Consider the following 42,727-nt stretch of genomic DNA (forward strand, 5'->3'; position numbering starts at 1 on the left):
AAAGTATTTTGAAACTGCAGAAAAACAACCTTGGTTTCACAATACAATCTTCGTATTTACGGGAGATCATACCAATCAGACAGCTTATCCTGAATATGAAAAATTAATGAACCGTTTTGCTGTTCCCCTGATTTTCTACTCGCCAAATCCTGCTTATCAGTTGAAAGGCGTTAATACTGAATTGGCGCAGCAGATTGATATTTATCCAACGCTGGCAGATTTGATTGGTTACAACAGAAAAATCAGAAGCTGGGGGAGGAGTCTGCTAAGTGAAAAGCAATATCAGCCTCTAATTGTGAATTCAGACGGAAGTTCGGAGCAGTTTATTTACGGAAACTTTATGTACAGATTTGACGGTAAAGATATTACAGGCATTTATTTTAAAGAAGATTTAGGCTTTGAAAATAATCAAATCGATAAACTGAAAACTCCTGAGACTGAAAAAGGAAAGCTCGTCGCAGAAGCCTGGTATCAGGATTATATGACCAGAGTGATTAACCGCAAACTCAATTGATTTCAGGAGCTGTTTAAAAATGAAAATTCTGTAAAGTATTACTATTTATGCTTTGGATAACAAAAAAGTTGGTGTGTTTAAAATTAATTTATACTTTTAACTAATTAACAATTTTGAAATCTTATCAAATAGAATTAAACTTTATAATATGAAAAAATTATTTTTAACGCTGGCGTTTTCTCTTATCGGAGTAATGTCTTTTGCACAGATCGAAGGAAAGTGGAAAACCATCGACGATGAAACCGGAAAGCCAAAATCTATCGTAGAAATTTTTAAGAAAAACGATGGCAAATATTACGGAAAAATCGTTCAGCTTTTGATCAAGCCTGAAAACAACAACTGCGTAAAATGCAAAGATGACCGTAAAAACAAACCGTTACTTGGTTTAGAAATTATCAGAGGTCTTTCTAAAGACGGTGACGAGTTCAGTGGCGGAACTATTACCAACCCTAAAGATGGTAAAAGTTACAAAACAGAAATAGAGAAGGATGGTAATACATTAAAAGTTAAAGCTATCATTATGGGAATTGCGGTAAAAACGCAGACGTGGCATAAAGTATAAATCAGTTTCAATATAACAAAAAGGAGGTCATTTTTTGACCTCCTTTTTTATGCTGAAAAATAGTTTTAAGCTAAAATTTTCTTCACTGCCTCTTTCACGGCTGCAGAATCGATTTTATATTTTTTCATTAATTCAGCAGGAGTTGCAGATTCTCCGAAAGTATCGTTAACGGCTACAAATTCCTGTCTTGTTGGTCTTTTTCTTGCCAACATTCCGGCTACAGATTCACCTAAACCACCAAGGTAGTTGTGCTCTTCCGCAGTTACAATTTTACCTGTTTTCTCAACAGATTTTAAGATAATCTCCTCATCTAACGGTTTAATTGTGTGGATATTGATTACTTCACAAGAGATTCCTTCTTTTTCAAGCTCTTCTGCGGCAACCAAAGATTCCCAAACCAGGTGACCCGTTGCAACAATCGTTACGTCGGTTCCTTCCTGTAAAAGAATACCTTTTCCAATCTCGAAAGGCATGTCTTCAGGAATAAATACAGGAACTACCGGTCTTCCAAATCTTAAATAAACCGGACCTTCAAAATCAGCAATCGCTAAAGTTGCCGCCTTAGTCTGATTGTAGTCGCAAGTGTTGATTACGGTCATTCCCGGAAGCATTTTCATCATTCCGATATCTTCCAAAACCTGGTGTGTTGCACCATCTTCTCCCAAAGTAAGACCTGCGTGAGAAGCACATATTTTTACGTTTTTGTTAGAGTAAGCAATCGACTGACGGATCTGGTCATACACTCTTGAAGTTGAGAAGTTGGCAAAAGTTCCTGTAAAAGGAATTTTTCCAGTGATGCTCAAACCTGCAGCAAGACCCATCATGTTTGCTTCAGCGATACCTACCTGGTAAAATCTTTCAGGAGCTTTTTCGATGAATTTTTCCATTTTCAACGAACCGATGAGGTCTGCACAAAGCGCAACAACATTGGGGTTTTTGTCAGCCAATTCTGCCAATCCGGCTCCGAATCCTGAACGTGTATCTTTTTTTTCTGTATATGTATATTTCATGTGAAGTTTAAATTTATGATTGATAAATGATGTTTGATAATTGATACAAGTGAGAAATTATTTATCAATTATCACTGATCATTCATGTTAGTAATCTGCCGGAGCTTCTAAGTACAACTGTTTGAAAGCGGTATCCAACTGCTCATCACTTGGAGCTTTACCATGCCATGCATGAGTTCCCATCATATAATCTACTCCGTTACCCATAATGGTGTGAAGGATGATTACCACTGGTTTTCCTTTTCCGGTTTCTGTTTTTGCTCTTTCAAGAATAGCGATTACGGCTTCAAGATCGTTACCGTTTTTTTCTTCCAGAACAGTCCATCCGAAAGCTTCCAGTTTTGCATGAAGATTTCCCAGTGAAAGTACGTTGTCTGTACTGCCGTCAATCTGCTGACCATTGTAATCGATCGTTGAAATAATATTATCTACCTTGTTTCCGGCTGCATACATAAAAGCTTCCCAAACCTGACCTTCCTGCAGTTCGCCGTCTCCGTGAAGTGAGTAAACCAAAGAAGTATCGCCATCTAATTTTTTTCCCTGTGCAACACCAAGAGCGACAGAAAGTCCCTGTCCGAGAGATCCCGAGGCAACTCTGATTCCTTCCAGGCCTTCGTGAGTTGTTGGGTGACCCTGTAATCTTGAATCCAGTTTTCTGAAAGTTTTCAGTTCATCTACCGGAAAGAAACCAAATCTTGCCAAAGTAGAATAAAAAACAGGCGAAATATGTCCGTTTGACAGATAGAAATGGTCTTCATTTTTACCTTCCATGGTGAATGGTAATTTATAGTTCAGAATTTTACCGTAAAGTGCAGTAAAATATTCTGTACAGCCTAAACTTCCGCCGGGATGTCCTGAATTTACAGCATGAACCATTCTCAAAATGTCTCTTCTGATCTGTGTTGTAAGAGATTTCAGCTCTTCAATACTTTTACTCATATATTAGGATTTATTATTAGAATTGATTGTATGCGAATTTACAATTTTTTGCCGGCTTACGGAAATTGAAAAATCCGGCGTTGGAGTTCCGGATTTCTGTGGGTTTGGAAAAGATTTTTTATTTTTACTAAACCTTCAAGGTTTCAAAAACCTTGAAGGTTTGAAAATTTATATTGTTATTTTACTACCGCAGCCCGACTTGAGTGGAGCTCTTTTTGTAAGCGAGGGAAAAGCTCAGGCACAAAAAAGCGGGAACGGAAGGCGGATTAAGCTGCCCAAATAAAGAAATTAAACCAACTTCAGATAATTTTTATTTTTCACCATCCACAACCCAACAAACGTCAGCAAACCATTCAGAATAATCAGTTCCACACCAATTCTGTAATCGGTGTAAGCTGTCACCAAATAATTAATAATATACGTAAGTACCGGAGCTAAAAGCGTTACGGCAAGAATAGAATATTTTGTTGAGATTTTAAATTTGGTAAAGATTCCGAAAGCAAATAAGCCTAAAAGTGGTCCGTAGGTGTAACCTGCAATTTCCATGATGAGATAAACAATGGATTTGTCATTCATCGCTTTGAAAACCATGATCAGGATGAAAAACACCACCGTAAATGTCAGATGAATTTTCATACGGAGATGTTTTTTCTGCTTTTCTGTTCGCGTTTTGTCTTCATTTAAATTTAAAAGATCAACACAGTACGAACTTGTAACTGCCGTCAAAGCACCATCCGCAGATGGGAAGAGTGCGGAAATCAATCCGATAATGAAAATTACAGCAATCGTCATCGGGAAATAACCGTTAAGTGACAACGCCGGGAACAGGTCATCGCCCATAATATTTTTCACGTTTCCTGCAGCATCTTTGAATCCGAAAACATTGGAGACCACTTCTTTTCCATCCACAGTACTTGTAACTTCCGAGTATCCCGCACCGTTTTGCAAAGCAAAAAGATAAAGCAATCCGCCTAAAAACAGGAATGCCAGATTTACAAATAGCAGCGTTCCTGCGAAAGTCAGCATATTTTTCTTGGAGTTTTTCAGATTGTCTACAGAGATGTTTTTCTGCATCATTTCCTGGTCAAGACCTGTCATAGCGATGGTAATAAAGATTCCGCCGAGAATGGTTTTGAGGAAGAAAGTTTTGGAATTGGGATCAAGATTGATAAAATGCGTATAATTTTTCTGTTCTAAAACCGTGTAGGCTTCACCAAAAGAAAGATTTAGATTTGATAAAATATAGACGATACACGCAATTAAACTGATGATCATAAACGAAGTCTGCAGAGTATCGGTAATTACAATCGTTTTTACCCCACCTTCAAATGTGTATAGAAGAACCATTAATAAAAGCACTGCAGCAGTCACCCAAAACGGTACGCCGAGACCTTCAAGTAAAAATATCTGTAAAACATTTACCACAAGATACAATCTCGCCGTAGCACCAATCGCTCTTGAAACAATGAAAAATACCGACCCGATTTTATGCGCTTCTACATTAAATCTTCTGCCTAAATATGTATAGATGGAAGTCAGATTCATTTTATAATAGAGTGGGAGAAGCACTGCCGCGACAATGAAATATCCGATGAAAAAGCCGATCACCATCATGTAATATTCAAAACCGCCGAAAATATATTCGCTACCGGTCATTTTCCCAACCGTTCCTGGTACGGAAATGAATGTCACACCGCTTAAGCTGGTTCCGATCATCCCAAAGGCAACGAGCCACCACTTGCTTTTTTTGTTACCGATGAAAAACGATTGATTATCAGAGTTACGGCTGGTAAAATAGGAAATCACCAAAAGCCCTACAAAATAGACAAATACAAACAGTAAAAGTACAGTTCCCGGATTCATGCTTTAAATTAAATTTCAGCAAATATAGTTTTTTTTGGGATGTTGCGGGATGTGGGATGATGGATGCGGGATGTTGTTTATTATTACTTACAGATTTAATAAATTTACAGATGTTTTAAATGTCGCAGGATGCTGAATATCATGTGTAGTTTCGCACAGATTTCACGGATTTACACAGATTTTTTTGAGCATTTGACAAAGCCACGAATACACGAATTTTTACTCAAAATTTGGAAGTAAATTCGTGCATTCGTGGCCTTAAGTTTATTTTTTGCAGTTTTTTTATTCTCGGATAATTATAAAAATCTGTGTGATAATCATCCATCACCCAACATCCATCACCCCGCTTTACAAGACATCCTGCAAATCCTCGTTCTTTTGGAAAGTTGCTTTCGCAAACGGGCACAGAGGAATGATTTTTTTGCTGTTTTCTCTGGCAAATTCTACAGCTTTGATCAGCATTTCTTTTCCTACGCCTTTTCCGTTGTAGGCTTCTTCCACTTCGGTGTGATCGATGATAAAGCGGTCTTCTCCTGCCCATGTGTAGGTCATTAATCCTGCTTTTTGTCCGTCAATTGAAGCTTCGAAGCTTCCGTGTTTTTTGTCGTCGTTTTGTTTTACTTCTATCATATTATGAAAATTTGGTTTGAATTTCTATTTCGTTAAGTAATATTTTGTGTACCGGACATGCATCCGCAATGGCGTGAAGTCTTTTCAGCTGTTCTTCACTCAGTTCACTTCCTTCAAAATTAATGTTTCTTTTAAAAATTGCCAATTTTGTAAGCGGAAAATTTTCCAGTTCTACTTCTACATCTATGTTTTCTACGTCCCATTCTTTTCGGTCAATGTACATTCTTAAAGTTGCGGCAGTGCAACTTGCCAGGGATGTGGCGAGAATTTCAAAGGGATTGAAACCCTTGTTTTTTCCGCCTTTTTCGATGGGCTCGTCGGTGATTAAATGGTTTTCACCTGCGATCACTTCCGTGTAATATTTTGTTTTGCCTAAGCTTGCTTTTACGGTTACAGCCATGGGTTTTTATAAGTATTGAGTTATGGGTAATGAGTAATTTTATGATTGATAATTGATGAAAGTCTTCCGCAGATTTCAGAGATTTTTGTTCTAATATTACTGATGTTTTCAAACAGCTCTTGTAACTTTTGACTTCGTCGATATAACATTCATCGACTGTAAGGAGATAATCTTCGATTTGTAGTTTAAATTTTAAACAATTTGATTTTTGAAACTTTCAATTTTTTCGGTTAAATCTTTCAGTATCTCTGGGTTGATGACTCCTGTTTGCAAATCAAAATTTTCATAAAATTTGGGCAGTGAAAAAGTTTCTTTTACATCTGCTGCAAACTGTGGGAAGAATGTTTTTGCGGTATTCATTACGTTTCCGCCACCGTATCCTCCAGGTGAAGTCGACATCAAAAGCATCGGTTTGTTTTGAAAGACTTTTACATTGATTCTCGAAGCCCAGTCGAAAATGTTTTTAAAAGCTGCGGAATATGAGCGGTTGTGTTCTGCCAGAGAACAGATAATTACATCACAATCTTCAATTTGTTTTAAAAAACTGTGTGCTTCATCCGGAAAACCATTTTTCTCACGATCGACTGAAAAAACGGGCATATCGAAATCATTCAGGTCAATCAGATTAATTTCATCATCAGGAAAACTTTTGAGAACAAATTTTACAAGTTCCCTGTTGATGGATGTGGAAGAGGTGCTTCCGGCAAATGCGAGTATTTTCATAGATTATTTTTAATTTATTTGACTTAGATACAGAAAGAGACAGCTCCTCTATATTAAATGTTTTTGTTATAATTCATTATTTTTTTATTTAAAATATTCATAATTGAATTATGCTGAAATTATTTCAAAAATATTAAAATATGACTTAATTTAAAATTGTGAAATTTATTTAAAATGATTATAAATATTGATAATTTTACTGTTAAATTGCTTTATTCATTAGATTATTTACAAATAATTTTATATTTGTAATGATTTAAAACATTTTAATACTATGAAAAAAATTATTTTAACATTAAGTGCCGTTGCACTTCTTGCAGTAACTTCCTGTGATAAAAAGGAAGCAACAAAAACTGATGCCGGTACAGAAAATACTGCTGCTACAGATGCAAATTCTGCTGAAGCAAACATGACGCCTGAAGCACCGAAAACAGTTAACGGAGTAGAGGTTCCGAAATTCAGCAATCCGGAGGCTCAGAAATTTGCCAATGAGTATGCTGATTATATGTCTGAAATGATGGCAGCCTCAAAGTCTGGTGATACTGCAAAAATTCAGGAGCTCAGTGCTAAATCTCAGGAGTGGGCTAAAAAACAAAGTGAATACGCAGCGAAAATGACTCCGGAAGATGCTAAGCTCTGGACTGATTTTGCGATGAAAGTTTCACAGGCTCAGATGCCAAAATAGTCTTGATTCAATTTTAAAAGTGAGCCACTTTGAGAAAAGTGGCTTTACTTTTACCATTTACTTTCTGTTTAAAACTGCTTTCGGCAAAGGAACATATTCTTTGTCATCTCCCGGAACCAAAGGAAAAGCTTCATAATTCTGATCGTTCCAGTCTACTTTTGCTTTGTCGATTAATTCTTTATCTGAATTCACGAAATTCCAGAAGATAAATCGTTCTTCATCAAACGGCTCACCGCCAAATAGGTAGACAGTCGCATTTTCGCTCATTTCAAACTCACAAAGTTTGGTGTTTTTGGCAATCAGCAATTGTTTCGAACCATACGTATTGCCGTCAGCATTCACGGTTCCGTCCAAAACATACATTGCTGCTTCACCGTAAAGATCCTGTCCGATGCTTATTTTCTGAGCGGTTTTGGTTTTAATTTCAATAAAAAACAATTTGCTGTGAACCGGAACCGGAGATTTTTTTCCAAATGCTTCGCCTGCAATCAATTTAAACTGAACTTCACCTTCTTCCCACACCGGAAGCTGGCTGGCTTCAATGTGATGAAAAGTCGGTTCGGTCTGCTCCAGATGTTTTGGAAGTCCGACCCAGATTTGAAAGCCGTGAAGTTTTTTGTCGGTTGTTCTTAAATATTCAGGTGTTCTTTCTGAATGTACAACGCCTTTTCCGGCGGTCATCCAGTTGACGGCGCCAGGTTTTATTTCTAAAGCACTTCCGATGCTGTCTCTGTGAAAAATTGATCCTTCTAAAAGGTAGGTTAAAGTTGAAAGTCCGATATGAGGATGAGCAGGAACGTCAAGATTCTGGTAGTCTTTTAATTCAGCTGGTCCCATGTGATCAATGAATACGAAGGGTCCAACTGCTCTTTTTTCACGGAACGGCAATAATCTTCCGACTAAAAAATTTCCGATGTCTGCTGATTTTTCTTCTATGATAAGTCCGATGTTTGACATGATGGATTTGGTTTTTTTGTTTTTGAATGAAGCTAATTTAATCAAATATTTCTTTTGCTGATTGCTGTTTACGTAAATTTAAATTTTATCGTAACCCTCAAATCTCTCGTCAACAATGCGTTTCCAGTCCGGATGTTTTCGGATAAATGCAAAAACGTAAGGGCAGAATGGAAGCAGTTTTTTACCGCTTTCTTCGATATACATTAATGTTTTTTCAACAACTGCTGCAGCAGCTCCGGTTCCCGCCAGTTCAGGTTCGGCTTCCGTATGAATGAGAGCAATCTGCTGACTCGTTTCTTTGCAGTCAATAAACGCAAAATGACCGTTGTATTCTATTTCAAATCTCTTTTTTTCTTCGTTTTTTACTAATGGGATGTTTTCAAATTCCGGTTTCATGATTTTATATATTTTAAAGGTATTTAAATGTGATTCTTATTTTTACAAATCGTTTCGGATATTATGCTTGGATTCTAACCAGACAACAACCGTTAGAACTTAAAATTAATAATTTAATAGTGATTAATCTTCCAGATACCCGAATTTTCCGGTATTGAAATCTTCAAAAGCCTGCATAATCTCTTCTCTTGAGTTCATCACAAACGGTCCGTGAGGGAAAATCGGTTCATTAATCGGTTCACCGCTGATTATGAGTACAATTGAATCTTCGGTAGCTTCTACGGTAAAGCTTTCGCCGTCATTTTTGAATAAAACAAAATTATTAACCGGCGCTTTTTCTTCTTCATTGACAATGATATTTCCTTCGATAACCAAAGCTGCAGTATTGAAGTTGGCGGGGAAATTAAATTCTGCCTTTCCACCTGATTTCAATTTGGCATTCATCAGATTAATTGGAGTAAAAGTAGATGCCGGACCTCGGTTTTCCTGGAATGATCCGGCGATAACTTCAATGAAACCATTTTCACCTAAATCTACTTTTTTCATTTCTGAATTGGAGATAGCCTGATATTTTGGTTTGCTCATCTTATCTTTTGCCGGAAGATTTACCCAAAGCTGAACCATCTGAAAGATTCCGCCCTGCTTAGACCATTCTTTTTCGTGATATTCTTTATGAAGAATGCCGCTCGCAGCCGTCATCCACTGTACGTCGCCTTCACCAATGATTCCGCCGCCTCCTGCGCTGTCATGATGTTCAACTTTTCCCTGGTAAGCAATCGTTACCGTTTCAAAACCTCTGTGCGGATGTACGCCAACACCTTTTGGTGTTTCGGATGGATTAAAATGGAATTTTGAATTATAATCCAACATAATGAACGGATCCATTCTTTTCATATCGGGCTTTTGTGCGCTTGGTATAAAATTATGCACCCTAAAACCATCACCTACGAAATGAGCAGGCTTCGGTGGAATAACCATTTCTACTTTTTTAGTTGTCATAATATGTCTGTTTTAATTTTAAACAAATTTAGGACAGCAAAAGTGGATTGACGTTGATGTGTGTTAAGTTCGGGTTTTGAGTGGTAGGGAAGGAGAGTGAGAGAGTTTGAGAGTTTGAGAGTCGGAGAGTTTGAGAGTTGTTTGGAGTTTAATGTTTTGTATTCTTGTACTTTAGATGAATACCCTCAAACGCTTAAATGCTCAAAATCAACCTCTCCTACGCTTCGGATTTCATGTTTCTTCCGTCTGAGACGTGGAGTCTGCGGAAAACGAGGCTTGATAAAATGGTTAAAATTCCGACAGTGAGGAATGTGTAGCGGAAAGCGTTGTGTGTTTCATGAAGAATAAGTTCGGGGCTGTTTTCGTAAATTTTTAAAACAATTAAACCAAATGCAATCCCAAAACCTATGGCCAACTGCTGATTCACTGAAATCAGGGAATTCCCGCTGCTGGTCTGGAAATTTCTTAAGTCTGCAATTGAAATCGTGTTCATAGATGTGAACTGAATCGAGTTGAAAAATCCTAAAATAGCGATTACCGGAACGAACCAGAAGATAGAATCGTTAATATTGGGAATTGCTAAACAGCAGATTAAAGTTCCGATCACAAAAGTGTTGACCATCAACGTTTTTTTGTAACCGTATTTATTTAAAATCCGGATCACCGATGATTTGCCAAACATTGCAGTTAGGGCCATCGGTGCAATAATCCAACCTGACATCACAGCTGACTGACCGTAAGCAATCTGAATCATTAAAGGAAGCAGAAGCGGAACGGAACTGATTCCTAATCTTGTTGCAAGATTTCCTACAATTCCAACTCTAAATGTGCGAACCTGAAATAAATTCAGAGGAAAAATCGGATTGTTGCCTCTTTTCGCATGGCGGTAATAATAGTAGAGAAACAGAAATCCCAGGATGAAAACGAGTAAAACGGGTGTAATATTCTGCATATCGCCAAAAAGTTCTAATGAAACTGAAAGCAGCAAAGAGGCTGCCGCAAAGATGATAAAACCTTTCAGATCAAAATCGGTGTCTCGCGAATTATAATTCGGCATATATTTTAAACCCAAAACAATTCCTAAAACTCCAATCGGAATGTTGATGAGGAAAATCCAGTGCCACGAAAGATAATCGACCATATAACCTCCGACCAAAGGACCTAAAACAGGACCAATCAAAGCAGGAACAATGGCGAAATTCATAGCTTTGAGCAATTCGTTTCGGTTAAAAGTTTTAATTAAAGCTAATTTCCCGACAGGAGTCATTAAACTTCCGCCAACTCCCTGAACGACTCTTGAAATCACTAGATGCGTTAGATTTTGAGAAAGGGCACAAAATACAGACCCTAAACTGAAAAGCACGAGAGCAAAAATAAAAACTCTTCTCGTTCCAAAACGGTCTGCCAAAAATCCGCTCGCAGGCATGAAAACTGCCAGCGTCAGAACATAACTGATGATAGCGTTCTGCATGTTCAGCGGAGATTCATTCAGATCTCTTGCAATTGAGGGTAGGGAAGTATTTAAAATTGTAGAATCCAGCATCTGCATAAAAATAGCAGTTGCTAAAATTAAGGGAAGAACTTTTTTTACGGTTTGGCGGGGAGATGTGGTTGTCGGCATGTCACTAAATTGTATCTAAGCCTGATTTTTAGCTTAAACTTTTAATTATTTTAAGTTACAATTATCACACCGATAAATATTTCAGCAAATTCAAAAAATTGATTTTAGGTTATATTTTTTTCTACATTTCTGTCAGTTTTACGTGCTGAGAAAAGGTTATTTAATTTACTTGTAGATAATCTTTCAGTACATAAAATGCAAATTTATTCACAAGCATTTATTAATTCTATCGGGTTTTCGAAATTTTTCAGAAATTCTTTCTGTTTTTTATCGAAATTTTCGGCAAAGCCTTTGTCACCCGGGCTACCACCGATCGTCATACTCGTCATCCATCCATCGTTAGACGTCTCATTCTTCAGTCCGAAAATTGATGAGGGTTGTTTTTTATAATTTTCCCAAACTTTCAGCCATTTCGCAGAAGAGGTATTTATAATGTTGTTTGTACCGAAGTTTCTTTCTGAAATATCATTTGTTTCTTTTGTGATCGATTTCATTTCGTAAATAAATTCGTTTTCGGAGTCATTGAGTTTTAAAATCAATCCTGGTAAACCATGAAATTTGTACGGTCCGTCCTGAACGGGAATTTCTGCCGTAAACCATGCAGTCCATTTCCGGCCGCCAAACTCAGTAATTGCTTTTTGAACGGGGTAGCCTAAATGAATATCCTTTTCAGAATTTATTTTCCAGTCAATTGTACATTGGTTTTTTACGATGAAAAGTTTGTCGTAAAGCTGTTTTTCAAATGAAATCTCCCTGTTAATGTAATTTTTTGAAACAACATCGTTAAATTTTGACTGACCATATTTATAATTAAAGGATAGACTGCCCAAACCTTTTTTCTTAAATTCTTTTAGGGCTGTTGTTTTCGTCGAGTCATTTTTAAATTTTATATAGGAAAGAAACTCGGACGTTTTATTTTCATGAATCAGCAAGGCAAAATCTTCCTGTAAATATTCTGCTGAAGATTTTTGAGGTTTCCATTTAAAATTGTAAACTGTCTTGTAAGATTGAGCTGAAAGATTAATCAGCATAAATAACATGATAAAACTGAATAGAATTTTCATTGATTGGTGATTTTTGTAATGCGAATATAAATAAAAACCCCGAAAAATATTTTTTTTCGGGGTTTTTAATCTTTATAAGATTTTATTTTCTAACTTTTTCAACGCCAATCCAGTCTTCTCCTTCTCTTTTCACCTGGCTCAGTGTGTAGTTTTCGAAGTCGTCGGTTTTGTATTCAATGTTATCTTTGTTTTGCTCAAACGGCATAATGTAATAGAAATCTTTATCTGTTTTATCTGCCTTGCTGCCTTTTTTCATTGTCGGCATATATTTGGTCTCAAATTTATACTTTGGAAGATACTGTTTTACAGAACCGTAAAAAGCTTTGTTACCTTTTTCACTCGGAATAATATCTACAATCTTGAAATCATCTTTCTTCTTGTCGATCCACAGATAGTAGTTTTTTTCTTCTCCAGTCATTCTGTTCATAGATGTAAATCCGAAGAATTCTTTAGGAACAAGTTCCTTGATTTTTTCCGGGTCCACTTTAGTCCAGTATTCTCCTTTTGAAGGGTCTACATAACTTTCTAAGTTGTGAAGCAAAACCTGGTTGTTTGCAAAGTTTTTGTTTTTGAAATACTGATCCAAAGAAAGTTCTGCCTTATCTCTGATCTCTTTACCCTGATCACCAATTTTCTTGGTAGGGTTCTGAGGATTTACCTTTTTTACAAATTCATATAAAACCACTGGTTTTACGTCTTTAAGGTGAGGATAAGTTTTAAGTTGTTCTGCTTTTACCAGCCAGTAATATTGCTGATAATAGTCTTCTTTTTCCTTATCTTTTACGGTTTTATACTGGAGAGCGAGCTTCTTAGAGTTTAGGAATTTTCCAAATTTACCCTGTCCGAAAGCCATGCCCACAGCCAGCAAAGCAAACAAAACACTTACTTTTCTTTTCATTACAAACACAGATTATAGATATAAATATTTTTTAACTTTTCAAATATAATTATTTATTAGATAATAAGTTTAATTATTAGTTAAATTATCAGAATCTTATTCATTTCTTTCAAAAAAAGATTGCTAATAAATGCAAACTGAATATTTTTAAACAAATTATATTTTAAGAAACTGCAGGCTCCTGTTGGCTAAGGCAGTGAAAACTTCCCAGTCCCCAGATAATCTCAGTAGAATCTATTCCCACCACTTTTCGTTCCGGAAAGCACTTCTGAATAATCTCCAAAGCTACAGGATCTTTGTCGCAACGGTAGGTTGGAACAATCACGTGATAATTTGAAATGTAAAAATTCGCATACGATGCAGGCAATCTCTGGTCTTCCCAAATTACAGGATCTGGCATTGGAAGTTCAATAATATTTAATGGAGTTCCATCCAAAAGCTTCATTTCCTTTAACTGACGGAGGTTGGTTTGAAGAATCTCATAATTATCATCTTCAGGACTGTCTTCCACAACGGTGAGTACGGTGTTTTCATTTACGAATCTGATGGTGTCATCAATGTGACCGTCGGTATCGTCTCCTACAATTCCGTCTTCAACCCAGAGAATTTGTTCCTGTCCGTAATAGTTTTTCAGATAATCTTCAATTTCTTCCTGAGAAAGATGTGGGTTTCGGTTTTTATTTAAAAGGCATGATTTCGATGTCAAAATAGTTCCTTTTCCGTTAAATTCCACGCTTCCCCCTTCCATAATAATTCCTGGATGAAAAACAGGAATTTCAAATTCTTCCCCAATTTTTGTTGGAATTACATCGTCGAGATCAAATGGCGGATATTTGTTTCCCCACGCATTATAACCCCAGTCAACGATCACTTTTTGCTCTTCCGCGTTGGGATTCACCAAAAAAGCAGGACCATGATCTCTGCACCATGCGTCATTGGTTTCGTTCTGATAAAATTCGATGTTTTCAATGTTTGCACCGGCCTGCATTACGCAATCCATCGCAAACTTCTGCATTTCATCATCTTTCACGTTGATTCTTACAAACTCGTCCTGAGAAAGTATCTTGATGAATTCAGAATATTTAGGATAGATTTCGTCCAGTTTTCCCGGCCACGATTCTTCTTTGTGAGGCCAGCTCAGCCAGGTTGCTTCATGCGGTTCCCATTCTGCAGGGAATCTGTAGCCGAGTTGCTTCGGGGTATTTGTTTTAAAGTCAGAAGACCGAAGTCCGAAGTCTGAGGATTCAGGACTTTTATTACTATTTTTGTTATTCATTTTCTAATCTTTATTAAGAGCTGAGATCAGGGCTAAAATTTCTTCACTTAATTAAATGCCATTATTCAGTAAATCAAATTAATTTATCAAAATTATCAGGCTTCCGACTTCCGACGTCTGTCATCCGGCTTTAATCTTCGTCAATAAATCTTTTGGTAATCGGCTGATAACTGTCGATTCTTCTGTCTCTCAGGAAAGGCCAGTGTTTGCGGATGTAATCGGTTTGGGAAAGATCAACTTCCGTCACTTCAACCTCTTCTTTATCGTGAGATCCTAAATACAAAAGTTTTCCCTGTGCGTTGGTAACAAAACTTCCGCCCCAGAATTTCATTGCACCATCCTGCTCAAAACCAACTCTGTTTACCGAAACCACCGGAACGCCATTGGCAACTGAATGCGAGCGCTGAATCGTCTGCCATGAATTGTATTGGTCTGCGTTCGTTTCGTCATCCTGGTCTGTTGCCCAACCGATTGCGGTAGGATAAAACATGATCTCAGCTCCCATCAATGCAGTAATTCTTGAAGCTTCCGGGTACCACTGATCCCAGCAAATCAGAATACCGATTTTGGCAAATTTGGTCTGGAAAACTTTGTACCCTAAATCTCCCGGTGTGAAATAAAATTTCTCATAATAAGCCGGATCATCCGGAATATGCATTTTTCGGTATTTACCAAGGTAAGTTCCGTCTGCATCGATTACAGCAGTTGTGTTGTGATACAATCCCTGAGTACGTTTTTCAAAAAGAGAAGCGATAATTACTACGCCCAATTCTTTTGCAACCGGTGAAAGTGCATCAGTAGAAGGTCCAGGAATAGCTTCCGCAAGATCAAAATTATCGTAATCTTCCACGTCGCAGAAGTATAGTGAGGTGAATAATTCCTGAAGGCAAACTATTTGAGCACCTTTGGCAGCAGCTTCCCTTACTTTTTCTATTGCGTTATTCAGATTGGTCTGTTTGTCTGCAACACAAGACATCTGAACTGTTCCTATTTTTACTTTAGACATTGGTATCTTTTTTTTACAAAATTAAGATTTAAAATAGAGAATAAAAAATCCCGCAAATAAAATTAGCGGGATATCAGTCATTTAAAAGTTTTAGATTTAATAGGAATCATCGTGTACTGAGATCACAGCTCTTCCGCTTGGGTCGTTCATTTTCTTGAAAGCCTCGTCCCATTCCAAGGCGATGGGAGTGGAGCAGGCTACGGAAGGAACCGATGGCACCGTTGCAGCAGCCGTTTCACTTGGGAAGTGCTCTTCAAAAATAGTTCTGTAGCGGTATTCTTCCTTGTTTTGCGGAGTGTTCAGAGGAAATCTGAATTTCGCATTGGTCATCATTTCATCCGTTACATATTTCTCAGCGATTTCTTTTAAATTATCAATCCAGGAATAGCCAACGCCATCTGAGAACTGTTCTTTCTGTCTCCAGGCGATAGATTCAGGTAAAAGATCTTCGAAAGCTTTTCTGAGAACCCATTTTTCAATTTTTCCTTCAGATTTTCTGATCATTTTGTCTTCAGGATTTACGTTCATGGCAACATCCATAAATTCTTTATCCAAAAACGGAACTCTACCTTCAATTCCCCAGCTCATCAGCGCTTTATTGGCTCTCAAACAGTCATATAAATGAAGTTTTCCTAATTTCCTCACGGTCTCATCGTGGAATTCTTTTGCGTTTGGTGCTTTGTGGAAATACAAATACCCACCAAAAAGTTCATCTGAACCCTCACCCGATAAAACCATTTTTATTCCCATGGATTTAATTACTCTTGCCAGTAAATACATTGGAGTAGAAGCTCTGATCGTCGTTACATCATACGTTTCCAGATGATAAATAACATCTCTCACTGCATCTATACCTTCCTGAACGGTAAAATGAACTTCGTGATGAACACTTCCAATATGGTCTGCAGCTTTTCTGGCAGCTTCCAAATCAGGTGAGCCAACCAATCCTACTGCGAAACTGTGCAGTCTCGGATACCATGCTTCCTGAGTATCGCCGCTTTCGACTCTCTGTCTTGCATATTTTGCGGTAACTGCAGAAATAATCGATGAATCTAAGCCTCCGGAAAGTAAAACACCATAAGGTACGTCGCTCATCAGCTGTCTGTGAACGGCTTCCTCAAGACTTTTTCTGATTGCTGCAATATCGGTTGTATTATCTTTCACTGCATCAAAATCTACCCAGTCTCTCTGATACCACTGCTGAAGTTCGCTGCCTTCAAGACTGAAAACATAATGACCCGGAAGAAAAGTTTCTATGGTTTTGCAAACACCTTCCAAAGCTTTGAGCTCAGATGCCACATAATAGTTTCCGTTTTTGTCCCAGCCCTGATAGAGCGGGCAAATTCCCATGTGATCTCTAGCAATAAGATAGACGTCGTTTTTAATATCATATAAGGAAAAGGCAAAAATCCCGTTGAGTCTTTCAATAAAATCTTTACCGTATTTTTCATAAAGAGCGATGATGACTTCACAATCTGACTCGGTTTGGAACTCGTAATCAGGGAATTCGGTTTTCAGTTCTCTGTGATTGTAAATTTCTCCGTTTACTGCCAATACTATATTTCCGTCTTTCGAAAACAGGGGTTGTTTTCCTGAAGTAGGATCAACAATTGCCAATCTTTCGTGAGAGAAAACAACTTTTTCACTTTGAAACACTCCGCTCCAGTCCGGACCGCGGTGGCGAATCTTTTTTGACATTTCCAGAACCTGTGGTCTGAGGATTTCCGTGTTTTGTTTAGCATCAAACAGGCATACAATTCCGCACATATTTTATTTATTTAAAACAAAAGTATCATTATAATTAAATTTTATCAAGTTAAATTATGAATTGCTTAATATTTTTAATTAAAAGATTTATTTCAGTTAATTAAATTAATATTATCAATTGTTTTTTAATCATTTGGTTAAAATTTTTCATTAAGAAACATTGAAAGCTTTAAAATGGATAAAAATTTTAATTTTTTTAAAAATAATGGTAATTGGGTATTGGTGGTATGAAAAAAAATCACGTACTTTGAACCGAAATAATTTTTTTTCATCATTTGTGTTTTTACCTTCTTGCAAGTCAATTGCAAGGAGGTTTTGTTTTTTTAGCCCTCACCCAAAAGTACTGCCGAAATATTCCAGGCGCTGAAACTGCTTCCTTCTGAAGCACCTTGAGGAATCTTAACCTGAATGCGGTGTTTACCGGCTTTTAAATTTCCTAGTTCAATGAATTGAGGATTCGTTACAGTGCCGGGACACCAGTTGGATCTGCTGAGATCAGATGACGAAAGTCCGTCTGCAAAATTTCCGGATGCAGGATTGAAAAGTCTGTAAGATCCACATTCTGACCTCCAGGGAATGAATGAAAAAATCTGTTTTCCATCCACCAGAATTGTATTCGTTTTTGGTATAAATTCATCACCGTTTTCCCATCCTCCGTGTCCGGTTGTTATGTACCGCATGGTAATATTTTTAATTTCTCTATCAAGAGTGAATTCCATCTCCAGGCCTTTTTCACTGCTGAACATGGTAGCATAATCCTGACCAGCCATTTCCATAATATTGATGGTGCTGAATACAGGAATCACCATATTGTTTTTGTGAACCTGCTGCGAACTTTTGTGGATCGTAATGTCTAAACTCACTTTATGACCGCCTTTGTCGTAATTCCCTATGAATGTTCCCACCCAGATTTCTTTTTCGGAAAGTGCCGGTTTCAGTTCGGTAATATCCTGACGGAACGGGCTGATGGTCTGCCAGTTTTTATCTTTTAACTGAATGTGATTGAATTTATTAATGCCGAAAGACGTGAAAAACCGCATCATTTCTACAGCCGGAAGATAATTTTCTGTTGCGGTAACTCCATAATATTGTTTGCCGTTGCCGTTTTCGAAAAGTGGAAGTGTTTTTACTCCGTTTTGAAGTCCATCGAAAAAGCTTTGTTTTTTGTCTTCAGGGATATAAAAAACGGTTCCGGTTCTGTCGTAGGCATCGCCGTTGGAGTGCTGTTTTACTTCAACGAAAATGTTTTCGCCTGCGGATATTTTTGGGAATTTTACTTTCTTTAAAATTATCGTTCCGTTTGCAAATCTTTTTATGCTGTCGTTCGATTTCGATTCTTCAGAAAAATTGATGGTTTCGTTCTCAAAAACTTTTATGGTGGTAAATCTGCTTCTCCACAGCAAATCTCTGTAACTTAGAAGGTCTGTTTTTGAAGGTTCTTTACTGATAATTTTTTCGATGCCTGTTTTTTTAATTTTTTTCACGGAAACTGCCGTGGTTGCTGAATTTCCGTTTCTTTCGATTTGAAGAACCAATCCTAAATTCTGTCCGAGACTTGATGGACCTCCTTTAAGTTTTAAATCGTTGGTGTACCAGACTTCAATGGTGTTTGAATTGATTTTTGTTACTGCTTTTTTACAGTTGTAACCAAGAATTTTTTTGGTTTCTGAAGTCATTTCAAATTCCTGTTTAGCGATGGATTCAGAATCTGAAGTGGATACAATTTTATTCTGATTCAAAAATCCGTAGGAAACAATAGTGTTGTCTGGCTTTGCGATTTTACTGATTTCAAAAGGATACTCTGTTTTCTGATTTTTAATATTTGTATTGAGAATATAATTTTCGGTTTCACTTATCCAAGCTACTGTTTTAGGCTGATCGGACTGTACTTTTCCGTTGTAGGAACTTTCATATTCGATCTCATAAATCTGAGCATGATTTAAAAATGATAAGAATAAAAAGCAAACTAAGAAAATTGATTTTTGCATGATGTATTGATGGTTTTTACAAAGATAATTTTTAAGTATAATATTTCAATTCACTTCAGTAGATTTACTTTTTAAAATATAAAATCTAAAGTTTCGTTTTAAAATTAAACTAAAATCTATAAAGCCGTCATATTCTCTTATTCTTCTTTTGATTTTTTCAAATTTATTATTTGCACATAAAAATATTTGGTTATCCGTTATCAATCATCAAGTGCTTTTTATAAGTATGTTTGTCATTCCGCAGGAATCTAAACTGCTAATTTGTAGAGTGTTGGGATTCCTCCGGAATGACAAAGTGACTGCTGGGTTTGTGCCGTTATATGAACGTACATACATACAAAAATAATATCAAAATCAAGGAGCTCGTAAATGTGAAAACACGTACATTTCTCAATTTTGTTATCTACAGTCGGTATAATGTTTTATTTTTATGATATACACAAAATGAAATTTCAGAAAATTGAGTGAAGACTTTAATTTGCTGATGTAATAAAATAGCCAACCGGCTTGTCTTACTTTCAAACTCAAATTTAATGCAAAGATTTTTTGTACTGTTGATGATGCTTTGCGCATCGTTGATGTTTTCACAAACCATTGAAGGAACACTTATTTTCCAAGACAAAAAACCGGTTTCCTACGCCGAAATTATTCTTAAAAAAAATCAGTTAAAATTTTCAGCTATTTCTGATGAAAAGGGTCACTTTCAGGTTCAGCTTAAAGAAAAAGGAGACTATTCATTTGAGGTTTTTAATGATGGCGAACTGATTTTCTCTGATAAAATCAATGTTGATGGCGATGTAATTAAAAATTTAGAAATTGCTAATGCTGATTCACAAAAAACTAAAATTTCTGAGCAGAAAATCGAAGGCGTTGTAGTGACAGCGAAAAAGAAAATCATTGAACGTAAAGTCGATCGATTGGTCTTTAATGTGGAAAATTCTATAGCCTCGCAAGGCCTGGACGCGGTGGAAGCTTTAGCAAAAACTCCAATGCTGCGGACTACCGATAAAAGCATCAGTATCGCAGGAAAAAGTGGAGTAGCCGTGATGATTAATGAAAGATTACTGAATGTTTCGGGTGAAGAACTTGTGAATTATTTAAAAAATTTGCGTTCGGATGATATTCAGAAAATTGAAGTGATTACCACGCCACCCGCAAAATATGAAGCTCAGGGAAAAAGCGGTCTCATCAATATTGTTCTCAAAAAAAATACAAGCCTCGGCTGGAATGTTTCTCTGCAGGCAAGTATGAAAAATGTGTATTGGAATGTTCCTACAGTTTCCCAAAGGTATGGAGCAACCGTAAATTATCAGGGTAAAAAACTTTCTGCGTCTGCAGGTTTTACTGATGGAAATTTCTACTGGCGAATGAAAGGATATGAGTACAGCACAGGAAATAACAGTTACTGGAATACGGACAGCTATTTTTTTAATAATCTCCGCAACAAAAGTGCAAATGTAAAACTCGAATATAAAATAACGGACAAGAGCACGGTAGGAGGGAGTTACAACTACTTTTTTGCCAATCCGGTGGAGACGGTGAAAAACAGATCAGGCATAAAAGATGAAGCGGGCGAAAGAGAATTTACATCTGATGCGTATGCACTAAACCACAGAAACAATCATTATGCGACATTGTTTTATGACGTGAAAATTGACAGTTCGGGAAGTAAACTGAGCCTCTCCGGAAATCTGATTTCGAATAATGCCAATGCCGATGATTACTATAATACACAAGCGGACCAATTGATTTCAACCTATATCAACCCAATTAATCAGTATAGAATTTATTCCGGACAGGCAGATTTGGAAAAGAATTTTAAAAAGCTGAAAACTGAATCCGGTCTGAAGTTCACCAAAATTAAAAATGATTCTTATTTTAATTATTATGATTTGAATAACGGCATTCCAACCATGAACTTTAACCAGAGCAATAATTTTTTTTACGATGAAAATAATTATGCAGCTTATGCTTCCGGAAATTATGAAATATCAGAAAAATGGAGTGCCAAGGCCGGTTTGAGATATGAGTTTACTGAGCTTACGGGAATTTCGCCCAACGAAAATTTAACTACAAAAAGTCACTACGGAAAATTTTTCCCGACGGCTTACATCAGCTATAAGCCAAATGAGAACAATGCTTTTTCGATCAATTATTCAAAGAGAATTAACCGCCCGTCATTCAGAGAATTAAATCCTTTCAGATATATCAGTTCGGCTTTTGAGTATTCAAGTGGAAACCCTCTTTTAAGGCCGTCATTTACAGATAATGTGGAATTCAGTTATGTTTTAAAGAATAATTTTACGCTTACAGCTTTTCATAACTACAGCAAAAACGACTGGGACAGACTGCAGAGAATTGATAATGGAATAAAGTACACCATTATCTTCAATTTTTACAATCAAAACCAAACCGGAGTCAGCCTGAGTTACAATTATACAAAACTCAGCTGGCTGGAGTCAAACGTTTTTCTGAATGCCTATTATGTCACCTCCAAAACATTCGTGGACGATGCTGTTCAGATGCCGGGAAGCTATGGTTCTGATTTTAATTTTGACAATACTTTTTTCCTGAATAAATCAAAAACGGTTTCGTTCATGCTCGGTGCCTGGGGAAATATTCCATACAAAGAGGGGAATACTTCTTTCAAAGGTGTTGCATCGGTCTATTCAGGTTTAAAATTAAATTTAGTTGAGAAAAAATTAACCTTAAACCTTCTGATGAATGACATTCTGAACACCGAAAGAGAAAAAGGAACGGAATTTTATCAGGATTTCAGCACACAGTATTATTTTAAAGGAATCAGCAGGAATTTAAGTTTGTCCGTAAACTACAAGTTTGGAAATAACGATGTGAAAGGAGCGACGAAGCAGCTTCAGTTTGATGAGCAGAACAGGGCTAAATAAAAAATCCGCTTCAATTTTGAAGCGGATTACGTTTTCTATTAAAATGAGATTTAAATTTCCCTGCATTTTTAGTTTAGGAAACTCTCTCAATTAGAGCCATGTAAAAACCATCGTAGCCTTCGCTTGGCATTACTTTTTCGTCTTTTATCAATTTGAAATTTGGATTATTTTTCACAAACTCTTCAACCTGTAAATTGTTTTCAGAAGGTAGGATAGAACAGGTTGCGTAAACCATTTTTCCACCTTTCTTCAGCATTTTAGAGTAATCCTGCATAATCTGCTGTTGCTCTTTCTTGATTCTGTCGATAAAATCCTGATCGATTTTCCATTTGCTGTCCGGGTTTCTCTTTAAAACTCCCAAACCGGAACATGGTGCATCGATCAAAAGTCTGTCTACCTTATCGTGAAGACGTTTGATTACTTTTGTATCGCTAATTACTCTAGTTTCGATGTTGTGGGCTCCGGCTCTTTTTGCACGGCGCTTCAGTTCAGCAAGTTTCCACTCGAAAATATCCAGTGCGATAATCTGTCCTTTATTTGCCATCAGAGCAGCCAGGTGAAGGGTTTTTCCACCAGCTCCGGCGCAGGCATCAACTACTCTCTGACCTTCTTTTACATCAAGAAAATAACCGATTTTTTGTGAAGAAGCATCCTGAACCTCAAATAAACCTTCTTTAAAAGCGGTTGTCAGGAACACATTTTTTTTCTCCTCAAGCTGCACAGCATCAGGATAATTTCTGATTGGGTAAGCAACCACATTTTCATCGGAAAGATCAGAAATAAGTTCTCTCGGTGTTGTTCTTAAAGAATTGGCTCGCAAAACAGTAGGTGCTTTTTCGTTCAGGGCAATCATTTCCTTTTCCCATTTTTCACCTAATTCTCTTTCCAGAGTTTCAACAAGCCATTCAGGAATTGAATGTTCTATCGCTTTGGTAGGAACAGTTCCTTTTTTAAGTTTTGTAGTGATGTCAGCGATTTTGATGCCTTCAAATTCTTCAAATCTCTTGTAATTGGTTTTGCTCCAGAGAAGATATGCGATGATTAATTTGTAGATATTATTAGGTTTTACACCTTCGCCCATGTAATATTCAAGGCGTTTTTTCCAGCGGATGATATTATAGAAAATCTCAGAAACAACGGCTCTATCCTGACTTCCCCATTGTCTGTGGGATTTCAGAAGTCTTTCTATTACTTTATCTGCGTATTTGTTTTTTTCGAAAAAAGTTTCCTGCAAAGCATCGTGAATACCGATCGCCAGGTTTCTGTGAATTAATTCCATAAATTGCTGTAAGCTGTTTGAATCTGCAAAAATACAACTTTTAAATTTGAGATTCTGAATTCAGTTTCTGAATTTGAAATTTGATGTTTGAGATTTGAAATTTTCATTTGCCGAAAAAATATCTTTTTACATCATCCAACATCCATCATCCAACTTTCAGCTTCCGTCATCCAACCCAAAACCTTACCTTTGCAAAAATTAAAAAAAATGAGCGACGCGGTTGTATGCCCGAAATGTCAGTCTGAATTTACTTACGAACAGGACGATTTAATGGTTTGTTCCCAATGTTTTAACGAGTGGAATCCTGCAGAAACTGATGATTCTGATAAAATTCTTGATGCCAACGGAAATGAACTGAAAGATGGCGATTCTGTTGTTGTAGTAAAAGATTTACCTGTAAAAGGCGCTCCGAAACCTGTGAAAGCTGGAACTAAAGTTAAAAATATTCGTTTAAGACCCGACAGCGACCATAATATAGACTGTAAAATTGATGGTTTTGGTTCAATGGCTTTGAAATCTGAATTTGTAAAGAGGGCGTAGTTTTTGAAGTTGCACTCGTAGATATGGAAAAAACAAATACGCTCTCAAATAAAATTTATTTAAATAATATTCTAAGGAATATAATGGCTTCCGGAGCCGGATTTTTATTTTGCTGGATGATGTTCAGTGCATTTAATACTGAAACGAGTGAAGAAATCCTGTTGGCGGGTTTCGGGATCTTTATGATTTTTGCAGGCTTGTTTTTTTACACAGCAGTTTTAGAAAACGTTCTTTTTTTCATCATGAAAAGAAAGGGTTTTTTACCGGTTCTAATTACAAATTCTACATTGATTGTTCTGATGATGCTCGTCTATTCTGTTTTGGATAGGGCATTTTCTTTAGAAATAGTTTGTCTCTTAATTGTGTTTATTTCTGCTCAAATTGTAGGGTTTAGATATCAAAATTTACGACAAATAAAAAAAGGAAAGAATTGGACAGTGTAATCTTTCAAAGACCTGATTGCTGAACGCTAATTTTGGTCTGGAAGGCAGAAAGAGAATTAACCAAGAATTTCCTTAAGTTGTGGACTGCTAAGATAACAGAATTACAATCATGCATCATTTTTATTTATCCACATCTTAACATTAAGTAATTGCTTTGCTGAGGTTTAAATGAAATTGATGTTAACAGATCCCTCGGTTTTTTCTTCCGTGTAAACAATAATTTCCTTGTTTTTTGAAATGACTTTGTTCCAGTAATAGCTTCCTGCAAAACGGCTTTCAAGGACTACCGCTTCAAAGCCTTCCTCGGAAATTTTTATTGCCCGCGGGTCGTAAGAAAATTTTTGAAGTTTAAATTCTTCACGTTCTTTTTCATTAAAAATATTCACCTCTCCGAAAAGTTTTGCAACATATTCATTGTAAGGATTTTTGAAAATTTCCTCCGGACTGTCATTCTGAATCAGCCTTCCTTTCTGCAGAACAACCATCTGGTCCAGCCAGGGCAACACATCCTGAATTTCATGGGTAGAAATAATCAGCGAAATATTATTTTGTTTTACATATTTAAAAAGTCTTTCTCTCAACTCAATTTTCCTCGAAAAATCAAGATTGGAAAAGGGTTCGTCAAGCACCAGAAGTTTAGGTAAAACCGAAAGTGCTCTCGCAATCGCAACTCTTTGCTGTTGTCCGCCACTCAGATATTTAGGTAAAATATTGGCAAATTCTGTCAATCCGACAACTTCCAGAAGTTCGGTGACTGTTTCTTTTTTCTTTGCAAGATTAATATTTGAAAGAAACTTACCTACATTTTCAGCAACCGTTGCATAAGGCATTAAATCGAAATTCTGAGCAACATATTTCATTTCCGGTTCACCGGGAACGAGGTTGGCTTTCGGTCCGTAAGTTTTTTTGCCGTCGAAGATAATTTCGCCGCTTTGCCAGTTATGAAGTCCATAAATCAGGCTTAAAAGCGTAGATTTTCCGCATCCGCTCTCACCTGCAAGAGCAATTATTTTTCCGGCATCGAATTTCAGATTGAGATTCTGAAAAAGCGGCTGGTCTTCAGAATATGAAAAATAGAGATTGTTAATTTCCAAAAGCATAACACAAATGTAAGGTTTTTGCCAAAAAATTGCGTTTTTTTAGTAATTTAGCGTTGCGAAATTTAAAAAGATCAATATCGATTATTCATACCAATCAGAATGTCGTTTTTTAATGTTGGATCTTACTCTATATTAAATATTTAAACAGATGAGAAAAATACTTTTACCTTTAATGATTTCCCTCACCGTCGGCGGATTAGCAGTTTCATGCGGTAAAGAGAAGCCGCTGAACAGCGAATCCAATGAAGTAATCACCACCAAAGACGGTGCAAAATTCGTTTTGGATACGCTAAACAGCCGAGTGGAGTGGAAGGGTTATAAGATTTTCAAATCAGAAAGTACAAGTCATTTCGGGAATATCAAATTTGAAAGCGGAGACGTGACTATAAAAGACGGTAAACTGGAAAGCGGAAAATTCGTTGCAGACATGTCTTCACTGAGTTCTGAAGATTTAAAAGACAAAAAAGAAGATCAGCAGAAACTGAACGGTCATCTTAAAAGTGCAGATTTTTTCGAAGTTGAAAAATTCCCTACTTCTTCTTACGAAATTACAAAAGTAACGCCTACAGCCGAGGGCGATTACAACACTTTATTAGACGGGAATTTGGTGATCAAAGGAATTTCAAAACCAGTGCAGTTTAAAGCAAATGTTTCGGTGAATGGAAATGAAGTCAGCATTGCTACAGAACCTAAAGATATTATGAGAGAAGAATTTGGTGTGAAATTTCAGTCGCCTGCAGCTAATGGCGTGATTAAAAATGAAGTTACGCTGCAGATTCGCGTGAAAGGCATGGAGCAGAAATAAATTTTTAATTATATAAAGTATACTGATCTGTTTCAACCGAAACAGATTTTTTTATGATAAATTGAAAACGTTTTTTAAACTGAAAACCGTATTTTTGCAGAAACATTTTTTGAAAGGGTAATATAATGATAGAAAAGATAGAAGAGCTTTTGGTGGAAGTAAACGGTTTCAGTTCTACTTCGAAGGAGGAGATCGAAAACTTCCGTATCAGATACAGTGGGAAAAAAGGGATTTTAAATGATTTTTTTGAAAAATTCAAAGAAGTTCCCAATGATCAGAAAAAAGAATTCGGACAGAAAATCAATACACTGAAACAGGCTGTAGCTCTAAAGCTGGAAGATCTTAAAAATGCTTCTGCATCTTCACTTATTCTTGAAAAAGATGATTTAACGAAGCCTGCCTTTCCTCTGGATTTGGGTTCAAGACATCCTATTAATTTAGTAAAACACAGAATTATCGAAATCTTTAAATCGATTGGTTTTGCTGTGGCAGACGGACCTGAAATTGAAGACGACTGGCACAATTTTACAGCTTTGAATCTTCCGGAATACCATCCTGCGAGAGACATGCAGGATACTTTTTTCATTGAGCAGAATCCTGATATTTTGTTGAGAACGCACACGTCATCCGTTCAGATCAGATATATGGAAGAAAATCAGCCACCGATCAGAATTCTTTCTCCGGGAAGAGTGTTCAGAAATGAAGCGGTTTCTTCACGTTCGCACTGTATTTTCCATCAGATTGAAGGTTTGTATATCGATGAGAATGTAAGTTTTGCAGATTTAAAACAGACAATTCAATTCTTCACCACTGAACTTTTCGGAAAATCCAAAATCAGATTAAGACCTTCATACTTCCCTTTCACCGAACCGAGTGCGGAAATTGATGTGTATTGGGGTTTAAATTCTGAAACAGATTACCGAATTACAAAAGGTACAGGATGGCTTGAAATCATGGGTTGCGGTATGGTAGATCCTGCTGTTCTTAAAAATGTAAACATCGATTCTGAGAAGTATTCTGGTTATGCTTTCGGGATGGGAATTGAGAGAATTGTGATGCTTCTTTACCAAATGAGTGACATCAGAATGTTCTTCGAAAACGACATCAGAACTTTAGAACAGTTTAAGACTTTGTAATTTTAACATAAATAAATATTGAATCCTGTGATTTTTCACAGGATTTTTTTGTAAATTACTCTTGCAAATGTGATAATTCAGTAAATTCCGTTCTATTTAGATTTAGAATAAACTTCGCCGTTTTACCTAAAACAGAGATGAAGTTTTATAATTAAATGTAAATTTGCGGTCTTTTATTTTTATTTTTCACTAAAAACACATAAACTAAACGCTAACGACTGAGTATGAAAAATGATAAAATTATTTCAGAACCTTATGGTTTCCGATACAGAAAGCTCGTACACTACTCTTTGATTTTTTGCATTCTTTTTATCCAGCTTATTATTGCTGCATTTTTTTACAATGAATTTGTAAAGGACAAAAAACTCACCTTCGTTCAAAAACAACTTGAGGAAATTCATGCGCTTGAAAACCTTACAGACCAGTCCAGAAAGGAGATTCTGAATGCACAGGGTTTTCTTCAGAAATTTATGTCTACCAAAGACGAAAATTTTCTGGAATCTTATTTTGCTTCACTAAAATCTTTGGACAGTAATTTAGCCAATATCAACCGTTACGAAAATAAATTTCCGAAAATAAAAGAGTTGACAGCAGCTCCCAAAGCGAGTGTCACTACAGAAAAGGTTTTAAAAAAAATGATTGATTCCACTCAGAAGTACACTTCTGAAATGGATCGCAGTCAGCTGAATGCGTTACCGGATTTTAAAAAATACAATCTCAACTACGATTTTGAGAAATTCAATGTGGTGTTGGATACTAAGGTTTACAGCGATACAATTAAGAAAAAAGGTCTGTTTGGAAGGCTTGGCGAAGCAATTTCAGGGAAAGGCCAGCGCGAAAAAGACAGTGTGGTCATTACCGTTAAGGAAGGTGTAATGCCAAGTGCGAAAAGCATCAAAGCAGATTTCGACCGAATCATCAAAGAGGTAAACAACCATTATACTGTAGAAAATAACAGAATCAAGATCAGGGTAAAAGACAATCAGGTTGGAAACGACAGTTTTTATAACGTATTCAATGATCTTTTTGTGTACAGCAACGGTCTGATGAATGTGTATGAAACGGCCGTCAAGTCTTCAAAATCTGATTTGGAGAAAGAATATGAAAATCAGAAGGCTAAAAACAATGAGATCAGAAAATATCTCGTGTTCGGATCTATGATTTTAATGTTTATCGTATCTGTTTTGATTATGATACTTACGAGAATTGCCTTTGTGTACGAGAAAAAATTAAATAAAGCCAATCTTCAGATTACAGAAAATCTAAATTTCAGAAACAGAATTTTAGGAATGCTGAGCCACGAATTGCGCTCGCCCCTTAAAATTATGGATATTTTCATCAGAAGAATTAAAAAGAAAACCACTGATGAAAGTATTCAGGAGTATTTGAAGTCGATAAGTTTTACCAATAATACCTTGCTGATTCAGGCCAATCAGATTTTAGATTATACAAAAAATCAGCAGGCGGAAAATAAATTGATTCCTGTGGAGTTTAATTTAAAGAATGAGATTGATGCAATTTTAAATTCCGTTCAGCCTTATATCGAAACCCGCGATAACCGTTTTGTCGTTGAGCAGGATATTGATGCCGGTCTGCAGGTCTATTCAGATAATAATAAAATCAATCAGATTTTCATGAATATTTTGGGGAATGCCAACAAGTTCACAGAAAATGGCGAAATAAAAGTGGTGACAAAAGCTTTCAGAAAAGATGAAAATACGGTCACCTTAAACACCGTAATCACAGACACGGGCGTTGGAATTTCTTCATCTGACCTTGAGAAAATATTTGAGCCGTACTATCAGGGGGTGATTTCAGATAAGGTGGAAAATCTCGGTGCAGGTCTTGGCTTAAGTCTCTGCAGAGAGCTTGCGCAGCTGTATTCCGGCGATATTAAAGTGGAAAGTGAAAAAAATGTGGGAACCAGAGTAGAATTTTCTCTAAATTTAGATTTGAAAAATGACAGAATATAAAAATATAACCTTTCTTTTGGCAGACGATCACAGTCTGATAAGGCAGGGTGTCGAAATTCTTATTGAAGATCTGGGTTTTGAAGGAGATATCTTACACGCTTCTACGCTACAGAAGGTTTTGTCTTGCACAGCAGAAAATAATATCGATGTGCTTGTGATCGATGCTGCATTTCCGGATGGCAACAGTCTGGAAATTATTCCCGAACTGAAAACGAAATATCCTGAACTGAAAATATTGGTTTTTTCCGGTCTTGAAGAGAGTGATTATGCTTTGAGATTTCTCAACGCCGGAGTCAACGGTTTTCTCACCAAGGTAAGCGAGGAGGAGGATATAAAAAATGCCTTGATGAAAGTGATTGTGGAGGGACGCTATATTTCATCGGTTACCCAGGGGTTGCTTCTGAATTCTCTGCAGAATAGCAGTCATCAGAATCCTTTGGAAAAACTTACAAAAAGAGAGTTCGAAGTGGTACAGATGTATGCGGATGGAATGGGCAATCTGGAGATTGCCAATGCACTTGGATTAAAGCAAAACAGCGTAAGCACCATGAAAAAAAGAGTCTTCGAAAAACTGGGTATAGACAGCCTTGTGGAACTCGCTGCTCTTCTGAAAAAATATTGACATTTATTCACTTTGTTTTGATATCGATTTGCCTTTTGATCTGAAAATGTCATTTTCTTATCATTAATTTTTCTTTGATTTCAGAAATGGGTATTTCTCCGTCGGTTCTATTACTGTTGAAGTATTTTAAATTAGATCAGTCTTTTCACGGTTGAATAATATCACGATTTCTTTCTTAAATTAATTCCAAAATTACCTTATCATAAAAATACCGTGAAATCACTGAGCGGTTTGTAGAAAAAAATCTACAAGTGTTGCGATAAATATCTACAAGTTTTTTTTGATTCATACCTTCAATCCGTCCTATCTTTGTCATAAGAAAAGTGCTCATACAAACTAGGTAAACATAAGGTTTCCTGATAAGATTAAGTGATTTGCATGTTTTAAATTACAAAACACATCTTATCGGTGAGTACAGGGCGTAGAGAAAATTATTTCATATATTAATTTTTGATTTGGTGTGAATAGACACAAATGATGAAACACCTAGTATCATACCAGCAGAGCCGCAAGGCTCTGCGTTTTGATACTTAATTTTTTTAGAAAAAAACACAAACTATATAAATAAACACAATTGATTAACCAATCAAAGTAGTCTGTTTGCAGGTTTTATCCTGCAGGCAGGTGCTTTTGAAGGTTAAGAATTTAAAAGTTTTATTAGTAGTTTCAGTTTCTTACCGCGACAGTTTAGTTTAGTTTTTATAAATCAAAAGCCCTCAGAAATTTTCTGAAGGCTTTTGTACTTTATTGACCTGAAGTTTAATTAAACTTTAATGGATATTTTACATTTTTATAATTGTCCAGACTCGCTTTTAAAGATCCTACAGCAAGCTCAGCTTTGAGAAGGACAGGAATGTGATTGGCGTCATTGGTCACCCACATCGTCACACCTTCTTTCTCTTTAAATACCCTGCCGCTTTTCACAGACGGAATAATTTTCAGACAGTTGATTTTACCGAATTTAGTACTTAGAGTTTCCGTCCCCATCACTTTCAGCTGAAAAGCAAACATTTCATCATCAATCCATACGTTCATGTTGATAACTGTACCTGTACGAAGTTCGTTGGGAGTTCTGCTTCTAAGATAATAAAAACACGAAAGCATATCCTGAACCCCTTTTACAGATTTTATTGTTTTCGTTCCGTTGGCCGGAGTTTTCTTATCTGTTAAAAGCAATGTATTGTTCGAATGATTAAAATTGGTTTCAAAATGCTGTCTGTAGCTGCCTTCTTTCACATTTCTGACATAAAAAGTGGGTAATTCAGTTTTCAGATTGATATAACTTTCATATAAATCTTCAACTTTGAAAAACGCTTTTACAGCGCCTGTGGTAGAACCTGTTCCTCTCACATAAAGGTGAGGTTCGCCACGGAAATTGCCTTTTTTTGTCGTAAGATTGGCATTTCCGGCAGTTAAAAATCCGTAATGAATTCTGAGTGTAATAGATTCACCATCAGCGATATTAGAGAGCTGAGCCTGTGTTAAACTCAGTAGAAAAATTGAAATAATGCTTAATAATTTTTTCATAAACTTTAGAGGTTCAAAAATATTGCCAAAGATAAGGTCTTTGTATCTGAGTGTTTGATAAATCTCAGTTTTTTATTTAGACTTAATTAAATATGCTTCGCATTAAAATTTGTATTTTTGCATCTAATTATTTTCTTTAAAATTATTACGTATGATAACTACAGATATATTGATCATAGGAGCAGGTCCAACAGGGCTTTTTGCCGTTTTTGAAGCTGGTTTGCTAAAAATGAAATGTCACATCATCGATGCACTTCCTCAGCCGGGCGGTCAGTTGGCAGAGCTTTATCCTAAAAAACCTATTTTCGATATTCCGGGTTATCCATCTGTAAATGCAGGTGAACTGGTTGATAATTTAATGGAGCAGATCAAGCAGTTTCAGCCGGGTTTTACTTTGGGTGAAACAGCAATTTCATATACGAAAGTTGATGACGAATGGTTTGAAGTAATTACCAACAAAGGAACTGTTCACAGATGTAAAGCAATTGCCATTGCCGGCGGATTGGGAACTTTTGAGCCCAGAAAACCTACGATGGATAATGTTGCAGATTATGAAGAAAAAGGTCTTGAATATTTCGTAAAAGAACCTGAGCATTTCAGAAACAAAAAAGTAGTAATTGCCGGAGGTGGAGATTCTGCACTTGACTGGAGCGTTTTCTTATCAAATGTTGCAAGTGAAGTAACTTTGATTCACAGAAGAAATGAATTCCGCGGTGCTTTGGATTCTGTAGAGAAAGTTCAGGATTTGAAGAATCAGGGTAAAATTAAATTGATTACTCCAGCTGAAGTTACCGCAATTAAAGGTGACGGAAAAGTTGAAGCGATCACAGTTGCTGTTGACGGACAGGAACCTTTTGACATCGAAACAGATTATTTTATTCCATTATTCGGTTTAACGCCGAAACTGGGCGAAATTGCTCAGTGGGGTTTAAATATTGAGAAAAATGCGATTGTCGTAAATAATGCATTAGACTATCAGACCAACATCGAAGGAATTTATGCGATTGGTGATATCAACACATATCCTGGGAAACTGAAATTGATTCTTTGCGGTTTCCACGAAGCAACTTTAATGTGTCAGAGTGTTTACAACAGACTGAATCCTGGTAAGAAATTCGTTTTAAAATATACTACTGTAAGCGGAGTGGACGGTTTCGACGGTTCAAGAAAAGAAGCAGAGAAAGCGGTTGTGAAAAAAATTGACTAATTTTGCGGAATTATGTCAGATATTAATATTAAAATTACCGATAGGGAAGGTGTTACACACGAGATTGTTGCACCCACAGATATGTCGATGAACCTGATGGAAATTATCCGTTCGTATGAATTGGCGGAGGAAGGAACCATAGGTGTTTGCGGAGGAATGGCAATGTGTGCTTCATGTCAGGTTTACGTAATCAACGATCCGGGGCTGGAACCAATGGGTGATGAAGAAGATGCGATGTTGGGTGAAGCTTATCACGTTGAAAGCAACAGCAGATTGGGTTGCCAATTGCACATGTCTATGGAAATGGAAGGTCTTGAAGTGGCAATTGCGCCTTATCCTTAAAATTTTATTTAAATCATATAAAAACTCCCGAAGATTTTTTCTTTGGGAGTTTTGTTTTGTCTTTATTTAATTGAATGCATAGACGCTAAAAAAATGAAAATTTCATTGCTAAATAATAATCCAGTTTCCAAACGAATGACTCCTGATTTGCCATTAACTTAAAACAGGCGCTGAAGTAATTTATTCAAAATCTTCATTCACAATTTTTTCATTCAAAAAATCAATACATTTTTCTGTGACCAGTGAAAGTTCGTACGGCATAAAATCTTCTTTCCACGGTTCTTTTGCGTAAAAAGTATGGTTTGCGTTTTCAACCAGAAAAAGTTCAGAGTTGGGGTTTAAAAGATGCAGATGGTCTGAATTTTTTGAAGATACAGATTCGTCGTCGGTACCATGAACAACCAGGACATGTGCCTTGGCCATTTCCATACATCTCTCAACATCAAAACGGTGAAAATTGTTTTCAAAATCTTCGAAGAACTGGTAATAATGCGGCATTTGCTGTTTGGTTCTGCCGTTTTCTATGAAATATACACCTTCTTTTTTCCAGTTTTCAAATGCGTTATCCTTCGGGAATCTTTCCAGAGAATCTACACTTGCCAGTGTTATTAAACCATGAATTCTGATGTCTTCAGCGGTTTTAATAATTGAAATTCCGCCACCACGGCTGTGACCGATGAGAACAATTTTATTTTTGTCTACCTGAGGTTCGTTTGAAAAATGATTGATTACAACATTAAGATCTGAAAGTTCTTTTGAATAATTATTGTTTCCAAAAGCTTCCAAATCGTCGAAATCATGCGGGTTTTCTACGGTTGTTCCGTTGTGGGAAAAATTGAATTTAACGAAATAAAATCCGGCCTGTGCAAACCTTTCCGCCATCAGATTCCATGCGCCCCAGTCTTTGTAGCCTTTGTAACCGTGTACGAAGATCACAAGAGGAAGTTTGGTTTCTGTTTCCGGATAATAGGCATCGGCAAGGAAATTTCTGGTTTCAGGATTGGAAATGACTGTATTTTTCTGTACTGTAACTTTCATTATTTTTAATTTTAATTTCGTCAGATTCAGCTGATCACACCGTTTTTTAAACTAATTTTAAACTGCCGAATCAATTGATTCTTTGTGAAAAAGATTTTAAATTAAACAAATTTTAAACCTAAAAATAGCACAAATAGAATTAAACACAAAGGAAAACCTTATTTTTGCGTTATGTTGGATTTAAGAACGGTTACCGTGCAGCGTTACATTCTTCCGCTTCGGGAAGGTGGTTCGCTTCCTGCTTTGGCAGAGGCTGATGATGATTTTAAGTATGTTTTGAAATTCCGTGGTGCCGGTCACGGTGTGAAAATGTTGATTTCTGAACTCCTTGGTGGAAAGATTACGGAAGCTCTAGGTTTAAAAATCCCTGAGCTTGTTTTTGCCAACCTTGATGTCGATTTCGGAAGAACAGAAGCTGATGAAGAAATTCAGGATTTACTGAAGAATTCTGAAGGTTTAAATTTAGGCTTACATTATTTATCAGAATCCATTGCTTTTGATTCAGGTATAAAAGTTGATCCTCTTTTAGCTTCAAAAATTGTCTGGCTCGATGCATTTATTACCAATATCGACCGTACTTTTAAGAATACCAATCTTCTGATGTGGCATAAGGAATTGTGGGTGATCGATAATGGTGCTTCATTCTATTTCCATCATTCATGGCAGAATTTTGATACTGCGGCAAAAACGCCGTTTAAATATGTGAAAGATCACGTTCTGCTTCCACAAGCAACACAATTGGATGAGGCTGAAAAGTTTGCACATGAAGTTTTGAATGAAAATATTTTCAGAGAAATTGTAAATCTGATTCCGCAGGATTGGCTGCACTGGAATGATGCTGAAGAAAGTCCGGATGAAATACGTGAAGTGTATTTTAACTTCCTGAAAACACGTCTTGAAAATTCTCAAATCTTTGTAAACGAAGCCAAAAATGCAAGAGGATAAAATATACGAATACGCCGTTATACGCCTGGTGCCCAAGGTTGAGAGAGAAGAATTTTTCAACATCGGACTGGTGATGTTTTCGAAAAGAGAAAAATTTATTAAAGTGGAGTTTTATTTGTGTCCCGATAAATTCAAACTGATTAAAAGCAAACTGGATTACGACGACATCATCAACAATCTGGAAAGTTTTAAAAATATTGCGGAAGGAAAAAAAGATGGTGGCCCGATTGCACTGTTGGAAATTCCGGACAGATTCCGTTGGCTGACAGCCGTGAGAAGTGCTGTAGTGCAGACTTCAAGACCTCATCCGGGAAAATCTAAAGATTTAGAAAAGACTTTTGGTAAACTTTTTGAGGAGTTGGTAAAATAACACACCTCATCAAATGTACTCTATGAATTCATCCATCAGCAATACAAATATCAGCAGGTTTTTTATAAACCTGTTTTTTATTTTCTTTTTTTCAGCATCCCTTTTTTCACAAACCAAAAAGAGTCCTTTACTTCAGGAAAAAACTGCCGTCACCGAAAATATTACTTACAAAAAAGACGGTCAGGGTAAAGATCTGAAACTGGATATGTACAGACCGAAAAATTCCGCGAGGGAAAAACTACCGGTTGTTATTTTTCTGCATGGCGGCGCGTGGGCATTGGGAGATAAAGTTATAGCTCCCGATAACTATATCGAGCAGACGATTTTAAAACTGACAGATAAAAACTTTGCAGTTTTAAGTGTCAATTACCGTTTGGTGAGTGATGATGTGCATTTTCCGGGACCGATTGAAGATTCTAAAGATGCGGTGAGATGGGTAAGAAAAAATGCAGATCAGTATGGATTTGATGGAGAAAACATCGGCTATTGGGGCGTTTCTGCGGGTGCTCACCTATCACTTCTTTCAGCATACACGCCTGACAGTGAATTTGTGGGAGATCAGGAGCTTTCGAAATATTCCGGCAGAGTAAACTATGTTATTGACAATTTCGGACCGACTGATATGAACAGACTTCTTCACACCAGAGCTCCCAAACCTTTATTATTTATCGTTGGTTTAATTTCAAAAAAAATCATCGACATCAGAACAAAAATTGCAAAAGGAATGACGGGTTATGACGTTAACACCGAAAGAAGAAAAGTGATTGAGTTCTGTAAAACAATTTCACCGCTAAATTACACTCAAAATACCGTTCCTACACTAATACTTCACGGCGATAAAGATAAGATCGCACCCATCAGACATTCAAAACGGCTGAATAAAATGTTGAATAAAACTGATACAATGCATCAATTGATTGTGGTCAAAAAAGGAAATCACGGTTTTAAAGATACCGACAAAACTTATCAAGAAGAGCTAAATACTGTGATGGTGGATTTTATGGTATCTCAAAAAAAGTAAAATTACACATCAGTGATTTCAGGATTATAAAACTGTATTTTTCAAAAAGAAGCAATAATTTAAATATCTGTAAATCATTAATTTAATATAAACATCGCTCAATTTAATATATAACTTTGCTAAATTGCTATACATATTGATTCGTTTTATATAGAAAATAAGTACCTTGGCCAAATGCTTACATTATCATTAATAAATAAGCAGAAACCCTAACTATTTATTCACATAAAATCGAAATGATATGGAATTTCTAAATGGAATTAATGCACTGACTCTGGTGTTCACATCACTGCTCATTTTTGCAATAGCCTACCGTTTCTACGGAATTTTCCTGGCGAACAAAGTTCTCCGTTTAAATGACAAAAACACGACGCCGGCAGTAGAATTTGCTGACGGAAAAGACTACGTTGCCACCAATAAAAACGTACTCTTCGGACATCACTTTGCAGCAATTGCAGCGGCTGGACCATTGGTTGGACCCGTGTTGGCAGCACAATTTGGTTATCTTCCCGGTGCGATCTGGATTTTGATCGGCTGTGTTCTGGGTGGTGGAGTTCACGATATGGTGGTACTTTTCGCATCGGTGCGACACAAAGGACAAAGCTTAGCGACGATCGCTTCCAAAGAGATTGGTAAAACGACCGGAACTGTTGCGGGTTTTGCAATTCTATTCATCTTAATTTTAACGCTTGCCGGATTGTCATTAGCCTGTATCAATGCGATGCATGAAGCCTCATGGTCACTGTTCACGGTCGTAATCACGATGCCGATCGCAATTATCATGGGATTGATTATGCGTTACAGAAAAAACTCCGTGACTTTTGCAAGTATTTTAGGTGGGGTCTTATTGATTGCAGGAATCATTGGCGGACATAGTCTGATGCAGAATGAGACTATGAACAATATGTTTACGTGGGACATTACGACGATTTCAATTGCCATTCCTTTATATGGATTTTTAGCTTCAGTACTTCCGGTTTGGTTGCTTTTGGTTCCGAGAGATTACCTTTCAACCTATCTTAAAATCGGAACGATCATTATGTTGGCGATCGGGGTAATCGTGATTCACCCAACCATTCAAATGCCGGCATTATCCCAGTTTATCAATGGTGGCGGTCCCGTAATCGGCGGTCCGGTTTTACCCTTTATTTTTATTGTAATTGCGTGTGGAGCGATTTCCGGATTTCATGCGGTAATTGCCACAGGAACGACTCCTAAAATGTTGAACAGAGAAAAAGAAATTCTGTTTGTAGGTTATGGAGCGATGCTTGTGGAAGGTTTCGTAGCATTAATGGCTTTGATAGCTGCCTGTACTTTGATGCCGGGAGATTATTTTGCGATCAATACGCCCAAAGATACTTACGACGCTTTCTTAGCTGCGAATCCAGCTTTGCATGGCGTTGATATCGATTATTTCTCTGAAAGGATAGGCATTGATCTGCACGGAAGAACGGGTGGAGCAGTTTCATTGGCTGTCGGGATGGCTCATATTTTTAACAAAATCCCGTACATGGATCAGCTGATGGCATACTGGTATAACTTCGCGATTATGTTTGAAGCGGTATTTATTTTAACCGCGATCGATGCCGGAACGAGAGTTGGAAGATTCTTCTTACAGGAAATGCTGGGTTCAGTCATTCCAAAATTCAATGATAAAAACTGGACTCCGGGAATTATTATCAGCAGTTTACTGTTTACTTTTGCCTGGGGATATCTGGTTTTCACCGGAAACGTAAGCAGCATCTGGCCGCTGTTTGGAATCAGTAATCAGTTACTCGCCGCGTGCGGATTGATTGTCTGCACAACAATGCTCATCAGGTTAAACCGTGGAAAATATGCGCTCTGTTCTGCAATTCCGGGAGTTTTTATGGCTATTATTACATTTTGGGCCGGATACATTCAGGTGATGGATATTTACATTCCAAAACAGCAATATTTACTGGCGACATTAGCGATTGTTGCGATGGTTTTAATGCTCGTAGTTTTCGTTGGAGCATTTAGAAAATGGTATCAGCTGCTGCAGGTGAAGACTTCGCACACCGATTTTTATGGCGAGAATGTGAAAGAATTGGTTGAGAGATAAATTCTTATTTAAACTATATGAATGGGAGGCGTGGTTTGTGCTGCGTCTCTTTTATTTTAGTCGTTTTTATTCTTCGAGTCTTTTATAGAATGATGAGCAGCCTTCGTCACACATAAAACTGCCATTTTTATCCACCTCATCCAGAATTAATTTATTTCCTTTAATTTGATAAGAGTAAAAGATACTGTCTTTCGTTTTAGAATTAAGCAAAACCAGAAAATCTTTATTGTTAATAAAATATCGATCAGAAATCTGCTTCCCATTTGTATACTCTCTGTAATTTCCGTTTTTCTCAAACTTAATTACAATTTCCGAATCAATTTCATGTGAAATTATCTCTGCTCCGGTTCCATATCTGGATCCGCTGAGTTGCCAAATGCCGATAATAGTCGTGTTGTCATTACTCTGACAGGACAATAGCGATATTAAAATTACAATTAACCCCCTTTTCATCTTTTGATATTTTTAATTTTTTCTATCCTTTTAATTTCATTCAAAAGCAATGGAAAAGCAGGAACAGCCATTCCACCGTGATCAAATCCATCGAGTTCATATAAAACGGTTTCCTTGTGACCTTTCAGCTTCATCATTCTCCACATATAAGCGTTTTCCTCATATCTTCCCATCAGTTCCTTTTCGCGGTCACCGGTAATTAAAAGCAATGGTGGCGCATCAGCACGGATAAAATGAAGCGGTGCCATTTCATCGATTCTGGCATCCAATTCATCGATTCCTTTTTCTTTTCTGGTGGTAAAATGGGAAATCATCTGTCCGCTAAACGGTATAATTCCGGCAAGCCTGTTTGCATCGATTTTATATTTATTTAAATTAGATTTATCCAAGCCTACCATTGAAGCGAGATATCCGCCCGCGGAATGTCCCGTAATAAAAATTAAATCTTCACTTCCGCCGTATTTCTTAATGTTATTGAAAACCCATGCTGTAGCTGCGGCTGCATCTTCGATATATTTCGGAGCCTTTACTTTTGGAGAAAGCCTGTAATTGACAGAAATAATGGCTACTCCTTTATTTTTAAGTTCTTCGGGAAGATGTTTTTCTCCACCTGTAATTCCTCCACCATGAAACCATATGATAGTTGAAAAATTCTTTACATTTTTCGGAACGTAAACATCTAAAACACATCTTTCATTAATGTATACATCGGATTGATTTGTTTTTTCGTCGTAGTAACGAACATTGGAGATTGTCTGATATTCCTGAGAAAATAATAATATGGAATTGAAAATTAGGAAGATCAGAATAAGTATTTTTTTCATTTTTAAAATTTTGAACCTTAAATATACGAATTGTGATTTTTAACATTTTCGGATTTTAACTAAAGATGAGATCTTGTTAAAGATCTGCAATATATTTTGACACATAGTCACAAAGATTTAGATCAAAACTTTGGGGAAGAGAACACATAAGATTGAAAATCGAAGATTTTCCTGATGAGATTCAGATTTTACTGTGATTTTAGAATTATTAAGTAGAGGTTTGATTATTAAAATTAAAATCTGTGAAAATCCGTGAGTTTTATGTACAATCAAATTGATTTCGACCTTTTAGGGTTGCTGACTTACGTAGGCCTTGTCCACAGAGCTTCACCCCTATGCTGGTGAATTTCGCTACTTTATGGCTTTTGAAACAATCAAAGTTTACGTCAAAAAAACAAAAGATTTTCAGAGATGATTTTTTTTAAATAATCCGTGAAAATCCTTGTAATCTGAAAGAAATTAATATTTAAATCTTCGTCAGCTTAGCATATTTCAAAATCAAATTCTTTTCACCTTCATGCAGGAAAACCACTTTTGCTTTGATATTCTGTGGATCTGTACCATCAAGGAATTTCACTTCCCCAATTCCGAAACGGTCGTGTCTCACTTTGTCGCCCACCTCAATGTCCTGCGAAGATGCTCCGCTTGGATTGATGATTTTTGCCGTGGCGACAGGTTTTAATTTTTTAGGTTCTGCAATTGGTTTATCGTTTTCAGACTTTGAAATGCTTTTCTTTTCGATTTTTTTAAAGCTTCTGATTTCCGAAGGATGCTCATCAAAAATATTGGAAGTCACTCCGGAATTGTTGATAAATCTCTTCTCAATAGCCGGATTAAGATATTCCAGATAAGTACCGTCGATTTCACTCAAAAATCTTGAAGGTTCTGCATCGGTAATTTTTCCCCACTGAAATCTGGAGATCGCGTAAGAGAAAAACGCCTGCTTTTCCGCTCTGGTAAGGGCAACATAGAATAAACGTCTTTCTTCTTCCAGATCTTCTCTGGTGGCCGAACTCATGAAACTCGGGAAAAGATTTTCTTCCAGACCCACCAAATGCACAACCGGAAACTCCAGACCTTTTGAAAGGTGAATGGTCATTAAAGAAACCATGTCGTCTTCATCATTATCTTTTTTCTGAGTATCTGCCGAAAGTGCGATATTTTCAAGGAAATTCGGTAAGCTTGGATCTCCATCCTCAATCTGCTGCTGTTCTTCGATGAAACCCTGCATCGAGTTCATCAATTCCTGAACGTTTTCTACACGCGAAATTCCTTCGGGAGTCTGATCGTCTTTTAAAAATTTAATCAAACCACTTCGTTTAGCCACTTCCATCGCAACGCTGTACGCTGTTTCTGTTTTAAGTAGAACCTGAAATGCTTTAATCATCGCCCAGAAATCACTCAGTTTCGTTAGAACGCCATTGTTGAATTTCAGTTGCGGAGAATACATACCCAAATTGTCTAAAACTGCAGAAACCGGAATATTCTGTGAGTCTGCGAATACAATCAGTTTATTTTGAGTGGTTTCACCAATACCTCTTGCAGGATAATTGATGATTCTCATTAATGCTTCAGAATCATTTTCATTCACCAACAAACGCAGGTAACCGATTAAATCTTTTACTTCTTTTCTCTGGTAGAATGACAGTCCGCCATAAACTTTATACGGAATATTTTTTCTTCTTAAAGCATCTTCAAAAGCTCTGGTCTGCGAGTTGGTTCTGTACAGAATAGCGAAGTCGCTGAACATTTTCTGCTCACGGTTGCGCAGTTCCCAGATGTTTCCGGCAACGAAATTGGCTTCGTCGGCATCAGAAAGTGAACGGTAAATTTTTATTTTTTCGCCTTCTTCGTTTTCACTGAAAACATTTTTCTTAAACTGCTGAAGGTTTTTAGAAATCACCACATTCGCAGCATTCACAATGTTTTGGGTTGAACGGTAATTCTGTTCCAAAGAAACGGTTACCGCTTCAGGATAATCTTTTTTAAAGTTTAAAATATTATAAATATTCGCACCACGGAAAGAGTATATCGACTGAGCATCGTCTCCCACCACACAAATGTTTTCAAATTTTGAGGCTAATGCTTTAACAATTAAATACTGAGAGTGGTTTGTATCCTGGTACTCATCCACCAGAATATACCTGAATCTGTCCTGATATTTAGCCAGAACTTCCGGAAATCTTGTGAGAAGTTCATTGGTTTTCAGTAATAAATCATCAAAATCCATCGAGCCGTTTTTGTAGCATTGCTCCACGTATCGCTGGTAGATCTGTCCGATGTGTTTCATGTTTGCCTTTTCATCAGCTTCCATCAGTTCAGGATTATTGAAATAGGCTTTTACAGTGATAAGGTTGTTTTTGTAATTGGATATTCTTGCCTGAACTTTTTTTGGTTTATACAAATCGGCATCGATGTTCATGTCTTTCAGTACTTTTCTGATGACATTCAGAGCATCCTGCTGATCGTAGATCGTAAAATTGGAAGGATAACCCAGATAGTGAGCTTCACTTCTCAGAATTCTTGCAAAAACGGAGTGAAAAGTTCCCATCCAGAGGCTTCTCGCATTGCTTTGTCCTACAACTTTTGCAATACGTTCTTTCATTTCTTTTGCAGCCTTATTGGTAAAGGTCAAAGACAGAATATGAAAAGGATCAACTCCATTGGTAATTAAATGGGCGATGCGCATGGTAAGAACACGCGTCTTTCCTGAACCTGCTCCGGCAAGCACCATCAGCGGGCCATCGAGTGTAGTAACGGCTTCAAATTGTGATTCATTCAGTCCTTTCAGATAATCCTCCATAATGCAAAAAAA

38 protein-coding genes are annotated in these 42,727 nt (G+C 36.9%); 15 read left to right on the forward strand and 23 right to left on the reverse strand.

Going from position 1 to position 42,727, the window contains the following annotated elements:
* A partial coding sequence (locus tag ASG21_RS20655; protein ID WP_241773536.1) for a sulfatase-like hydrolase/transferase occupies positions 1 to 514 on the forward strand: 514 nt, incomplete at its 5' end.
* Between the two features lie 148 nt (positions 515 to 662).
* On the forward strand, positions 663 to 1,076 hold the full coding sequence (locus tag ASG21_RS19085; RefSeq protein ID WP_056084592.1) for a DUF2147 domain-containing protein: 414 nt from the start codon (positions 663 to 665) through the stop codon (positions 1,074 to 1,076).
* Positions 1,077 to 1,141: 65 nt separating this feature from the next.
* Here ASG21_RS19085 and ASG21_RS19090 read toward each other — a convergent pair whose 3' ends face one another.
* The 6 genes from ASG21_RS19090 to ASG21_RS19120 form a co-directional block, all read right to left on the reverse strand.
* Entirely contained in the window at positions 1,142 to 2,086 is a 945-nt protein-coding gene (locus tag ASG21_RS19090) for a transketolase family protein (protein ID WP_056084595.1), read from the reverse strand.
* 87 nt (positions 2,087 to 2,173) lie between these two features.
* The gene (locus tag ASG21_RS19095) at positions 2,174 to 3,025 is read right to left on the reverse strand and encodes a transketolase (RefSeq protein ID WP_056084598.1); all 852 of its coding nucleotides are present in this window, start codon (positions 3,023 to 3,025) and stop codon (positions 2,174 to 2,176) included.
* A gap of 288 nt (positions 3,026 to 3,313) precedes the next feature.
* A complete protein-coding gene (locus tag ASG21_RS19105) occupies positions 3,314 to 4,888 on the reverse strand; it encodes a sodium:solute symporter (RefSeq protein WP_056084603.1) in 1,575 nt (524 codons plus the stop codon).
* A 348-nt stretch (positions 4,889 to 5,236) separates the two neighbouring features.
* On the reverse strand, positions 5,237 to 5,518 hold the full coding sequence (locus ASG21_RS19110; protein WP_185113748.1) for a GNAT family N-acetyltransferase: 282 nt from the start codon (positions 5,516 to 5,518) through the stop codon (positions 5,237 to 5,239).
* Position 5,519: 1 nt separating this feature from the next.
* Positions 5,520 to 5,918 (reverse strand): OsmC family protein, encoded by a 399-nt coding sequence (locus ASG21_RS19115; protein ID WP_056084606.1) that lies wholly within the window; start codon positions 5,916 to 5,918, stop codon positions 5,520 to 5,522.
* 192 nt (positions 5,919 to 6,110) lie between these two features.
* Positions 6,111 to 6,641 carry an NADPH-dependent FMN reductase gene (locus ASG21_RS19120; protein WP_056084609.1) on the reverse strand — a complete coding sequence of 177 codons (531 nt, stop codon included), beginning with the start codon at positions 6,639 to 6,641 and terminating at the stop codon, positions 6,111 to 6,113.
* A gap of 274 nt (positions 6,642 to 6,915) precedes the next feature.
* Here ASG21_RS19120 and ASG21_RS19125 point away from each other — a divergent pair, with 274 nt between their 5' ends.
* Complete coding sequence (locus ASG21_RS19125) at positions 6,916 to 7,326, forward strand: hypothetical protein (protein ID WP_056084613.1); 411 nt, start codon at positions 6,916 to 6,918, stop codon at positions 7,324 to 7,326.
* Positions 7,327 to 7,383: 57 nt separating this feature from the next.
* On the opposite strand, the gene ASG21_RS19130 is transcribed toward ASG21_RS19125, so the two are convergent.
* From ASG21_RS19130 to ASG21_RS19175, 10 genes are all read right to left on the reverse strand, one after another.
* Complete coding sequence (locus ASG21_RS19130; RefSeq protein WP_056084800.1) at positions 7,384 to 8,283, reverse strand: pirin family protein; 900 nt, start codon at positions 8,281 to 8,283, stop codon at positions 7,384 to 7,386.
* A 78-nt stretch (positions 8,284 to 8,361) separates the two neighbouring features.
* Entirely contained in the window at positions 8,362 to 8,679 is a 318-nt protein-coding gene (locus ASG21_RS19135) for an N-acetyltransferase (RefSeq protein WP_056084615.1), read from the reverse strand.
* Positions 8,680 to 8,802: 123 nt separating this feature from the next.
* Entirely contained in the window at positions 8,803 to 9,678 is an 876-nt protein-coding gene (locus ASG21_RS19140; RefSeq protein WP_056084618.1) for a pirin family protein, read from the reverse strand.
* A 217-nt stretch (positions 9,679 to 9,895) separates the two neighbouring features.
* Positions 9,896 to 11,299: an MFS transporter gene (locus tag ASG21_RS19145; protein WP_056084622.1), complete on the reverse strand. Its 1,404-nt coding sequence runs from the start codon at positions 11,297 to 11,299 to the stop codon at positions 9,896 to 9,898.
* Positions 11,300 to 11,502: 203 nt separating this feature from the next.
* Positions 11,503 to 12,363 (reverse strand): GLPGLI family protein, encoded by an 861-nt coding sequence (locus ASG21_RS19150; protein ID WP_056084625.1) that lies wholly within the window; start codon positions 12,361 to 12,363, stop codon positions 11,503 to 11,505.
* Between the two features lie 82 nt (positions 12,364 to 12,445).
* Positions 12,446 to 13,261, reverse strand: a complete 816-nt coding sequence (locus ASG21_RS19155; protein WP_056084627.1) for a hypothetical protein — start codon at positions 13,259 to 13,261, stop codon at positions 12,446 to 12,448.
* A gap of 163 nt (positions 13,262 to 13,424) precedes the next feature.
* Positions 13,425 to 14,537, reverse strand: coding sequence for an agmatine deiminase family protein (locus tag ASG21_RS19160; protein ID WP_056084630.1), 1,113 nt, complete (start codon positions 14,535 to 14,537; stop codon positions 13,425 to 13,427).
* Between the two features lie 130 nt (positions 14,538 to 14,667).
* Complete coding sequence (locus ASG21_RS19165) at positions 14,668 to 15,543, reverse strand: carbon-nitrogen hydrolase (protein WP_056084632.1); 876 nt, start codon at positions 15,541 to 15,543, stop codon at positions 14,668 to 14,670.
* A gap of 96 nt (positions 15,544 to 15,639) precedes the next feature.
* On the reverse strand, positions 15,640 to 17,310 hold the full coding sequence (asnB, locus tag ASG21_RS19170) for an asparagine synthase B (RefSeq protein WP_056084636.1): 1,671 nt from the start codon (positions 17,308 to 17,310) through the stop codon (positions 15,640 to 15,642).
* A gap of 323 nt (positions 17,311 to 17,633) precedes the next feature.
* Positions 17,634 to 19,298 carry a GLPGLI family protein gene (locus ASG21_RS19175; RefSeq protein WP_056084639.1) on the reverse strand — a complete coding sequence of 555 codons (1,665 nt, stop codon included), beginning with the start codon at positions 19,296 to 19,298 and terminating at the stop codon, positions 17,634 to 17,636.
* A gap of 533 nt (positions 19,299 to 19,831) precedes the next feature.
* On the opposite strand from ASG21_RS19175, the gene ASG21_RS19180 reads away from it, so the two are divergent.
* Positions 19,832 to 22,204: a TonB-dependent receptor gene (locus tag ASG21_RS19180; RefSeq protein WP_056084642.1), complete on the forward strand. Its 2,373-nt coding sequence runs from the start codon at positions 19,832 to 19,834 to the stop codon at positions 22,202 to 22,204.
* A 73-nt stretch (positions 22,205 to 22,277) separates the two neighbouring features.
* Here the strand turns inward: ASG21_RS19180 and ASG21_RS19185 are convergent, their stop codons facing one another.
* Complete coding sequence (locus ASG21_RS19185) at positions 22,278 to 23,483, reverse strand: methyltransferase domain-containing protein (RefSeq protein ID WP_056084645.1); 1,206 nt, start codon at positions 23,481 to 23,483, stop codon at positions 22,278 to 22,280.
* Between the two features lie 207 nt (positions 23,484 to 23,690).
* Here ASG21_RS19185 and ASG21_RS19190 point away from each other — a divergent pair, with 207 nt between their 5' ends.
* Entirely contained in the window at positions 23,691 to 24,023 is a 333-nt protein-coding gene (locus ASG21_RS19190) for a zinc ribbon domain-containing protein YjdM (protein ID WP_056084647.1), read from the forward strand.
* A gap of 607 nt (positions 24,024 to 24,630) precedes the next feature.
* Here ASG21_RS19190 and ASG21_RS19200 read toward each other — a convergent pair.
* Positions 24,631 to 25,566: an ABC transporter ATP-binding protein gene (locus tag ASG21_RS19200; RefSeq protein WP_056084650.1), complete on the reverse strand. Its 936-nt coding sequence runs from the start codon at positions 25,564 to 25,566 to the stop codon at positions 24,631 to 24,633.
* Positions 25,567 to 25,714: 148 nt separating this feature from the next.
* Here ASG21_RS19200 and ASG21_RS19205 point away from each other — a divergent pair, with 148 nt between their 5' ends.
* The 4 genes from ASG21_RS19205 to ASG21_RS19220 all read left to right on the forward strand — a co-directional run bounded on the left by ASG21_RS19205 (position 25,715) and on the right by ASG21_RS19220 (position 30,102).
* A complete protein-coding gene (locus ASG21_RS19205; RefSeq protein ID WP_056084652.1) occupies positions 25,715 to 26,371 on the forward strand; it encodes a YceI family protein in 657 nt (218 codons plus the stop codon).
* A 125-nt stretch (positions 26,372 to 26,496) separates the two neighbouring features.
* Positions 26,497 to 27,507, forward strand: coding sequence for a phenylalanine--tRNA ligase subunit alpha (pheS, locus tag ASG21_RS19210; protein ID WP_056084655.1), 1,011 nt, complete (start codon positions 26,497 to 26,499; stop codon positions 27,505 to 27,507).
* A gap of 224 nt (positions 27,508 to 27,731) precedes the next feature.
* Positions 27,732 to 29,480 carry a HAMP domain-containing sensor histidine kinase gene (locus ASG21_RS19215; RefSeq protein WP_056084658.1) on the forward strand — a complete coding sequence of 583 codons (1,749 nt, stop codon included), beginning with the start codon at positions 27,732 to 27,734 and terminating at the stop codon, positions 29,478 to 29,480.
* Positions 29,467 to 30,102, forward strand: a complete 636-nt coding sequence (locus ASG21_RS19220) for a response regulator transcription factor (protein ID WP_056084661.1) — start codon at positions 29,467 to 29,469, stop codon at positions 30,100 to 30,102. Before ASG21_RS19215 ends, ASG21_RS19220 begins: the two co-directional genes overlap by 14 nt.
* Positions 30,103 to 30,861: 759 nt before the next feature.
* On the opposite strand, the gene ASG21_RS19225 is transcribed toward ASG21_RS19220, so the two are convergent.
* Positions 30,862 to 31,629 carry a DUF3108 domain-containing protein gene (locus ASG21_RS19225; RefSeq protein ID WP_056084664.1) on the reverse strand — a complete coding sequence of 256 codons (768 nt, stop codon included), beginning with the start codon at positions 31,627 to 31,629 and terminating at the stop codon, positions 30,862 to 30,864.
* Between the two features lie 151 nt (positions 31,630 to 31,780).
* On the opposite strand from ASG21_RS19225, the gene ASG21_RS19230 reads away from it, so the two are divergent.
* On the forward strand, positions 31,781 to 32,836 hold the full coding sequence (locus ASG21_RS19230; RefSeq protein ID WP_056084667.1) for an NAD(P)/FAD-dependent oxidoreductase: 1,056 nt from the start codon (positions 31,781 to 31,783) through the stop codon (positions 32,834 to 32,836).
* A gap of 12 nt (positions 32,837 to 32,848) precedes the next feature.
* On the forward strand, positions 32,849 to 33,178 hold the full coding sequence (locus ASG21_RS19235) for a 2Fe-2S iron-sulfur cluster-binding protein (RefSeq protein ID WP_056084670.1): 330 nt from the start codon (positions 32,849 to 32,851) through the stop codon (positions 33,176 to 33,178).
* A gap of 180 nt (positions 33,179 to 33,358) precedes the next feature.
* Here the strand turns inward: ASG21_RS19235 and ASG21_RS19240 are convergent, their stop codons facing one another.
* Positions 33,359 to 34,216, reverse strand: coding sequence for an alpha/beta fold hydrolase (locus ASG21_RS19240; RefSeq protein WP_056084673.1), 858 nt, complete (start codon positions 34,214 to 34,216; stop codon positions 33,359 to 33,361).
* A gap of 171 nt (positions 34,217 to 34,387) precedes the next feature.
* On the opposite strand from ASG21_RS19240, the gene ASG21_RS19245 reads away from it, so the two are divergent.
* The 4 genes from ASG21_RS19245 (at position 34,388) to ASG21_RS19260 (ending at position 38,635) form a co-directional block, all read left to right on the forward strand.
* On the forward strand, positions 34,388 to 35,161 hold the full coding sequence (locus ASG21_RS19245) for a HipA family kinase (protein WP_056084676.1): 774 nt from the start codon (positions 34,388 to 34,390) through the stop codon (positions 35,159 to 35,161).
* The gene (locus ASG21_RS19250) at positions 35,148 to 35,531 is read left to right on the forward strand and encodes a DUF3037 domain-containing protein (protein WP_056084679.1); all 384 of its coding nucleotides are present in this window, start codon (positions 35,148 to 35,150) and stop codon (positions 35,529 to 35,531) included. The genes ASG21_RS19245 and ASG21_RS19250 overlap by 14 nt, the downstream gene beginning before the upstream one ends.
* A 22-nt stretch (positions 35,532 to 35,553) precedes the next feature.
* Positions 35,554 to 36,552 (forward strand): alpha/beta hydrolase, encoded by a 999-nt coding sequence (locus tag ASG21_RS19255; RefSeq protein WP_056084803.1) that lies wholly within the window; start codon positions 35,554 to 35,556, stop codon positions 36,550 to 36,552.
* Positions 36,553 to 36,793: 241 nt separating this feature from the next.
* Positions 36,794 to 38,635 (forward strand): carbon starvation protein A, encoded by a 1,842-nt coding sequence (locus ASG21_RS19260; protein ID WP_185113749.1) that lies wholly within the window; start codon positions 36,794 to 36,796, stop codon positions 38,633 to 38,635.
* A 66-nt stretch (positions 38,636 to 38,701) separates the two neighbouring features.
* Here ASG21_RS19260 and ASG21_RS19265 read toward each other — a convergent pair whose 3' ends face one another.
* From ASG21_RS19265 to ASG21_RS19275, 3 genes are all read right to left on the reverse strand, one after another.
* Positions 38,702 to 39,088: a hypothetical protein gene (locus ASG21_RS19265; protein WP_128414365.1), complete on the reverse strand. Its 387-nt coding sequence runs from the start codon at positions 39,086 to 39,088 to the stop codon at positions 38,702 to 38,704.
* Positions 39,085 to 39,912 carry an alpha/beta hydrolase gene (locus ASG21_RS19270; protein WP_056084686.1) on the reverse strand — a complete coding sequence of 276 codons (828 nt, stop codon included), beginning with the start codon at positions 39,910 to 39,912 and terminating at the stop codon, positions 39,085 to 39,087. The genes ASG21_RS19265 and ASG21_RS19270 overlap by 4 nt, the downstream gene beginning before the upstream one ends.
* 466 nt (positions 39,913 to 40,378) lie before the next feature.
* Positions 40,379 to 42,715, reverse strand: a complete 2,337-nt coding sequence (locus ASG21_RS19275) for a UvrD-helicase domain-containing protein (protein WP_056084689.1) — start codon at positions 42,713 to 42,715, stop codon at positions 40,379 to 40,381.
* Positions 42,716 to 42,727: the final 12 nt, after the last annotated feature.

The sequence above is a fragment of the Chryseobacterium sp. Leaf394 genome (assembly GCF_001424105.1).
In the GTDB taxonomy this organism is placed as follows: domain Bacteria; phylum Bacteroidota; class Bacteroidia; order Flavobacteriales; family Weeksellaceae; genus Chryseobacterium.

Bases quoted from the DNA above. Each gene is read 5' to 3' on its own strand.
- ASG21_RS19145 (WP_056084622.1), bottom strand. From the start codon at position 11,299: ATGCCGACAACCACATCTCCCCGCCAAACCGTAAAAAAAGTTCTTCCC.
- ASG21_RS19095 (WP_056084598.1), bottom strand. From the start codon at position 3,025: ATGAGTAAAAGTATTGAAGAGCTGAAATCTCTTACAACACAGATCAGA.
- ASG21_RS19175 (WP_056084639.1), bottom strand. From the start codon at position 19,298: ATGCAAAAATCAATTTTCTTAGTTTGCTTTTTATTCTTATCATTTTTA.
- pheS (WP_056084655.1), top strand. From the start codon at position 26,497: ATGATAGAAAAGATAGAAGAGCTTTTGGTGGAAGTAAACGGTTTCAGT.
- ASG21_RS19265 (WP_128414365.1), bottom strand. From the start codon at position 39,088: ATGAAAAGGGGGTTAATTGTAATTTTAATATCGCTATTGTCCTGTCAG.
- ASG21_RS19085 (WP_056084592.1), top strand. From the start codon at position 663: ATGAAAAAATTATTTTTAACGCTGGCGTTTTCTCTTATCGGAGTAATG.
- ASG21_RS19105 (WP_056084603.1), bottom strand. From the start codon at position 4,888: ATGAATCCGGGAACTGTACTTTTACTGTTTGTATTTGTCTATTTTGTA.
- ASG21_RS19225 (WP_056084664.1), bottom strand. From the start codon at position 31,629: ATGAAAAAATTATTAAGCATTATTTCAATTTTTCTACTGAGTTTAACA.
- ASG21_RS19125 (WP_056084613.1), top strand. From the start codon at position 6,916: ATGAAAAAAATTATTTTAACATTAAGTGCCGTTGCACTTCTTGCAGTA.
- ASG21_RS19140 (WP_056084618.1), bottom strand. From the start codon at position 9,678: ATGACAACTAAAAAAGTAGAAATGGTTATTCCACCGAAGCCTGCTCAT.
- ASG21_RS19115 (WP_056084606.1), bottom strand. From the start codon at position 5,918: ATGGCTGTAACCGTAAAAGCAAGCTTAGGCAAAACAAAATATTACACG.
- ASG21_RS19235 (WP_056084670.1), top strand. From the start codon at position 32,849: ATGTCAGATATTAATATTAAAATTACCGATAGGGAAGGTGTTACACAC.
- ASG21_RS19180 (WP_056084642.1), top strand. From the start codon at position 19,832: ATGCAAAGATTTTTTGTACTGTTGATGATGCTTTGCGCATCGTTGATG.
- ASG21_RS19215 (WP_056084658.1), top strand. From the start codon at position 27,732: ATGAAAAATGATAAAATTATTTCAGAACCTTATGGTTTCCGATACAGA.
- ASG21_RS19110 (WP_185113748.1), bottom strand. From the start codon at position 5,518: ATGATAGAAGTAAAACAAAACGACGACAAAAAACACGGAAGCTTCGAA.
- ASG21_RS19090 (WP_056084595.1), bottom strand. From the start codon at position 2,086: ATGAAATATACATATACAGAAAAAAAAGATACACGTTCAGGATTCGGA.
- ASG21_RS19205 (WP_056084652.1), top strand. From the start codon at position 25,715: ATGAGAAAAATACTTTTACCTTTAATGATTTCCCTCACCGTCGGCGGA.
- ASG21_RS19130 (WP_056084800.1), bottom strand. From the start codon at position 8,283: ATGTCAAACATCGGACTTATCATAGAAGAAAAATCAGCAGACATCGGA.
- ASG21_RS19275 (WP_056084689.1), bottom strand. From the start codon at position 42,715: ATGGAGGATTATCTGAAAGGACTGAATGAATCACAATTTGAAGCCGTT.
- ASG21_RS19200 (WP_056084650.1), bottom strand. From the start codon at position 25,566: ATGCTTTTGGAAATTAACAATCTCTATTTTTCATATTCTGAAGACCAG.
- ASG21_RS19245 (WP_056084676.1), top strand. From the start codon at position 34,388: ATGTTGGATTTAAGAACGGTTACCGTGCAGCGTTACATTCTTCCGCTT.
- ASG21_RS19155 (WP_056084627.1), bottom strand. From the start codon at position 13,261: ATGAAAAGAAAAGTAAGTGTTTTGTTTGCTTTGCTGGCTGTGGGCATG.
- ASG21_RS19135 (WP_056084615.1), bottom strand. From the start codon at position 8,679: ATGAAACCGGAATTTGAAAACATCCCATTAGTAAAAAACGAAGAAAAA.
- ASG21_RS19185 (WP_056084645.1), bottom strand. From the start codon at position 23,483: ATGGAATTAATTCACAGAAACCTGGCGATCGGTATTCACGATGCTTTG.
- ASG21_RS19240 (WP_056084673.1), bottom strand. From the start codon at position 34,216: ATGAAAGTTACAGTACAGAAAAATACAGTCATTTCCAATCCTGAAACC.
- ASG21_RS19270 (WP_056084686.1), bottom strand. From the start codon at position 39,912: ATGAAAAAAATACTTATTCTGATCTTCCTAATTTTCAATTCCATATTA.
- asnB (WP_056084636.1), bottom strand. From the start codon at position 17,310: ATGTGCGGAATTGTATGCCTGTTTGATGCTAAACAAAACACGGAAATC.
- ASG21_RS19260 (WP_185113749.1), top strand. From the start codon at position 36,794: ATGGAATTTCTAAATGGAATTAATGCACTGACTCTGGTGTTCACATCA.
- ASG21_RS19250 (WP_056084679.1), top strand. From the start codon at position 35,148: ATGCAAGAGGATAAAATATACGAATACGCCGTTATACGCCTGGTGCCC.
- ASG21_RS19220 (WP_056084661.1), top strand. From the start codon at position 29,467: ATGACAGAATATAAAAATATAACCTTTCTTTTGGCAGACGATCACAGT.
- ASG21_RS19255 (WP_056084803.1), top strand. From the start codon at position 35,554: ATGAATTCATCCATCAGCAATACAAATATCAGCAGGTTTTTTATAAAC.
- ASG21_RS19165 (WP_056084632.1), bottom strand. From the start codon at position 15,543: ATGTCTAAAGTAAAAATAGGAACAGTTCAGATGTCTTGTGTTGCAGAC.
- ASG21_RS19120 (WP_056084609.1), bottom strand. From the start codon at position 6,641: ATGAAAATACTCGCATTTGCCGGAAGCACCTCTTCCACATCCATCAAC.
- ASG21_RS19230 (WP_056084667.1), top strand. From the start codon at position 31,781: ATGATAACTACAGATATATTGATCATAGGAGCAGGTCCAACAGGGCTT.
- ASG21_RS19190 (WP_056084647.1), top strand. From the start codon at position 23,691: ATGAGCGACGCGGTTGTATGCCCGAAATGTCAGTCTGAATTTACTTAC.
- ASG21_RS19150 (WP_056084625.1), bottom strand. From the start codon at position 12,363: ATGAAAATTCTATTCAGTTTTATCATGTTATTTATGCTGATTAATCTT.
- ASG21_RS19160 (WP_056084630.1), bottom strand. From the start codon at position 14,537: ATGAATAACAAAAATAGTAATAAAAGTCCTGAATCCTCAGACTTCGGA.